56 protein-coding genes (2 of these 56 only partly in view) are annotated in these 57,671 nt (G+C 37.7%); 33 read left to right on the forward strand and 23 right to left on the reverse strand.

Translation table 11 applies throughout. The features are described 5' to 3' along the window. Positions 1-1,973, reverse strand: the 5' portion of a protein-coding gene (locus M899_RS12735) for an NADP-dependent isocitrate dehydrogenase (RefSeq protein WP_021271795.1). The gene continues 244 nt to the left of window position 1, outside the view; the window shows 1,973 of its 2,217 coding nt (coding positions 1-1,973); its start codon is at positions 1,971-1,973; its stop codon lies off the left edge, out of view. 93 nt (positions 1,974-2,066) lie between these two features. Then, positions 2,067-3,290: a diaminopimelate decarboxylase gene (gene lysA, locus M899_RS12740; protein ID WP_021271754.1), complete on the reverse strand. Its 1,224-nt coding sequence runs from the start codon at positions 3,288-3,290 to the stop codon at positions 2,067-2,069. Between the two features lie 113 nt (positions 3,291-3,403). Here lysA and murC point away from each other — a divergent pair, with 113 nt between their 5' ends. From murC to metK, 3 genes are all read left to right on the forward strand, one after another. Then, positions 3,404-4,843: a UDP-N-acetylmuramate--L-alanine ligase gene (gene murC / locus M899_RS12745; RefSeq protein WP_021271867.1), complete on the forward strand. Its 1,440-nt coding sequence runs from the start codon at positions 3,404-3,406 to the stop codon at positions 4,841-4,843. Positions 4,844-4,892: 49 nt separating this feature from the next. Next, positions 4,893-6,536 carry a hypothetical protein gene (locus tag M899_RS12750; RefSeq protein WP_021271811.1) on the forward strand — a complete coding sequence of 548 codons (1,644 nt, stop codon included), beginning with the start codon at positions 4,893-4,895 and terminating at the stop codon, positions 6,534-6,536. A gap of 133 nt (positions 6,537-6,669) precedes the next feature. Then, on the forward strand, positions 6,670-7,836 hold the full coding sequence (gene metK / locus M899_RS12755; protein WP_021271898.1) for a methionine adenosyltransferase: 1,167 nt from the start codon (positions 6,670-6,672) through the stop codon (positions 7,834-7,836). 33 nt (positions 7,837-7,869) lie between these two features. Here the strand turns inward: metK and M899_RS12760 are convergent, their stop codons facing one another. Further along, positions 7,870-8,532, reverse strand: a complete 663-nt coding sequence (locus M899_RS12760) for a hypothetical protein (RefSeq protein WP_155897212.1) — start codon at positions 8,530-8,532, stop codon at positions 7,870-7,872. Positions 8,533-8,587: 55 nt separating this feature from the next. Further along, positions 8,588-8,869 carry an RNA recognition motif domain-containing protein gene (locus M899_RS12765; protein WP_021271760.1) on the reverse strand — a complete coding sequence of 94 codons (282 nt, stop codon included), beginning with the start codon at positions 8,867-8,869 and terminating at the stop codon, positions 8,588-8,590. 636 nt (positions 8,870-9,505) lie between these two features. On the opposite strand from M899_RS12765, the gene M899_RS12770 reads away from it, so the two are divergent. From M899_RS12770 to M899_RS12845, 16 genes are all read left to right on the forward strand, one after another. Next, positions 9,506-11,053, forward strand: a complete 1,548-nt coding sequence (locus tag M899_RS12770) for a sigma-54-dependent transcriptional regulator (RefSeq protein ID WP_021271894.1) — start codon at positions 9,506-9,508, stop codon at positions 11,051-11,053. Between the two features lie 224 nt (positions 11,054-11,277). After that, the gene (locus tag M899_RS12775; protein ID WP_021271901.1) at positions 11,278-13,920 is read left to right on the forward strand and encodes a tetratricopeptide repeat protein; all 2,643 of its coding nucleotides are present in this window, start codon (positions 11,278-11,280) and stop codon (positions 13,918-13,920) included. A 42-nt stretch (positions 13,921-13,962) separates the two neighbouring features. Further along, positions 13,963-14,895, forward strand: a complete 933-nt coding sequence (locus tag M899_RS12780) for a sigma-54-dependent transcriptional regulator (protein WP_021271798.1) — start codon at positions 13,963-13,965, stop codon at positions 14,893-14,895. A gap of 22 nt (positions 14,896-14,917) precedes the next feature. After that, on the forward strand, positions 14,918-15,325 hold the full coding sequence (gene flgB, locus M899_RS12785) for a flagellar basal body rod protein FlgB (protein ID WP_021271735.1): 408 nt from the start codon (positions 14,918-14,920) through the stop codon (positions 15,323-15,325). Between the two features lie 3 nt (positions 15,326-15,328). Next, entirely contained in the window at positions 15,329-15,766 is a 438-nt protein-coding gene (gene flgC / locus M899_RS12790; protein ID WP_021271766.1) for a flagellar basal body rod protein FlgC, read from the forward strand. 17 nt (positions 15,767-15,783) lie between these two features. Continuing rightward, on the forward strand, positions 15,784-16,149 hold the full coding sequence (gene fliE / locus M899_RS12795; RefSeq protein WP_021271870.1) for a flagellar hook-basal body complex protein FliE: 366 nt from the start codon (positions 15,784-15,786) through the stop codon (positions 16,147-16,149). A 49-nt stretch (positions 16,150-16,198) separates the two neighbouring features. Next, positions 16,199-17,863 carry a flagellar basal-body MS-ring/collar protein FliF gene (fliF, locus tag M899_RS12800; RefSeq protein WP_021271913.1) on the forward strand — a complete coding sequence of 555 codons (1,665 nt, stop codon included), beginning with the start codon at positions 16,199-16,201 and terminating at the stop codon, positions 17,861-17,863. Between the two features lie 19 nt (positions 17,864-17,882). After that, positions 17,883-18,911 carry a flagellar motor switch protein FliG gene (fliG, locus tag M899_RS12805; protein ID WP_021271883.1) on the forward strand — a complete coding sequence of 343 codons (1,029 nt, stop codon included), beginning with the start codon at positions 17,883-17,885 and terminating at the stop codon, positions 18,909-18,911. Positions 18,912-18,929: 18 nt separating this feature from the next. Next, positions 18,930-19,745 (forward strand): FliH/SctL family protein, encoded by an 816-nt coding sequence (locus tag M899_RS12810; protein WP_021271781.1) that lies wholly within the window; start codon positions 18,930-18,932, stop codon positions 19,743-19,745. Further along, positions 19,726-21,102, forward strand: coding sequence for a FliI/YscN family ATPase (locus M899_RS12815; protein WP_021271909.1), 1,377 nt, complete (start codon positions 19,726-19,728; stop codon positions 21,100-21,102). Before M899_RS12810 ends, M899_RS12815 begins: the two co-directional genes overlap by 20 nt. A 3-nt stretch (positions 21,103-21,105) precedes the next feature. Then, positions 21,106-21,567 carry a flagellar FliJ protein gene (locus M899_RS12820; protein WP_021271821.1) on the forward strand — a complete coding sequence of 154 codons (462 nt, stop codon included), beginning with the start codon at positions 21,106-21,108 and terminating at the stop codon, positions 21,565-21,567. Next, on the forward strand, positions 21,564-22,106 hold the full coding sequence (locus M899_RS12825; RefSeq protein ID WP_021271740.1) for a MotE family protein: 543 nt from the start codon (positions 21,564-21,566) through the stop codon (positions 22,104-22,106). Before M899_RS12820 ends, M899_RS12825 begins: the two co-directional genes overlap by 4 nt. A 38-nt stretch (positions 22,107-22,144) precedes the next feature. After that, positions 22,145-23,542 (forward strand): hypothetical protein, encoded by a 1,398-nt coding sequence (locus tag M899_RS12830; protein WP_021271789.1) that lies wholly within the window; start codon positions 22,145-22,147, stop codon positions 23,540-23,542. Between the two features lie 4 nt (positions 23,543-23,546). Then, entirely contained in the window at positions 23,547-24,410 is an 864-nt protein-coding gene (locus M899_RS12835) for a flagellar hook assembly protein FlgD (RefSeq protein ID WP_021271876.1), read from the forward strand. 10 nt (positions 24,411-24,420) lie between these two features. Continuing rightward, positions 24,421-24,837 carry a TIGR02530 family flagellar biosynthesis protein gene (locus tag M899_RS12840; RefSeq protein ID WP_021271933.1) on the forward strand — a complete coding sequence of 139 codons (417 nt, stop codon included), beginning with the start codon at positions 24,421-24,423 and terminating at the stop codon, positions 24,835-24,837. A gap of 101 nt (positions 24,838-24,938) precedes the next feature. Continuing rightward, positions 24,939-26,219 carry a flagellar hook protein FlgE gene (locus tag M899_RS12845; protein WP_021271810.1) on the forward strand — a complete coding sequence of 427 codons (1,281 nt, stop codon included), beginning with the start codon at positions 24,939-24,941 and terminating at the stop codon, positions 26,217-26,219. A gap of 91 nt (positions 26,220-26,310) precedes the next feature. Here the strand turns inward: M899_RS12845 and M899_RS12850 are convergent, their stop codons facing one another. Both M899_RS12850 and M899_RS18760 read right to left on the reverse strand, forming a co-directional pair. Then, positions 26,311-26,544, reverse strand: a complete 234-nt coding sequence (locus tag M899_RS12850) for a ferredoxin (protein WP_021271805.1) — start codon at positions 26,542-26,544, stop codon at positions 26,311-26,313. A 31-nt stretch (positions 26,545-26,575) separates the two neighbouring features. Beyond that, complete coding sequence (locus tag M899_RS18760) at positions 26,576-28,054, reverse strand: peptidylprolyl isomerase (protein WP_021271943.1); 1,479 nt, start codon at positions 28,052-28,054, stop codon at positions 26,576-26,578. Positions 28,055-28,182: 128 nt separating this feature from the next. Here M899_RS18760 and mreC point away from each other — a divergent pair, with 128 nt between their 5' ends. From mreC to M899_RS12890, 7 genes are all read left to right on the forward strand, one after another. After that, a complete protein-coding gene (mreC, locus tag M899_RS12860; protein ID WP_021271833.1) occupies positions 28,183-29,067 on the forward strand; it encodes a rod shape-determining protein MreC in 885 nt (294 codons plus the stop codon). Then, a complete protein-coding gene (locus tag M899_RS12865) occupies positions 29,067-29,600 on the forward strand; it encodes a hypothetical protein (RefSeq protein ID WP_021271919.1) in 534 nt (177 codons plus the stop codon). The genes mreC and M899_RS12865 overlap by 1 nt, the downstream gene beginning before the upstream one ends. Continuing rightward, positions 29,600-31,567: a penicillin-binding protein 2 gene (gene mrdA / locus M899_RS12870; RefSeq protein ID WP_021271863.1), complete on the forward strand. Its 1,968-nt coding sequence runs from the start codon at positions 29,600-29,602 to the stop codon at positions 31,565-31,567. The genes M899_RS12865 and mrdA overlap by 1 nt, the downstream gene beginning before the upstream one ends. Beyond that, positions 31,560-32,675 carry a rod shape-determining protein RodA gene (gene rodA / locus M899_RS12875; RefSeq protein WP_021271888.1) on the forward strand — a complete coding sequence of 372 codons (1,116 nt, stop codon included), beginning with the start codon at positions 31,560-31,562 and terminating at the stop codon, positions 32,673-32,675. Before mrdA ends, rodA begins: the two co-directional genes overlap by 8 nt. A 140-nt stretch (positions 32,676-32,815) precedes the next feature. Then, a complete protein-coding gene (locus M899_RS12880; protein ID WP_021271850.1) occupies positions 32,816-33,655 on the forward strand; it encodes a hypothetical protein in 840 nt (279 codons plus the stop codon). Between the two features lie 72 nt (positions 33,656-33,727). Then, positions 33,728-33,964 carry a hypothetical protein gene (locus M899_RS12885; protein ID WP_021271769.1) on the forward strand — a complete coding sequence of 79 codons (237 nt, stop codon included), beginning with the start codon at positions 33,728-33,730 and terminating at the stop codon, positions 33,962-33,964. Between the two features lie 58 nt (positions 33,965-34,022). Further along, positions 34,023-34,508, forward strand: coding sequence for a MarR family winged helix-turn-helix transcriptional regulator (locus M899_RS12890; protein ID WP_021271847.1), 486 nt, complete (start codon positions 34,023-34,025; stop codon positions 34,506-34,508). On the opposite strand, the gene M899_RS17890 is transcribed toward M899_RS12890, so the two are convergent. From M899_RS17890 to M899_RS12925, 7 genes are all read right to left on the reverse strand, one after another. Beyond that, positions 34,505-35,014, reverse strand: coding sequence for a rhodanese-like domain-containing protein (locus M899_RS17890; RefSeq protein WP_021271742.1), 510 nt, complete (start codon positions 35,012-35,014; stop codon positions 34,505-34,507). The genes M899_RS12890 and M899_RS17890 overlap by 4 nt on opposite strands. 101 nt (positions 35,015-35,115) lie before the next feature. Next, complete coding sequence (locus M899_RS12900) at positions 35,116-36,021, reverse strand: DUF350 domain-containing protein (protein ID WP_021271917.1); 906 nt, start codon at positions 36,019-36,021, stop codon at positions 35,116-35,118. Continuing rightward, the gene (locus M899_RS12905; protein ID WP_021271780.1) at positions 36,014-36,754 is read right to left on the reverse strand and encodes a hypothetical protein; all 741 of its coding nucleotides are present in this window, start codon (positions 36,752-36,754) and stop codon (positions 36,014-36,016) included. Before M899_RS12905 ends, M899_RS12900 begins: the two co-directional genes overlap by 8 nt. Positions 36,755-36,842: 88 nt before the next feature. Beyond that, positions 36,843-38,156, reverse strand: a complete 1,314-nt coding sequence (locus tag M899_RS12910; protein ID WP_021271872.1) for an HD domain-containing protein — start codon at positions 38,154-38,156, stop codon at positions 36,843-36,845. A gap of 20 nt (positions 38,157-38,176) precedes the next feature. Next, a complete protein-coding gene (locus M899_RS12915) occupies positions 38,177-38,434 on the reverse strand; it encodes a glutaredoxin family protein (protein WP_021271734.1) in 258 nt (85 codons plus the stop codon). Positions 38,435-38,499: 65 nt separating this feature from the next. Then, entirely contained in the window at positions 38,500-39,426 is a 927-nt protein-coding gene (locus tag M899_RS18240) for a hypothetical protein (protein ID WP_021271779.1), read from the reverse strand. Positions 39,427-39,534: 108 nt separating this feature from the next. Beyond that, on the reverse strand, positions 39,535-42,186 hold the full coding sequence (locus tag M899_RS12925; RefSeq protein ID WP_021271905.1) for a TadE/TadG family type IV pilus assembly protein: 2,652 nt from the start codon (positions 42,184-42,186) through the stop codon (positions 39,535-39,537). 335 nt (positions 42,187-42,521) lie between these two features. On the opposite strand from M899_RS12925, the gene M899_RS12930 reads away from it, so the two are divergent. From M899_RS12930 to M899_RS17895, 4 genes are all read left to right on the forward strand, one after another. After that, positions 42,522-42,914, forward strand: coding sequence for a hypothetical protein (locus M899_RS12930; protein ID WP_021271746.1), 393 nt, complete (start codon positions 42,522-42,524; stop codon positions 42,912-42,914). 195 nt (positions 42,915-43,109) lie between these two features. Beyond that, positions 43,110-43,586, forward strand: a complete 477-nt coding sequence (locus tag M899_RS12935; protein ID WP_021271918.1) for a single-stranded DNA-binding protein — start codon at positions 43,110-43,112, stop codon at positions 43,584-43,586. 75 nt (positions 43,587-43,661) lie between these two features. Beyond that, on the forward strand, positions 43,662-44,507 hold the full coding sequence (locus M899_RS12940; RefSeq protein ID WP_021271921.1) for a hypothetical protein: 846 nt from the start codon (positions 43,662-43,664) through the stop codon (positions 44,505-44,507). A 156-nt stretch (positions 44,508-44,663) separates the two neighbouring features. Next, positions 44,664-45,827: an HD-GYP domain-containing protein gene (locus M899_RS17895; RefSeq protein ID WP_021271752.1), complete on the forward strand. Its 1,164-nt coding sequence runs from the start codon at positions 44,664-44,666 to the stop codon at positions 45,825-45,827. 27 nt (positions 45,828-45,854) lie between these two features. On the opposite strand, the gene secG is transcribed toward M899_RS17895, so the two are convergent. Then, positions 45,855-46,196 (reverse strand): preprotein translocase subunit SecG, encoded by a 342-nt coding sequence (gene secG / locus M899_RS17900; protein WP_021271853.1) that lies wholly within the window; start codon positions 46,194-46,196, stop codon positions 45,855-45,857. A gap of 206 nt (positions 46,197-46,402) precedes the next feature. Between secG and M899_RS12955 the strand changes: the two genes are divergently transcribed. Continuing rightward, positions 46,403-47,386 carry a succinylglutamate desuccinylase/aspartoacylase family protein gene (locus tag M899_RS12955; RefSeq protein WP_021271846.1) on the forward strand — a complete coding sequence of 328 codons (984 nt, stop codon included), beginning with the start codon at positions 46,403-46,405 and terminating at the stop codon, positions 47,384-47,386. Here M899_RS12955 and tpiA read toward each other — a convergent pair. Genes tpiA through gap form a run of 3 tightly spaced genes read right to left on the reverse strand, consistent with a single transcriptional unit; the run spans position 47,383 to position 50,378 of the window. Continuing rightward, a complete protein-coding gene (gene tpiA, locus M899_RS12960; protein ID WP_021271736.1) occupies positions 47,383-48,141 on the reverse strand; it encodes a triose-phosphate isomerase in 759 nt (252 codons plus the stop codon). The genes M899_RS12955 and tpiA overlap by 4 nt on opposite strands. A gap of 24 nt (positions 48,142-48,165) precedes the next feature. Next, complete coding sequence (pgk, locus tag M899_RS12965; protein ID WP_021271776.1) at positions 48,166-49,359, reverse strand: phosphoglycerate kinase; 1,194 nt, start codon at positions 49,357-49,359, stop codon at positions 48,166-48,168. Between the two features lie 2 nt (positions 49,360-49,361). After that, complete coding sequence (gap, locus tag M899_RS12970) at positions 49,362-50,378, reverse strand: type I glyceraldehyde-3-phosphate dehydrogenase (RefSeq protein ID WP_021271902.1); 1,017 nt, start codon at positions 50,376-50,378, stop codon at positions 49,362-49,364. Positions 50,379-50,527: 149 nt separating this feature from the next. On the opposite strand from gap, the gene M899_RS12975 reads away from it, so the two are divergent. After that, positions 50,528-51,499 (forward strand): hypothetical protein, encoded by a 972-nt coding sequence (locus M899_RS12975; RefSeq protein ID WP_021271857.1) that lies wholly within the window; start codon positions 50,528-50,530, stop codon positions 51,497-51,499. Positions 51,500-51,528: 29 nt separating this feature from the next. On the opposite strand, the gene M899_RS12980 is transcribed toward M899_RS12975, so the two are convergent. Both M899_RS12980 and M899_RS12985 read right to left on the reverse strand, forming a co-directional pair. Continuing rightward, complete coding sequence (locus tag M899_RS12980; RefSeq protein WP_021271747.1) at positions 51,529-51,933, reverse strand: hypothetical protein; 405 nt, start codon at positions 51,931-51,933, stop codon at positions 51,529-51,531. A 116-nt stretch (positions 51,934-52,049) separates the two neighbouring features. After that, entirely contained in the window at positions 52,050-52,418 is a 369-nt protein-coding gene (locus tag M899_RS12985) for a hypothetical protein (RefSeq protein ID WP_155897213.1), read from the reverse strand. Positions 52,419-52,746: 328 nt separating this feature from the next. On the opposite strand from M899_RS12985, the gene M899_RS17905 reads away from it, so the two are divergent. Continuing rightward, positions 52,747-53,274, forward strand: coding sequence for a hypothetical protein (locus M899_RS17905; protein WP_021271887.1), 528 nt, complete (start codon positions 52,747-52,749; stop codon positions 53,272-53,274). Positions 53,275-53,302: 28 nt separating this feature from the next. On the opposite strand, the gene M899_RS13000 is transcribed toward M899_RS17905, so the two are convergent. The 4 genes in view from M899_RS13000 to M899_RS13015 are tightly spaced (at most 48 nt apart) and all read right to left on the reverse strand, a layout consistent with a single transcriptional unit that may run on beyond the window. Beyond that, the gene (locus M899_RS13000) at positions 53,303-54,637 is read right to left on the reverse strand and encodes an MATE family efflux transporter (protein WP_021271930.1); all 1,335 of its coding nucleotides are present in this window, start codon (positions 54,635-54,637) and stop codon (positions 53,303-53,305) included. A gap of 48 nt (positions 54,638-54,685) precedes the next feature. Continuing rightward, positions 54,686-55,876, reverse strand: a complete 1,191-nt coding sequence (locus tag M899_RS13005) for an MFS transporter (protein WP_021271819.1) — start codon at positions 55,874-55,876, stop codon at positions 54,686-54,688. A 24-nt stretch (positions 55,877-55,900) separates the two neighbouring features. Then, complete coding sequence (locus M899_RS13010) at positions 55,901-56,707, reverse strand: TatD family hydrolase (RefSeq protein WP_021271892.1); 807 nt, start codon at positions 56,705-56,707, stop codon at positions 55,901-55,903. Positions 56,708-56,711: 4 nt separating this feature from the next. Then, positions 56,712-57,671, reverse strand: the 3' portion of a protein-coding gene (locus M899_RS13015) for a vitamin K epoxide reductase/DsbA family protein (protein WP_021271827.1). Its footprint extends 192 nt past the window's final position; only the last 960 of its 1,152 coding nucleotides appear in the window; its start codon lies off the right edge, out of view; it ends in the stop codon at positions 56,712-56,714.

Here is a 57,671-nt window from a genome sequence, read left to right on the forward strand (position 1 = left end):
CCTCTATTATCAAGTTCACCAACTTTTCTTGCAGGTGACTTATTGTTTAGAAGGATTTTTGAGTTTGCAGTATCAAGAGTCTTAGCAAGTGTAAGTGCTTTCTTGTTTCCTGTTTTTTGACCTAGGTCTTCAAGTGAAACTGCAAGAGCAAGGAATTCTCCTAGAGAGTCCCATCTTAGGTAGTTTTCTTCTACGAATTGTTGAACGTGCTTAGGAGCTGAACCACCGGCACCAGTTTCAAATAGTCCACCACCATCAAGTAGAGGAACGATCGAAAGCATTTTTGCAGAAGTTCCTAGTTCAAGAATTGGAAATAGATCTGTTAGATAATCTCTTAGAACGTTACCAGTTACAGAAATAGTGTCTTTACCTTCTTTAATTCTTTCTAGTGAGAACTTAGTTGCTTCAACTGGAGAAAGAATTTTAATTTCAAGACCATTTGTATCGTGCTCTTTTAGATAAGCTTCAACTTTAGCAATCAGGTTGTTGTCATGTGCTCTGTTACTGTCTAGCCAGAAAACTGCTGGAGTATTTGTTAGACGAGCTCTTGTAACACCTAGTTTTACCCAGTCTTTAACTGCGATGTCTTTAGTCTGACACATTCTCCAGATATCACCAGCTTCAACATTATGTGTGAAGACAACGTTACCATCTGTATCAGTTACAGTTACCACACCGTCCGCGTCCATTTTGAAAGTCTTATCGTGTGAACCGTATTCTTCAGCTTTTTGCGCCATTAGACCAACGTTGGCAACGCTTCCCATTGTTCTTGGGTCAAAAGCACCGTGCTTCTTACAGAAGTTGATAGTCTCTTGGTAAACACCTGCATAGCATCTGTCAGGGATGATTGCTTTTGTGTCGTGAAGTTTTCCATCAGCTCCCCACATCTTACCAGATGATCTGATCATTGCTGGCATTGAAGCATCAATGATAACGTCACTTGGAACGTGAAGGTTAGTGATTCCTTTATCTGAGTCAACCATTGCTAGAGCTGGACCATTATTCATAGCAGTCTTAAGCGCCGCTTCGATTTCTTCTTTTTGAGCGGCCGGAAGTTTAGCAATCTTTGCGTAAACATCTCCCAGACCGTTGTTTGCATCAACGCCAAGTTCAGCGAATGTCGAAGCATATTTTTCAAAGACATCTTTAAAGTAAACAGTAACAAAGTGACCGAACATAATTGGATCAGAAACTTTCATCATCGTAGCTTTTAAGTGAACAGAGAAAAGAATATTTTCTTTTTTAGCACTTTCAATTTCTTTAGCGATGAATGTTCTTAGTGAGTTTGCACTCATAACTGAAGCGTCGATAATTTCTCCCGCTTTAAGTGGAGTAGAAGCTTTAAGAACTTTTTTATCACCAGACTTAGAAGTAAATTCAATTTTTACATCCGTCGCTTTTGACATTACGGCCGATTTTTCAGAACCGTAGAAGTCATTTGCTTCCATGTGAGCAACGTGTGACTTAGAAGAGCTCTCCCATGCACCCATAGAGTGTGGGTTATTTTTTGCAAAAACTTTAACAGCATCAGCAACACGTCTGTCAGAGTTTCCTTCTCTTAGAACAGGGTTAACTGCAGAGCCTAGAACTTTTGCATATCTTGCTTTTGCATCTTTTTCAGCATCTGTTTTAGCGTCTTCTGGGAAGTTCGGGATATTGTATCCGTGGGCCTGAAGTTCCGCGATAGCAGCTTTAAGTTGTGGAACTGAAGCTGAGATATTTGGAAGCTTGATAATATTGGCCTCTGGAGTTTTAGCGATAGCACCAAGTTCAGATAGAGCATCAGAAATTTTTTGGTTATCAGAAAGATTTTCTGGGAAGTTTGCAATAATTCTTCCCGCAAGAGAGATATCTCTTAGTTCAACTTCGATACCAGCATTCTTAGCGAATGACTTAATAATTGGTAGAAGTGAGTGAGTGGCCAAAAATGGCGCTTCATCAGTTTTTGTGTAAATGATTTTTGATTTCGTCATAGTGTTTCCTATGGGGTTAAAGGATATAAATATGTCGTTCTATTCGCCCCTAGAATATACTAAATCACCCCATAGTTGAATGGTTAATTTTTGCTACAACAGGACTTCTTTGACCCTTTGGCGCTCATTGTAAGTCGATGACATGGTATGACCATAGGCCCCTGCATTATCAATGACTACAAAATCCCCATTTTTCATTGGGGGAAGCTTCATCGCACTACCAAAGCAGTCTGCGCTCTCACATATTGGCCCCACAATATCAGTGGAAATCTCTTTAGTTTTACGCATGACAGGATAAATATCATGGTGGGCCTCATAGAGGGCCGGTCTAATCAGATCGTTCATACCTGCATCAATGATGGTGAAATGATTGCCGCCAGAGACTTTTGTGCGGATAACTTTAGATATAAGAATTCCCATTTTACCAACGAGAATTCTTCCTGGCTCAAAGACAATCTTTGGTCTTTCATCAGTTTTCTTGTAATAAAAAGCGTCTAAGGCCTCATGAATGGCCTTCATATACTCGGCCGTAGATGTGAGCTCTTTTCGTTCTTCTTCAGTGTAGTCGATACCAAGGCCTCCACCTAAATCTAAAAACTCTAGAGGCCTGTTTATTTTCAAGGCAAGATCTGAGAGTTCTTTAATGGCCTCTTTTGTTGCCTTCATTTCTGTGAGCTGACTTCCGATGTGGATACTAAGGCCCACAAGTTTTGAATGTGACCAGTATTTTTTTGACTTCAATCCTGCCAAGATGTCTTCGGCAAGAATTCCAAACTTATGAGTTTTATTTCCAGTCGCAATGTAGCGGTGGGTTTTTGCGTGGACTTGTGGATTTAGTCGAAACGCCACTCTTGCAACTTTGTTTAACTTCTTCGCGATGCGATTGATATCTGCGAGTTCTTCAAGGGATTCAACATTAAATGAAAAGATTCCATTCTTATGGCATTTAAGGGCCATTTCAATTTCTTCATCAGTTTTTCCAACGCCTGAAAAAACAATCTTAGAAGGGTGAATGCCTGCCTTGAGAGCAAGTTTAAGCTCTCCGCCAGAGACGACATCTGCACCTGAACCAAGTTTCCTTAACAATTTTAAGACATCTTTGTTGTTATTAGCTTTGATAGCATAGCAAATCAAAATATCGTCTAGACCTTGTTCTTGGGCCTTTAAAGTAAAATCATTGTAATAAAACTCTATGGTCTTTTTGCTGTAGAGATAAAAAGGTGTTTGCCATTTCTGTGCAATCAAATTGAGAGATTGGCCATCAAAGTGGAGTGTGTTTTTTTTATATTCAAGTGGGGATTTCATTTTGTTTTTCATGAATTCATTATGAAGGAGATTTGGATTTCGTGAAAGAGTAACATTGAGAAAAGTTGCTAGCTCCTTTAGTAAAATGCCTATAGAATAATATGAAGTCACTTAAGGAAGTAAAAATGGATTTAACTAATAAAATTAGTGCGGCTGAATTAAAAAAGGGTAAAGACTCTTTTAAAAAAATATTTTTCTATCGCGTTTGTGGAACTGGAATGGGCGCCGCTGCCTGTTTACTCAAAGAAAAAGGCTACGATGTTGAGGGGGGAGATACAAACTTTTACCCACCGATGAGTACTTATTTGAAGTCCACAAAAATTCCTCTCTATAATCTTGACAGTTTTGATCATGAATTGCTTAAGAATTACGATTTGATTGTTGTCGGAAATGTTGTACCTGGTTCATCTGAACAGGCCCGTGCAATTGAATCTTTAGGCGTTCCATTTACCTCTTTTCCAGAGGCCCTTGGAACTCTTGTTCTTGATGATATTAATGTTATTGGAATAGCAGGAACTCACGGTAAAACGACAACGACTTATCTTGCAACTCAGGTTTTTGAAAACCTTGGTCAAAGACCGGGGTATTTTATTGGCGGAGTCATTAACGATAGACCTTCTTCAAAATTGGGAGAGGGAAAATACTTTTTCATTGAATCGGATGAATATGATAGTGCGTACTTTGAGAAAATTTCAAAATTTCGTCTCTATGCTTTAAAAAATATGATCCTCACTTCTCTAGAATTTGATCACGCCGATATTTTTAATTCTATCGAAGATATTAAAGATCAATTCAAGGCGACTCTAAGAGGACTTAAAGGTCAAATGATCTTCAATGATTCATACAAGGCCATCGATGAGCTTGTTCATGAACTAAATCTTAATGTTCAATATTATGGGCTTAATCATGGAAATGGACCTCGTATTCTAAAAGAGTCTCCTGATGGAAGTGAGTTCGAAATCACATTGAATGATAAGAACTATTCATTTAAAACAAATCTGATCGGAAAGCACAATATTCTCAATCTTTCTTCCGTAATTATTTATGCCCTTAATGAAGGCCATACTGTTGAAAAAATTCAAGATGCTATTAAAAATCTTAGCCTTGTAAAAAGAAGACAAGAAGTTCGTGGGTTTTATAAGGGTGCGCCAGTTATTGATGACTTTGCCCATCACCCTAAGGCCGTAGAGTTAACGATTGATTCAATTAAAACGAAATATCCCAACAAAGAAATTGTTGTTGTTATGGAGCCAAATTCTGCAACAGCAAGAAGTGCTATCTTTCAAAATGAATTTCGCGATTCTTTAATGGCCGCAGACACCGTGATTTTCACTCGCCCAATGAGACCGACTTCAGTTAAAGGAGTGGGGGATTTGGATTGTGCAAAAATTGTGAATGAGCTGAAAGAAAAAGGCAAAAAGGGAGCTCTTGCAAAAGATCTTTCAGAGCTAATGTCTTGCTTTGAACAATTTGTGGATGAGAATAAAGTTTTATTAATTTTAAGTAATGGTACATGTCTTGGACTGTGGGAGTCGAGTTTCGTTGAGGATATTCAAAAGTCTTAAATATTTATTGATTTCAGGCCTAATTCTCCACTGTTCTCAGGGGATGGCATTGCCATCTCCAATTTTTCCAATTGATGGAAAAGAAAAAACGATTCTTAATCGCTATCTTGCACTTCATGAGAGATTTTCAAAAATTCACTGCAAACCAGGCGTTGAGCAACACTTTAATAAACTTGACCATAACTATAAAGGTGATGGCCACTTTATCCCTCTTAACCTAGACGGGACCCTTGATAAAGAGAGTGTTTCAAAAAATATTTCTCAAATTGAAAATAAAGAGAAATATATTTTAACTCTTATTGAAAAATTGAAAAAGGTAAAAAGCTTCAAGGGTGAGTTAAATCTTATAAAGAGTTTGCAATCTGATATAACGAAGCTCTTGAACTTGAAGTACGAGTATAAAAATCTGACTTCTGTTGCGGCCAAAGAGAAGTTAATCATTAAAGCTAAAAATGATTACGATACATACAAGAAAAACTTGCGCCATCTTTTTTCTAAAACACCCCACTTACTTTCATTCAATTATCCAGTAGATCATTTTAAGCTTCGAATGGAATACGATAAATATAAAAGTGGCAAAGATGATCTTAGTCGTCAAAAGATGAATGAGATTTATCTCTATCGCAAAATCGTAGAAGACGGTGCACAAGACAAAGATCATACGAGAAATGATATTTATCTGAGGGCCTTAATTAGTACGATTACAAAACGAATTTCAGGACCCGATGTTTTTATTTCTGAAGATGTTCGATATGATATCGATTCCGTATTAGAGGGAATTGAGCATCAGTTGCGTTTAAGTAAAAAGAAAAAGCTCGAGCGATTAACCGAATGGCATGAAAGAACAAAACGATCATTAGATTTCTATAAAATGCTAGTTGATGACAAGGTTGTCCTCGACGGCAAAACAATCAACGCATCTGAGCTTATTGGTGAGAAGGCCAAGGCACGTTATCTTCTACAAGAATTTGTCCTAAAAAAAGAAGCAGAAACTTATCACTTTTGGAGTGATCAAGAAGAAATTTATCGCGCACTTTTCTCGCTTGAAACAATTCTTTTTAATGAAGTAGGAACTATCGACTCTGTAGGTGCTCCCGAACGAAAAGATGTTACTCAGGTTGTAATTAACAGACGCTTCTTACCGAAGTATTCAATTATGACTTCGGAAACAGATTTATTTAATATCTTAGAAAAAGAAAAATTAAAGACAAAATCTTATCCTTGGTTAAATACGATGTTCAAACAAGGAGAGTTCTCTTTTACATATTTTTTTATCTCAGGAAATTTAAGAATTTATTGTCCTGATTTATCGAGAAGAGGGAAGAAGCTTAGATTCGATAATCTCAATATTATTCTCGATGCCCTTCGAGCTCCGAAGTATTCTTTCCAAGCTCTTCGTTATTTCTCACGAGCTTCTATGCTTGGAAGAATTGATATGGATGATCTTTGGGAAGATTACACTCCAATTAACGAAACCCCTGGCCAGAGAATTACAAATGACAAGGCCATCAAACGTATGGTGGGCCTTGGACGCTATCAGTATTTATACGATTTTGTAGGCACAGATGGAAGGCCATATTTAGTCATACGAATCGGTCATAAAGTTTATGTAAAATCTGAGAGTGAAGACACGTTTTATTATTACAGAAATCCTCATTATTTTCGCTACTTTAAGCCCATTGCCGTAAAGTAAATTTCGTTACGAATTTCTTTTTTAGTCATGCACAATTTTTAATTGTCTGACTATAACTTAGGGTGTATAGTCCCACGACTTACTAGAGTATTATTTATTTAACAAAAAGTGTTTACTATAACTGGAGTAAAAAATGCTTAAAGATTACGTTTTTACATCTGAGTCGGTAACTGAAGGTCACCCAGATAAAATCGCAGATCAGATTTCTGATGCTGTACTAGATGCTATGCTTGCACAAGATCCTGCTTCACGCGTTGCTTGTGAAACTATGATCACTACTGGTCTAGTTGTTCTTGCAGGTGAGATTACTTCTAAAGCTAACATCGATTTCCAAGATGTAGTTAGATCAAAAATTAGAGATATTGGTTACGACCATTCAGATAAAGGTTTTGACTGTAATACTTGTGGTGTTATGGTTGCCCTTGATAAACAATCTCCTGACATCGCTCAAGGTGTTGATGAAGGTGCTGGTACATTTACTGAAATGGGAGCTGGTGACCAAGGTCTAATGTTTGGTTATGCAATTAACGAAACAGAAAGCTTCATGCCACTTACAATTGATCTTTCTCACAGACTTGCTGAGAGACTTTCTTTTGTTAGAAAAAATGGAATCATTCCTAATCTAAGAGCTGACGGTAAAACACAAGTTTCTGCTCAGTATGTTGACGGAAAAATTTCAAGACTTGATGCAATCGTACTTTCTACTCAGCACTCTGCTGATATGACTCTTGCTCAAGTTCAAGAAGCTGTAATGGAAGAAGTTATTAAGAAAACTGTTCCAGCACACCTTATTGATAACAACACAAATATCTACATCAACCCAACTGGTAAATTCGTAATTGGTGGACCAATGGGAGACTGTGGTCTTACTGGTAGAAAAATCATCGTAGATACTTACGGTGGTCACGGTGCTCACGGTGGTGGTGCATTCTCTGGTAAAGATCCTTCAAAAGTTGATAGATCTGCAGCTTACGCTACAAGACAAATTGCTAAGCACATTGTTGCTGCTGGTCTTGCTGATAGAGCTCTAGTACAAGTTGCTTACGCAATTGGTGTTGCAAAGCCAATGTCGCTTCTTGTTGATACATTTGGAACTGAAAAAGTAGATATTAAGAAAATTCAAGGTGCAGTAAACGAGATCTTCGATATGAGACCAAAAGCAATTATCGACAGACTTGATCTTCTAAGACCTATCTACTCTAAGTCAGCGGCTTACGGACACTTCGGACGTGTTGCTGAGAATGGTCTATTCCCATGGGAAGACCTAAAGTATGTTGATCAATTAAAATCACTTCTTTAATAAATAAATGGCCTTCTTCGGAAGGCCTTTTTTTTATGCTTTTCTGAAGTATATTTTCGAATCATTCTTTTTGAAATCGTGAAATACCGAGTATTTATACCTAAGCGCTTGGTTTACGCGCTCGCCTCGTGCAACGATGTAATAATCATTCTCTGGGTAGGTTTGTTCGATTCTATAGATAATGTGTCGAATATCATCAACTTCACTAAAGTCGTAGATGAAGTAGACATCGGCCTGTGGTACAGGAAAATCATTATCTAAAATATTGCAGGTAAGGATTTTTGCTTTTTTAAGATTGTATTTATCAAAGACCCTGTGTGCTTCATTGGCCCTTTCATCAAGAATCTCATATCCAATAAAATTGTATTTATTAGATAAGCAACTAAGAACAAGACCCACTCTTCCGTAAGCAGCACCGAAATCAACAATTGTTTTCACATGCTGCTTTTCTAGAATTTTAAAAATTTCGAGAATGTCAGAGTAGGGCGTCTGTAAAATTTGGGGATGAAGACCAATCCAAGTTTGTGTTCCCTTGAAGTGGTCTTTCTTATTTGAACGGTCTGCTCTTTGCTCGTATGAGCGAAAGTTTTTGAGTAGCTTTTGTTCAATCTTAGGAATTTTGTATCCTAAAATTTTATCAACATTTTTAGAATGCAACCTTGGGTGAATACCCCTTGGTGATTCGAATAAAGCCATTTCAAGTTTAGGCATTTTGTCTATTGCAGAAACTTGCTCACTAGCAGACAATTAATTACCATCTTTTAGCGAATGATTTTTGCTTTGGAGCTTTGTCTTCTGCTGCATTAACTTTTAGGTTTCTTCCGTCTGAGCTAACACCATTTAGGCCTTCGATTGCTTCTTCAGCTTCACTGCTTGTAGACATTTCTACAAAGCCAAAACCTTTGCTTCTACCAGTGTCTCTGTCCATAATGATTCTTGCTGAAAGAACTTCTCCGTATTGAGAGAATAGTTCTCCAAGTTGGTCATTTGATAGATTGTAAGACAGGTTTCCTACATAGATTTTTGTAGTCATAATTGATCCTTTGACCAATACTTATTGGTCGCTATATTAAATAAATACTGAAATTGAAGCTGAAAAAAGACTTGATTGGAAATTTAGTCAGAAACTAATAGCAGTAAGCACAACCTAACACATTACTCAATTAAAAGATAGTCGTTTGAGTAATGTTCTTCTAATTAGTCTATTTTTCTATTATTTTAAATAATTGCATTCAGTGAAAAGTGAAATTACTATTAAATAATGTTAGATATTTTGTTTTTTATTATTAAGTACATTCCTTTTTGGGCAACTCCAATCATGCTCATATCTCTATCTTTTGCATACGTTTATTGGATTAAGGATGTTAGGGATATTTCGACTTATTTTGTATTGGTCGCGATTTTTTGCTTCTTTTGTAATACCTATTGGATTTTAACAGGTGGACCGAAAGGGAGCGTAGAGTTTCTTTTTCGTTTTATCTACTAAAATTTTTTTGCCCACGATAAATTTCATATGAATTTAACCCTTTGAAACTACTGATGAAATTCTCCGGTAAGAAAGTGTAACATTCTAAGAGTGCCAGTAATTTGACACTCACATTTGAATTGGCTAGCATTTTTTAAGGCCAATAATTTTGGTCTCACACACACCTAAATGGAATGTTGCATAATGAATGACTTTGATTTCCTTTATTCGAATCTAGATCAATTTTCTGACCAGAATTCAAGTGATTTTGAAATAGAGGTTCCCGATATTGTCCTAGTAGAAGACGATGTCGTTCTAGGGAAAACAATCAAAAAGTATGTTGAAAAAACCACCAAACTCAATGTTCACTACGTAAAAGGTCCATCAGAGTGTTTAGAACTACTCGCAGATGTTGATAAGAGTTCTAATTTTTGTTTAATTTCAGATATTAGTTTTGAAGATGGTGGAGCGGATGGACTCCTTCTAATTGACCTTCTAAAAGAGCGTGGCCTTAAATTTACTTCTATTGTTATGACTGGCTTTGCATCAATTGAAACAGCGATTAATGCCACTAAAAAAGGTGTTTATCACTATCTAACTAAACCATTTGATCTCGATGTTCTTACAGAACTTATTCTTAAGGCCTATGAAGAAGTTTATAAAATTGATAAGAAATATCTGACGTCTGATAAGGCACAAGTTGAGGTGGTTAGGGAAGAAAGAAGAGAGAGGAGAAACTCTTTCAAAATTGAGGCCCCAACTAAAGATGATATGTTTTGTGGGATGATTGGTCGCTCAAAAGTTATGAGAGATGTTTTCGAGCGCATTCAAAAAGTTGCTGCATCAGATTCTACTATTTTGATTAATGGACCATCGGGAACAGGTAAAGAACTCGTGGCCAGTGCCGTTCATAAACTATCTCCACGAAACAGTGGAGGAATTGTCTCTGTGAACTGTGGAGCTATTCCTGGTGAGCTACTTGAGAGTGAGCTCTTTGGTCACGAAAGGGGCGCTTTTACGGGTGCCATTTCTGCACGTAAAGGACGCTTTGAAATTGCAGATAAAGGAACAATTTTTTTAGATGAAATTGGTGATATGCCACTGCTACTTCAAGTAAAACTTCTTCGTGTTCTTCAAAATAGAACTATTGAAAGAGTGGGAAGCACTTCTTCAATGCCCGTTGATGTTAGGATCATCACCGCTACACACAGAAATTTAGAGCAAGCAGTATCTGAAGGAAATTTCAGAGAAGACTTATATTATCGCCTTAATGTTATTCCGATTAAAGTTCCGTCCCTCTCAGAAAGAAGGGAAGACATTCCATTGCTCATTTCATATTTCCTATCGCGATTTGTGAGTGCTGATGGAAGAAACAATGTTGAGTTTGATGATGATGCTCTAGAAGTCCTTATGACTTATGATTGGCCAGGTAACGTAAGAGAGCTAGAAAATTTAATGGAGAGACTTGTTATCCTTAAAGGTGGATCTCTTGTTAAGGCCTCTGATCTTCCTGGTAAATTTCTTACTCATTGTTCAAAGCGTTTTTCATTCTCGAATGCTGAAACAATGATCTCTCTTCCTGAAGATGGAATTGATCTTAAAAAAGTATTATCTGAAATTGAGGACTCTCTTATTGAGCAGGCCCTAGAGAGAACTTCAGGTAATAAGAATCAAGCATCACGCTTACTTTCAATGAATAGAACAACCCTAATTGAGAAAATGAAGAAAAAAGGTCTCTCTTTAGAGGTCTAATATCCGAGTATACCGCTCTTTTTGAGGGCGGTAACCCTTTGTTAATTTGATAAAAAAATCAATGTCAAAGTTTTGAGCAGAAAAAAAATCCCCTGAGCAAATTTTTCCTTTAAAATTTTCTAAAACCCTGTAGAATTATTTTTGAGGACAGACTTTAGGAAGAAGTCAAAATTATCCTCATAACTTATCTTACGACTATTTTGAAACAGGAAGTTTCAGGAAGTATGAATAAAACAATTTTCAAACTTTTGACATTCACATGCCTTTTTGCACCTTGCCGAGCAGGATTTGCCCAATATATTGAGCAAACAGAGAATAATGATTTCTTCAGGCTTGCAATCCACTCTGAGGCCCCTGAACAACTTATCGTAAGAAAGAAGGGCAGCACTGTAGAGATTAAAACTCTTAATATGGAACTCTTTGATAAGATCGTTGAAGATATGAAGAAGATTTCATTAAATAAGAAGTACTTCTCTAACTTCAATGTTCTAGAGCCTAATAGCGAATCTAATGTTCCTTCAATTGTTATTAATCTATCTCAAAGTTCTGTTGAACTATTTAGTTTCTATAAAGATAGAGAGAAAAAGAAAGTTATCGATTTTTGGATTGATGCCGACGCAGTAGGAACTAAAGAAGCAGCAACAGCTCCTGCTCAAGTTGCGAAAGCTGAGCCGAAGAAAGTTGTTGTAAAGACGGCGGTAAAAAAAGAAGCTCCTGTTCAGTCACAAAAAATTGCTATTCCATCTAATAATGATGATTTCAAAGATTTCAGATATGGTGCTTCATTCATTTGGGATTATGAACCATTGTCACCGCGAATTGTTAAACCTTTAAATCTAGAAAGAAAAACTCCAGAATATTTCTATCCAATTAAAGAGAGAGATTTCAAAAAGAGTGAGAAAGAAGCACATCTACAATTGGCCATTAATCTTTACAATAAGAAGAAGTGGGGGCTTATGTATAAGTCCATTACTCTTTTTCAAAAAAAATATGGTGATGAAGAGCAGATTGATCTTATCGAATACCTGAAGGCCAATGCAATATTGCGTGAAGAGCTTGAGAAGGGAAAAACGAAGCCAGTTAAAATGGCCATTTCAATGTTCCAAAACATTGTAAGTCGTACTAAAGACTATGACATGAGAAAAGGGGTTAGTAAGTATCTACTGGCCTACTATTTTGAAAATAAAGAGTATGTACAATCTCTCGACCTTGCGAAGAAACTTTATGTTGATTCAAAAGAAAATTTTGACTATGAACAATCTGATTCAGCTGCAGAGTATATTCTATTTTCACTGGCCAACTTAAATCAGGTAGAACAAGTTAAGCAACTTGTGAGTGAAAAAACGATTCAGAAGCTTTTACCAAAACAAGTTTTAATGGCCTATGAAATGTTTTCTATGATGAAGCTTGGTGAAGTTGAAGAAACTATCAAATACTTCGAAAAAGTAGAGAAGACGCTTACGAAACCAAGACATGAAGCCATTCTTTATAATGCAGCTGAAGCCTACTTTAGAATGGGGAATTACGATAAGGCCGTTCGTCTATATGATGATTTCTTAGCTGAACATTCTTACCATATCAAATCATCAGAAGCTCGTTTAAGAATTGCACTATCGTATGATCTTCTAGAACGTGACCCTTATAAAGTAGAAGAACTCTACAAGAATGCAATTAACAGATCTCAAATTCCAGATATTAGCTATGAAGCACGTATTCGTTATGTCGGTCATAGAAGTGTTAGAAAGAAGAAAATTGATAATTCAGATAGAGAAATTCGTGTTTTCTTAGATAACGATAATATTGAAAAACTAGATAAAGACCTTAAAAAACTACTTTGGTTAACAAGGCTGAGAATCTTTATTAAAGATCAAAAATTTGAAGAGGCCCTTAGCTTCTTGAGTGCTCTTCCTCTTAAAACAATGAAGGAAGAAGAAAGAAGAGTGTATGAAGCTGACGGTGCTGAAATCGTTTACGGAATTATTGAACATAATTTTAAGGCATCAGAATATGCTAAATCTTTCAGGGCCTACGAAATTTATAAAGACACTTATGTGAATAAAGTGGCCACTGATCCTTACTTGAATTACATCGTTGCTAAAAGTCTATTGAAATTAAAACTGACTGACCAATTTGAAAAATTTATGACTCATCTAAGAACACTAAAAGATGAAGAGCAAAAAACTTTTCCAATTTGGGTAGAGAGAAATGAGTTATTTAAAATAAATGATGTTATTGGTGAACTTACTCTTCTTAAAAACTTACAAATGGGTGAGTGGGATGAGGCTGAAAAGAGTCTTGCTAAAGTAACGTTAAGTAATGAGCTTAAGAAGTTTTATTTCAGCGGTCTTATTGATTATAACTTAAAAAAATACGCTTCTGCAGAAGAGGCCTTTGAGAAGTATATGACAGCTCCAGGTGCGAGAATTGCAACTGAACCAATCGAAGTCGCAGAGCTATTGAAGGCCTATACTGACTCAATTTATGAGCAAGGAAAGTCTGAAAAATTCAAGAAAGTAGCTAGGGCATTACTTGATGATACGGAGTCGTTAAAAGGCTCAAATACCTATGTTCAAGGGGTTAGAGAGAGATTGCAATACCTCTACCTTGAAATGACTGGTGCCGAATTGAAACCGGATTTTGTAACTTTTTCAAAAGATATTACAGCGTTCAAAAAAGACTACCCTTCTTCCCAATATCAAGGGAGAATAAACTACCTTCAAGGCATGATGTTCGTGAAGGAAGGAAAGTTTAAGGAGGGAAGATTAGTATTTGAGGAGATTTTGAAGGATTCAGAATCGAGTGAATATCTAAAAGAAATGGTGAGGGCGGAATTATCCCTACTACAAATTAAAGAAAGAAAAATATAACCAAGGATAATAGGTTAAGTTTTATTCAAGACAGGAGGTCAAATGAATAATGTTAATGTCGAACTTTTTGGAAAAGACCCTAAAGTAACAAAAGCGCTTTCTATCGCCAGAAACGTATCAGTTACAAAGGCTCCAGTTCTAATCACAGGTGAAACTGGTATTGGAAAGAAAACTCTAGGTCAGTACATTCACCAAAATTCTACTCGTGCAAATGGTCCATTTATTGTTGTTGATTGTGCAGAAGATGCGCAAACAGTAGAAAACAATATTCTTGGTCACAGAGATGATGAAACAGGACGTTTCAACAAAGGTGCTCTAGAAGCTGCAAACGGTGGAACAGTTCTATTTGCAAACATCGACGGTCTTGAAGACGAATTCCAAAAGAGAGTACACAAAATCCTTACTGAACTAAGCGATTACGATATCGACGTAAGAATTCTTGCAACAACAACTAAGAACCTTTCAAAATTAGTTGGAGCTGGAAGATTTTACAGAGGTTTATATACATTTATTTCTCCAAACTCAATCAACCTAACTCCACTAAGAGAAAGAACAGCTGATCTTGAAATGATCGCTAGACACTTCATCACTGAAAATGCTGAAGCAACAGTTGAGCTAGATGATTCTGCACTTAATAAAATTCTTAATCACTACTGGACATACAATATTCAGGAACTAAAAGCAGTTATTGAAAATAGTCTTGAAAACCTTGAAGAAGATTTCGTACTTAACGAAGAAGCTCTAGAAATTGGTGAAAAGAAAGCTGTAAGTATGATCTCTGAAGAAGATTCAGAAGGTATTAGACTTATGTCTCTTAAAGAAGCTGAAAGACTACTTATCAAAAAAGCTCTTGTTCACACAAGTGAAAACAGAACACAAGCAGCTAAAATTCTAGGAGTATCAATTAGAACTCTTAGAAACAAAATCAATGAGTACAGAAATTCTGGGAACTCATATTTTGTAAATTTAAGATAGTAATTGGAGATAGGGGTATCCCATGATTTCAGACGACAAAACTCTACAAGCACTGGCAGCGTCACTGAACTTTAGACAGATGAGACAGGAGATTATTTCTTCCAACATCGCTAACGCAGAGACACCAGGGTACAAAGCTAAGAGACTCGATTTCGAAGAAGCTCTAGCTCGCGCTTTGGATGTTGATGGTAATGAATCAATGTTGACCTCCGATAAAAAACATTTCGATGTTGGGAGTGGCGGATTTAATAACCTTGAACCAGATGTTTATGAAGATCCAAACGGGGTTGTTAGTGAAGATGGGAATACTGTAGATCGTGATGCCGAAATGGCGAAAATGGCAGAAAATAAAATCATGTTTGATGCCTCTGTCCAGCTACTTAATAAAAAACTAGGACTGCTCAAATACGCAGTAAGCTCTGAGAGGTAATAGATGGATTTATTAACGAGTTTAAAGATTAGTTCATCAGGACTAAGTGCAAACAAAAAGAGAATGGCCGCTATTTCTTCAAATATTGCCAATGCGCAAACAACGAGAACTGCTGAAGGTGGTCCTTATAGAAAGAAAGAAGTGGTTTTCGGTGCTGAGCCAGCGAGAGAATCATTTTCAGAGATTTTAGAAGGTGAATTAGATGAAAAGGCTCAGGCCGTACATGCAACAGAGGTTGTTTCAACTAATAAACCACCAATTTTGAAGTATGAACCAAATCACCCAGATGCAAATGAGCAGGGATATGTGGCCTACCCAAATATCAACGTTATGGAAGAAATGGCCAATATGATTTCAGCTTCAAGAAGTTATGAAGCGAACGTAAATGCAATGACAACAACTAAGAACATGGCCATGAAGGCCTTGGAGATTGGAAGATAATATCTTCGGAGTAGAGTATGGCAATTAACAATATCAGTTCAATGAATGAAATTTTAGCGAAACACTCAACACATGAGTGGACGCGTTCATCTGATGTTGACATTACTAAGGCACTTGACTTTAGTGATGTAGAATTTGGCAATATTAAAACTGGAGACACTAAACAATCATTTAGTGACATGCTTGCGACAACAATTAAAGATGTAAATAGTCTTCAGCAAGAGGCGAACACGGCAGTGCAGAAGTTGGCATCAGGTCAGACGAAAAACTTGCATGAGACAATGTTAGCAGTAGAAAAAGCAGAGATCGCATTTAAGACGATGAACCAGATAAGAATGAAAGTCATTGACGCTTATAAAGAAGTCATGAGAATGCAGATTTAGTGAATAAAACTTGGGGCATGAAGCCCGCTTGTGAATCAGGAGGATTCCCTTGCAGGACTTTTTAGAAAAAATTGTAAGAAACTTTACCGAATTCTTCCAGAGCTTAGATGCATCTAAGAAGATAGGTCTAATATCAATATCAGTCTTTATTGCTGGTGTGCTCGCTTCAATGATTATTTGGGCGTCTAAAACTAGATATGAAGTACTCTATACTGATCTTAACAAAGAAGATTCAAAGAAAATTGCAGTGATCTTAGAGGAAAACAAGATTGCTTACCAATTAGAAAATGATGGTAAGACAATCAAAATCCCTGAGGACATGGTTAATGTTTGGAGACTTCAGCTCGCAACTAAGGGTGTAAATTTCTCTGGGACAGTTGGATACGAAGTTTTCGATAAGCAATCTTTTGGAACGACAAGCTTTGTTCAAAAAGTAAATAAGCAAAGAGCTCTAGAAGGTGAGTTGATTAAGACGATCAAATACCTTAGAGGTGTTAAGAGATCTCGTGTTCACTTAACAATTCCTGAGTCATCTCCTTTTGCATCTGAGAAAAAGCCACCTTCAGCATCAGTTGTTCTTGAACTAGAAGATGGAGTTATTTTAACTGAAAGTGAGATCCGCGGAATTGGTTCATTAGTTGCATCGTCTGTCGAAGGAATGAGACCAGAGAACGTTGTTATTCTTGATCATAGAGGGAAGAAACTATCTGAGAACGTTGGTGATGCTATGACGGCAAACACTGCAAACAGACTAGCTCTCGAATCAAAACTAAACACTCAATACGAAAAACAAATTGAAGAAATTTTAAGTAAAGTAGTGGGTGCCGGAAAAGTTATCGCTAAAGTAACGGTGAAACTTGATTATACAGAGTCTGTATCGACGAGTACTGAATACGATTCAGAAAATAAGGCCGTTCTATCTGAGGTTGAAAACTCTCAGAAAATTGCAGGAGCGAGACCGTCTCCACAAGGTATTCCAGGGGCGAGATCTAACCTTCCAGGTGAACAACCACAACCAGGAATTCCTGAGACAAGAAATAATGTTGATAAGTCATTAACGACTAGAAACTACAACGTACCAACTAAGGTAACTAAATCAAAGAAACCTTCAGCTACTGTTCGTAATATTTCTGCAGCAGTTATGATTGATGGTAAAATGGTACCAATGAAGAACGATTCTGGTGAATCTGTAATGCAGTATGAACCATGGGCTGAAGCTGATATTGCGAACTTTCAAGCAATTGTTTCTTCAACTTTAGGTATTCAAGATAAGCGTGGTGATAAGATTGTTATTAAAAATATGCAATTTCATCACGAGGATATGGAAGGAGTTGAGGCCCTTATGCGTGAGCGTGAGAACCGCGAACTTCTTAAAAATATCGTTAAGTACATTGCTGTTGGTTTAGTAATTTCACTGTTCTTCTTCCTTGTTGTAAGACCATTCATCCAGTGGATTACAGACAATACTGTTGAAACTGTTGAAGACTTCTTACCAAGAACACTAGAAGAACTAGAGAAGGTTCAGGCCAATCAGAAACTTCCTGGGCTTGAAGATGCACTTCCTCAGATAGAAGAGAAGCTGAACCCAGAAAAAATTGAAGGGAATATGCTGCGTGAAAAGATTATCTCTCTTGTAGAAGGTAACCCAGGCAAAGCAGCACAGATTTTACATGAAATGATTCATGCAAATGAATCAGATAAACAAATCGCTTAATTAGAGAAGGAGAGTCTTTGTGAGCGACAATTTAGATCCAGATGTTGAATATTCACTACTAACAGGACAAGATAAGGCCTCGTTACTTTTGAGTTCTCTTGGTGTGACTACGACACAGTTAATCTTCTCTTATATGAAAGATAACGATGTTAAGAGAATGATTAATGGAATGGCGAACATTAAACGTGCGCCAATTTGGATGATAAAAAGAGTTCTAGAAGAATTTTACTCTCAGCTAAATGAAGAGAACGATCTCCTTTTCTCTGAAAACTCTGGTAGAGACTTTATTATTAATGCTCTTGGTGAAGATAGAGCGAAGCAACTTCTTGGTCAAATTGTTGATGTTGGAGCTTCGAATACTCTTGAGTCTCTGGAGCTAGTTGATACAAGAACACTTGCAAACTTCCTGATTAACGAACACCCTCAGACAATTGCTTTAATTGTTGCGCACTTAAATGCTGAGAGAAAAGTGGATGTTCTTAGACGTCTTCCTGAAGGTCTCCAGGCAGAAGTTGTACTTAGGGTTGCAAACCTTGACCACGTTTCACCTGAACTTATTGCTCAGCTTGATGACGTACTTAAAACAGAACTTTCAACACTGGGATCAATTGATACAAATCAACTTGGTGGTGTTGAACCAATCGCTGATATGCTTAATCTTATGGATAAGAATAGCGAGAAGAATATTATGGGTCGTGTTGAAGAGAAAGACCCTGAGCTTGCAGAAGAGATTAGAAAACTTATGTTCGTCTTTGAAGATCTTATCTACGTGGATGACAGGGGTATTCAAAATCTACTTAAAGAAGTTGATGGTCAAAAACTTACAATTGCACTTAAAACTGCTCCTGAAGATGTTCGTGCGAAGCTCTTTAAGAACATGTCTAACCGTGCAGCGACACTACTCAAGGAAGATCTTGAGACTCTTGGACCAACAAAACTTTCTGATGTTGAGAAAGCGCAGTCTGAGATTGTACAAAAATGTAAAGAGCTTGAAGCTCAAGGTAAAGCATTCATCTCTCGTGGTGGTGATGCAGACGCTCTTGTATAAGAGGATTGGAGATAGGTTATGGCCCAAGATTATGAAGTACAAGAATATCAGTTTCAATCTTTTACAAAGAATGCTGATAATTCAGGTAGCGTAAGTGACTTTCAGTTTCAAAATCTTGATAGTCATTTTGCCAATTCTCGTAAACCATCACCTGAAATCATTAAGGTCGAGAGAACAAACTCTAGACTAAAGGGCTTTGAAGTTTCAGATATCGTAAGACATCACCGTGGACTTCAGGCCCAAGAAGAGAGTGAAAAAGAACAAATCATTCAAGAGGAAGTTGAAAGAAGACTTGCTTTGATTAAAGAAGATGCTTTTCGCCAAGGGTTCCAAGAGGGTTCAAACGCAGGTAAAGAAGAGGTCTTCCAAGAAACAATCAGACAAACAGAGGAAAAACTTGAAACTCTTGGTGAAATGATTCGTGGAGTTCTTGGTACAAGTGAAGATATTTTAAAAGCACAAAAGAAACAAATTTATAATCTAGTAAGAACTTTAACAAAATGGGTTATCTTGCGTGAACTAAAAGATGACGACAAGTATCTCGAAAGATTGTTAGAGAAGATCATTCTGGAAATGCAAACAAAGAAAAACCTTCTTGTTCGCGTTGATCAAAAAGACTTTGAATTTATGCCGGAAGTTCTTGAACACGTCCAAAAAAGAATCGGTGAACTACAAAACGTTAGAGTTGAAATTGATTTTGATATCGAAGGTCCAGGACTTGTTCTGGAATCTGAAAATGGCATTATCAATGGTACGTTGAATGAACAATTAAAGAGTTTAGACCGACTTTTTGAAACAGTAGGACTTGGTGCAGATGAGTCAGAATCTGAATAAAACATTAGATTTAGAGGCCATTCATAAGGCCTATGAATATGCGACTCCTTATCAAAAGATTGGGAAGGTTAGAGCTTCTCGCGGGATGCTCTATGAGATAAATCTTGCAAGGGCCGTTATCGGAAGTAATGTTGAGTTCGTTACAGAATTCGGTGACACCTGTCTAGGTGAGGTCGTTTCAATTGATGGTCCCAAATGTTTGGCCATGCCTTATTCTGAAATTTCAGGAATCAATTCTGAGACCAAAGTATATTTAAAAGACTTAACAACTACGATCAAAATCAGTGAGGCCATGATTGGTCGCGTGATTGATTTTCAAGGAAATCCCATTGATGGCAAAGGTCCAATCGAAGGATTTACAGAAAATAGATCGATTTTTGGAACTCCAATTAATCCCCTTGAGAGACCGCCAATTCGTGAACAGCTTGATACAGGTGTTAATGCCATCAACTGTTTTATGACAGCAGGTAAAGGGCAACGTATGGCCATTATGGCCGGATCAGGGGTGGGGAAGTCTGTAACGCTTGGTATGATTGCTCAAAAATCATCTGCAGATGTTAACGTTATCGCCTTAATTGGAGAGCGTGGTCGTGAGGTTCTAGAATTTATCGAACATGACCTTGGTCCTGAAGGTATTAAAAAATCTATTGTAATTGTTGCAACATCTGATACTTCAGCCCTTATCAGAATGAAGGCAGCTTATGTGGCCACAACTGTTGCGGAATATTTTAGAGATCAAAATAAAGATGTGCTTTTGATGATGGATTCAATCACACGTTTTGCTATGGCCCACAGAGAGATCAGCTTAAGTGCTGGAGATCCTCCTGGTCAAAAAGGTTATACACCAGCAGTTTTTGCACAACTTCCAAAGCTAATGGAAAGAGCTGGGACAAAGGCCAATTCTGGAACGATCACTGGAATCTATACTGTTCTCGTTGAAGGGGGCGATATGGATGAGCCTATTGCAGATGCGGTTCGAGGGATTTCTGATGGGCACATTATTTTAAGCCGTGCTCTTGCATCTAAAAACCAATTTCCGGCCATCGATATTCTACAATCTCTTTCAAGGGTAATGGGGAAAGTCGTTTCGAGTGAGCATAGAGTCGTTGCAGGTCACTTAAGAGATCTAATGGCAGCTTATCGAGACAACGAAGATTTAATTAACGTAGGTGCTTATGCAAGAGGATCAAATCCTAAAGTAGATAAGGCCCTAGTTATTTACGATGACCTTATGAATATGATGAAGCAATTTCAAGGGATGAGCTCACCACTATCAATGGATGAGCTTTTTGATAGTATGGTTGATTTAGCTAGAAAGGCCGAACATGCCATTAACCCTCCACATTACGAGGAGTAGTAGATGGCCCAGAAGTTTAAGTTTAAACTAGATGGACTCTTAAAGGTGAGGGAGTTCAACGAAAAAAGAATTAAAGTTGAGCTTGGGCAACTATTGAAAGAAATTACTGAAGTAGAAGATAAGATTAAAAAGTTACACGCAGATATTGAAGACGCCTATGAGTCACAAGAGCGATTTATTGAGACTCCTACTTTAGGTCGTATGGCACAGTTCTTTCCACAATTTATTCGTGCCAAAAAAGACGAAATTAAAATAAATGAAAATATACTCTACTCACTGCAAAGAAAATATCAAGCGAAAGTAGAAGAAATGTCGAAAGCAAAAGGTGAGGTTAAGGTTTTAGAGAACTTTAAAGAAAAGAAAAAAGTAGAACACCAAAAGCAAGTCGATAAGAAATTACAAGAAATGATTGAAGAATTAACGATGAATAAAAAGCATCATGAAAAAAAGGTGAACGAGAAATGAAAGCTTTTATAATATTATCCCTTGTGCTGTGTTTGTCTGGTGGACTTAAAACGGCCTTTGGAGAAGAAAAAAAAACTTACACTCAAGAAGAATTTGATGCTGCTGTCATGAAAGAGCTTGAGAAAAAGATGAAGCAAATTGGCAGATCAAAAATGATCGATTTCTCTAAGGGCCTACTTGAAAAAGAAGAGCAAATGAAAGTTCGTGAGCTTGAAATTTCTAAAAGAGAAGAGCAATTAAAAGTTAATGAAGGTGATTTTAAAAATCGTGTACAAGCTTTTAAAGACGAGCAAAAAAAGTTTCTAGCTTGTCTTGATGATGTTGATCAAAAAGAAAAAAGTCGTATCGATAATATGGTAGCTGTTGTGTCGGGTATGAGACCACAAAATGCAGCTGCGCTATTGTCGCAACAAGAGGCTGAAATTTCAGTGAAAATTATTTCAGAACTTGATCCTGCAAAGACTTCCAAAATTTTTAACTTAATGGATAAGGAAATTTCTGCCCGACTTCAAAAACTATACTTAAAAATGCGAAAATGATTCAGTGAGTCGGAAGTCTCATTTAATTTAGGGATAAAATGCAAGCAAACTTATTAGCACAATTAACAAAGATGATGGATGTAAAGGGGACGAAGGGTCTACCTACAAACACGTCTGCTAAAGGGCAAGCAGTAAATGCTGATGCTCTTTTTGCTAAGCTAATGAAGCTTGTAAACTCTAATGCTTCAACTGACGAGATTGTAAACTTAGTAGAAAAAGAAACTAAAAATCTCAATAACGAAGATAAAGAACTTGTATTTGATGTGATGTCAGATTTCCTAGAAGAGGGAAGCTCTGTTGAACAAAAAATGCCAGAACAACTTATCAATATCAAAAACGAAGAAAAGATTGTTTCAACAAATAAGGAAACGGCTTTAGATAGTATCTTTAAGAAAAACGATGTTAGAGATGAAAAACTTTTAAGCATTCTTGATAAAGGTACAGATCTTAATACTGTCAAAAATGCGAGAGCTGAAACTTCTATGTTGGCCGAAACGCAACCAAAAATAGAAGGGAAGCTAGCTTCTTTATTAAATAATGATGCTCCTGTTATGACAGACATGAAAAAAGTTGCGTTAAAAGAATCTCTAAATAATTCACCAAAAGAAGCTGTTAAAGTTCAAAGCAGTGATGATTTTTTAAATAATCTTGCGATGATGAAAAAACCTGGTCAGGCACAGAGTCAATTAGCTTCTGCTAACCAAAATTCTAATTTTTTCAGCGTAAGCAAATTCCAAAAAGAACAATCTGTTCTTGATAATGGAATTATTAAAACTAAAAAGTCAGACTTTTTCAAAACATCATCTAAAGAAGAAAAAGATGGTGAATTAAAAATTGATGGGAATTCTCATGCTTTTGCTAAAGAAGAGGCAACTCTTGCAATGCTAACAAAAGATGGGATTAGACCGGTAGAGAAGATGTCTGTTGAAAATTCAACGAATAATCAAGTGAAAGTTCTTGATTTGAATTCTCTTAATACAACTGATGCCAATCAAGTAATCGAGAAGATTTCAAATTATATTGTGCAATCAAAAATTAACAATACAGATACTCTAGACCTGGTTGTTAAGCATGATTCACTTGGACAATTTAATGTTCTAGTTAATAAGACTCAGGGATCTGATTTAATTGATCTACAAATCAGAACGGCAACTGCAGAGGGAAATCAATTCTTTGCTAAGCATGAAACTGAGCTCCTAAAACACCTAGGACAGAATGGTGTAAAAGTTGCTGACTTAAAAATTGCCATGAACGATGCTATAACTATGAGTAACGGTTCTGAAATGAAGAAGAATACTGATTCAGGTTCTCAATTCAGTCAAAACCAAAATCACTCATCACATGCTAATAACTCTTTCTCTGGTGACTTCGGTCGAGGTGGAGAGCAAAGAAGAAAAGATCTTTGGCAAGAGTATCGTGAAAGGCTAGGAGCTTAATTAAATGGCCCAGATCGGAAAACCCGCTTCATCAAATGATTTTGCTGGTATCCAAATGGCACAGAAAACCATTGGAAACGGTAAAAGAAAAAAGACTACGGTTGGAGAGCAACTTAACAAGCTTTCTGGTGTTGAAGAGAAAAGCCGTTTTGTTAATCGTGAAGAACATAACAAAATGGGGAAAGACGGGTTCCTTAAACTTCTTGCGCATCAAATGCAAAACCAAGATCCAATGAAGCCTATGGATCAAAAACAATTCGCAGCAGATCTTGCTCAATTCTCTCAGTTAGAGCAAATGACAAATATGAATGCAAAGTTAGATAACTTTGGTAAAAATGCCCCTCAAGAATTGAAGTTCTACGGAGCTAGCTTCCTTGGTAAAGAGGTTGTAACAAATGGAACAACTGTTAATTACGATGGAAAAAATATCAATCAAAAACTTCCATTCTATTTAGAAAAGCCTGCTAAAAACGTTATCGTTAACGTGTTTGACTCTAAAAACCAAATGGTCGCTCAGCTTGAAGGTGAGGGGCTAGGTCAAGGACAACAGTCTTTAGAGTGGAACGGTTATATGCTTGACGGAACAAAGGCCCCTAAAGAAAGTTACCGTTTCCAAGTTTTAGCTTGGGATAAAGATATGTCAGAATTTAGAGGACAAACAAAAGCTTCAGGTGTTGTTACGGGTATCAACTTTGAAGATGGTGAAACTGTTTTAACTCTTAACGATGGTAAGAAATTATTTTTAAGAGATGTTGAATCTTTTAAATTACCAAATGGTGAACAAACAAATTCTCTTAACGAGCAAAAAAATCCTGCATTGCAAAAGAATGCGATGAAAGCGTACAATGGTATTGAAGGGCAACTTTAATTAAGTTGATATGAATATGAACAACAATAAGATTAACAACATTCTGATTCCAAATGTCTCGAAGCTTCCGAGTCAGAAGAGTGTTGATCTTACAGATAAACTCGACGGCAAAATTAAAGGCGAAGAGTTTAAGAATCTACTTAAGGAACAAATTGATGGTCCAAGAGTAGAGCATGGTATCTCTCTTTCTGTTCATGCAGCAAAAAGATTGCAAGAAAGAAATTTGAGTATGGATAGTGATGAATTTTTCAAGCTTAAAGGAGCTATTGATAAGCTCAAAATGAAAGGTGGAAGAGATTCATTAGTTATCACAGATAAAGCAGCTTATATCGTTGACGTTAATAACAACAAAGTTGTTACCGCCATTGATAAAGAAAATATGTTAGAAAATGTTTTTACGAAAATTGATTCGACAGTAATAGTTTAAGCGGTTGAATGAGTTATTGGCTGGTCCTTTCCGGAAGCCATGTGACGGATCTGTAGTTATCCAACACATCTCATCAGCTTGTATGGTCTAGGAGGGACTTCATGGGAATTCTACGTTCTTTTAACATCTCAGTTTCAGGTATGAACGCAGTTGGACAAGGTATGGGTGTTATTGGTGATAACATTGCCAACGCTGGTACAACGGGTTTCAAAGCTTCTCGTGCAGAATTTCAAGACGTTCTTGCAAAATCTCTAAAAGGTATTGATGGTGGTGATCAATTTGGTGCGGGTGTTAAGCTTGCTCACATTAAGCCATTAATGTCTCAAGGTGATGTTACGAGAACAGATAGTATTACAGACCTTGCAATTAACGGTGATGGTTTCTTCAGAGTTGAAGCTCCATTTGGTCCAGGATTTACAAGAGATGGTTCAATGCACTTCAATAAAGAAGGTGAGCTAGTTAATTCTGACGAATATAAAGTTCTAGGTTTTACTGTTGATACTGAAGGTAGAGTTACAAATAAATTAAGTCCAATCAAACTTGGTAATACAACGATTCCAGCTAAAGCAACTGAGAGTGTTGGTGTTAATATGAACCTTGACTCTCGTGCAGAAGTTAAGCAATTCGACATTAATGATCCTGATAAGACTTCAAACTTCTCTCACTCAACAACTGTTTATGACAACGTTGGTACAGCAAGACTTGTTACTATTTACTATAACAAGCAAGCTGATAACAACTGGACATACCGTGCTCTTGTTGACGGTGCAGATGCTCAAGGGGGAGAACAAGGGAAATTCGTTGAGATGGCCTCTGGTACTCTTAGATTCAACCCAAAGGGTCAATTGCAAGAAGAAGTTGAAAGCAACAATTCATTCAACTTCAATAAAGGTGCAGCTCCTGATCAGAAAATTAAATTTGATTTCGGTGCATCGATTGCAGAAGGTGGGGATGGGCTTGATGCTTCAACTCAATATGGTTCTCAATCATCTGTTGCAAGACATACGCAAGATGGTTCATCAGCTGCAACTCTAGCTTCTCTTTCATTTAACGATAAAGGGATTTTAACTGCAGTTTACGATAACGGTATCGCTAGAGATATTTCTCAGATCGCAGTAGGTAAGTTCGAAAACAACGAAGCACTTTTCAAAGTTGGTAAAAACTTATTCAAAGAATCAAGACAATCAGGTCAAGCGGCCATGGGAAAACCAGGTGAAGCGGGACGTGGAGAGGTTCTTTCTAAGTCTATTGAGCTTTCTAACGTTGATATTGCTAACGAGTTCGTAAACCTAATGACTGCATCTAGAAACTTCCAAGCAAACGCGAAGACGCTAACAACAGCTGATCAAATGCTACAAGAAGTTCTAAACATTAAACGATAATCATCTCCCTAGTTGATTTGATAACCCTTCCCTAGAGGGTAAAAAAAAGGCCACTCATATGAGTGGCCTTTTTATTTAAGCGAGTAATTTTTTATTCACCATCAGTACCAATCGCTTCGACTGGGCATGCTTCTAAAGCGGCCATGGCCTCTTCTAATTCTTCTGGAGATTTGGGTTGGGCCTTTACAAAGGCATGACCTTCTATGTCGTTCATTTCGAAGAAACGTGGCGCTTCCATAACACAGGCATCACAGGCAATACACTGATCATCTACATAGAATTTACCAGGTACGTTTTCTTCCCATTTTGCTGTTTTATCGGCCACGTTTAACTCCTCTGCGAAAAATATCTAAAATCTATTGAAACGAAATGTTGCCGTTGATTTTTACACTAACTTTTTCTTTTTGTTCTTTAATTGCATTTTGCTGAAGAACGCGAGAAAGAACTCTGCTTAGTGCTTCGCCATCGGCCTTAACTTCTTTCTTATCCATTTGAGCTGTTTTTACTACAACAACTTTAGATGCGCTATCAAATGTGTAAATTTTGTTTGTCTGTACACCGTTGGCAAAAAGAGCTTCTAAATTCTCATCGCTAAGTGATTGAATAGAGTTTGCACTATCAAGTCTTGTAATAGCAACTTTCTCTTCATGGTTAACAGCGTATTCTTTTTCTAGTGCCATTAGTTGCTTTTTATTTCCTTTTTCAAGGGCCGAAGCAACTTCAGTTTTAACTTTTTCAAGAAGAGCAGAGATATCTTTTTCTTTTTGAATAAGCTCTTTGGCTAGATCTGTTTGGTGCTCAGCTAGAGTTGCTGGTTTAGCCGCTTTTTTGTCTTCAACTAAAATTAGGTGGTATCCAAACTGAGTCTTAACTGGAGCTGAAATTTGACCTGGCTTCATTTCAAAAGCAACTTTTTCAAATTCGGGAACCATTCTGCCACGTCCAAACCATCCAAGGCTTCCTTTTCTGTCTTTTGCCCCTGGCTCTTCTGAGAACTTATTAACGTTAGCTACGAAGTTCTTTACAGTAAGACCTTTAGCAATAGATTGAATCTTCTCAAAGGCCTTCTTGTCATCACCATCTTTTACTTCAATAAGGATGTGGCTAGCTTTAACTTGCTCTGGAGTATCAAGGGCAGCTTTTCTGTCTGCAAATAGATTTTCAACTCTTTTAGCGTTAGTTTCATTAGCTAGGTATTCACTAATTTCTTTCTTAGAAACATCAACAGTTTTTCTAAGAGAGTCTTTGCTGATTGTCATAATATCTGCACTAAGACCTTCTGACTTAATACGAGCTACTTCTTTAGCGTAAGTTTCAGATACTGGAACACTTGCTAGAAGGGCCTGTGCTTTTTGAACCTTGATTTGATTTTCAGTGTCTTCCTCAAACTGCTCAGGTGTAATTCTATTGTAAGCAAGGAGACCTTTGTACTTGTTAATGTCAAATTGACCATTTGTTTCAAAGAACTTCATTGATTTAATTTGGTTTTTGATCTCATCTTGGCTAGCAGTTGCACCAATTTCATCAGCGAAAGTTAGGATTAGTTTGCTGTTGATTAGGTTTTGAAGAGCGTTTTGTTGAACATTGAATTGCTTCATTTGTCCGCTTGTAAGAGGCTTTCCACCATTAATGAAGTTGCTCATGAATTGAGATTGTCTTTGGACTTCATTTTCAAATTCGAAGAGCTTAACTGGGTAAGACCCTACCTTGGCCACTGAATCAGGAGTTGTACCTTGAAAAGTTGTAAGCCCTGAAACTACGAATGCAATAACGATCAATCCGATGATCAAATTAACCAAAATACTAGAAGTTTTCTTTTGGAAGTTGTCCGACATAACCTTTGTCCTTTTTTTGTTGCTATGAAATTCGAAATATTATCCCCCAACTCCTCTAGAACGTAAAGATTGTTGGCAGTTGGTGGCAATTTCGGTAACTTTTAATAAACACAACTTTGGAGTGAGTTTTGAAATTTCTTGAAGGAGATGGCGCGAAGCTAAAAATCGCCCTCAATGTCATTATTTTGTCCGCCGCATTATGGGGAGTCTCAAGAAGAGATGTTTCCTATACTGAGACAACGGCCTTTGAAAACGCTATGATCGACTCTTTTGCCCCGATGCAAAAGAGTGTGAGCTATATTCAGGAACAGTTGAGCGATTTTGTCGAGCATTACCTAGCAAATGTGAATGCGAGCAAAGAGAACGTTGACCTGCATAAAAAAGTGAAAGAACTGGAAAGCGAATTATTTAGCTTTGAAGAAGTGGCCCTAGAGAATATTAGGCTCAAGGACCTTCTAGAGTTCGGAAAAGGTGTCAAAAGAAGAAAGGTTCTCGCTCAGGTTGTGGCCTGGAACGCAAATAGTGATTTTAGGGTTCTTCGCATTGATAAGGGAATAAAGGATGGGATTAAGGTTCAATCAACAGTTGTAACCTCAGATGGTCTTGTTGGTTATATCTATCGTATTACAGATAGCTTTGCAGATATCTTAACAATCGTTGATTCAAACAATAGAGTTGATGGGCTTATTGAGAGAACGCGTTCGCACGGTATTTTAGAAGGGGATTCAAATTCTAAAACACAAATGAAGTACGTCACAACTACTGACCCGGTTATTTTAGGTGATCTCGTTTTGACTTCGGGTTTAGGAAATATCTATCCAAAAGGCATTAGGATTGGAGTCGTAACTCGAATTGAAAAAGAAAGTCATGGGATTGAGCAGGAGATCGAAGTAACTCCTGCGGTAGACTTCTCAAGGCTAGAAGAAGTTGTAGTGCTTGTTAGTGATGAAGGCAGCGATCATAAAATGGAGTGGGAAGCCCTCGATGATCCAGAACACTCAAGGAAGAATTAATGAAGTTACAATTAAAAAATATACTTATTTCTCAGTTCATCACGATTTTAATTCTAATCGTATTAGAAATCGTATCAACAGGAATTTTACCAATACTTGGACTTCAAAAATATTCTATTCCCTTTAATATTTTAGTTGTTCTATTTCTTGGATTTAAACTTGAGACGCCATACTTATCTGTCTTGATTCTTGTTGTTCAATTTTTCCATTCTTTTTTCTCTATCGAGGGTTGGGAAATGGGAACAATTGCTGGAATTGTGATTTGTTTTATTATTTCGTTCCTAAGAGATTTAATTCATTTTCATTCATCTCTTGCAACAATGATGGTAACGCAAATCTTCCAATTCATCTGGTTTGTAATTGTGTCTTTTCTTCTCTATTTGAAGTTGGATACGTTGGATTATATTATCGATAAATTTTGGAGATTTTTACCAGAGAGTATCTTTATTACACTTATGGCACCATTTTTCTTCTCATTATTTGATAAGGTATGGGGAGTTGGAGAGAAAGGTCTGCTTGGAGATGAGTCTTAATGTTTGGTGAAGATGATATTGTCAAAGGTCACAAACAAAGAGCAGATATAATATTTAATATTATCGTTTTTTGTTTTGGACTAATTGTCATTAGACTTTGGTACTTACAAATTTATAAAGGGGATCTCTTTTATAAATATTCAGTACAAAATCGTCTAAGAAAAGAAATTGTAAATGCCCCGCGCGGGTTAATCTTTAGTCGTAATAATGAACTACTTGTTCATAATGCTCTTCGTTTCGACGCAGCAGTTGTTCCTCAGTATCTAACAAAGAAAGATGAGACTTTTAAAAAGCTGTCTTCTATTTTAGAGATGGAGCAGGATGAGATTAAAAAGATTTTAAAAAATAATAGTAATCAGGCCAGTTATCGCCCAGTAGTTATAAAGAAGAATATCTCAGGTCGTGAAGTTGCAATTATTGAGACCGAGTCTTCTTCAATGCCTGGTGTGCGTGTTGAAACTTTTATTTCTCGTGAGTATCGCGATAAAGAAATTGGGGCACACTTACTTGGTTATATTTCCGAGATTTCTCAGGCGCAGCTTCCTAAATATAAAAAACGCGATGGAATCGACTACAACCTTGGAGACTTTATCGGTCAATCAGGTGTTGAAGAAATGTTTGATCAATCCCTTCGTGGTGAAGACGGTTATCAATTCATGGAAGTAGATGCTCGTGGACGCATGAAAAGGGTTATTCAATCAAATAACCTTTTCCAAGGAATTGAAAACAAGCCGGCCCGTCCTGGTAACAATATTCGTCTGACAATTGATCGCGATATGCAAATTCAGGCCTTCAATTCTTTAGAAGATAAAGTGGGAAGTGTTGTGGCCATTGATGTTGAGTCTGGTGAGATTTTGACAATGGTTTCTCGTCCTTCATTTGAACCAGGGCGATTTAGTAGAGGGATTTCTTCAGATTACTGGGCATCCCTTGTAAATGATCCAAACAGACCCCTCATTGATAGAACTATTCAAGAACACTATATGCCTGGTTCTACGTTCAAACCTTTCGTTGCTATTGCGGCCTTAGAAGAGGGGCTAATAAAGCCAGATCAAAAAATTATGTGCCCTCCAACTTTTAAACTTGGGCGTAGAGTTTTTCACGACTGGAAAAAAAATGGCCATGGTATGACGGATGTTTACAAATCGCTTCGCGAGTCAGTGGACGTTTACTTCTATAAAATCGGAACTCAGTTAGATATTGATACTCTTGGCGAGTATGTTTCAAGCTTTGGACTTGGAAAGAAAACAGGAATTCTTTTGCCAAGGGAAACAAGTGGGCTTGTTCCAACAAAAGAATGGAAGAAGAAAAGATTCGGTGAAGAGTGGCAGCTTGGTGAAACACTTTCATGTGTAATCGGTCAGTCGTACAATCTTTCGACTCCATTGCAACTAGCGATTTCTTATGCGGCCATAGCTAATGGGGGAAAGGTCTATAAACCTTATATCATTAAAGAGGTTTTCTCTAATAATGGATCAATCATTAAAAAAGGAAGGCCTGAGATTTCAATGAATGCAAAGGTGTCGGATGAAACTTTGAAGCATATTCGTCGTGGTCTCTATGAAGTTGCTAACGTTAAAGGTGGGACAGCTTGGTGGTACCGCGGGCGTGGTATCCATATGGCCGGAAAGTCGGGAACTTCACAAGTTCGTTCAATGTCATCAAAAGAGCTTTTTTCAAAGTGTAAGGATATGCCTTATAAAGATCGCCACCACGGAATCTTTGTGGCCTTTGCTCCTTATGAGAAGCCACGTGTGGCCGTTGCCGCTGTCGTAGAGCACGGTTGTTCGGGATCGGGTGCTGCTGCACCTGTTGTTCGTGATGTTTTAACAACATATATGAAAAAGTATGAGCCAGAGCTTTTCGAAAAATTATCGCAGATGGATAAGAATGCTTATTTAGAAATGCTCCGTGCTGAGCGTGAAAAGAAAGAGAAAAAAGAAGAAGAGGTAGAAGACGATGAATAATAATTCAGGAATTGTAGAGGCCTTAAAGAGATACGACTTTACCTTCTTCGGAATATCATTTGCGATATTCCTTGTGGGTGTCGTCAATCTTTATTCGGCCACTCATTCTTCGGCAAACGATTATTTTGCTGATCTTTATACTGTTCAAATCGGTTGGTATGTATTTTCAACAATTGTTGGTGTTGTTGTAAGTTTCATTCAGCCAAAAAACTTTTTTCGCTATGCCTGGCTCTTCTACGTTTTAAATATAATTCTCTTAGTGCTTGTTCTTTTTACAGGACATGTCGGAATGGGGGCGAGAAGATGGATTGTGTTAGGTCCCATTCGTTTGCAGCCTTCCGAGCTTATGAAGATCACTTCGATATTACTTTTGGCGCGTTGGTTTACTAAGAATGATCCTGATCAAGAGATGGGGTTAAAGCAGCTTATTGTTCCTTTTATTTTGGCCATGGTTCCCACATTGTTAATTGTCGTTGAACCAGATTTAGGAACAGGGCTACTTATTCTTCTTATCTTTTTTGTTATTGCTTTTTATCGCAAGCTTAAGTGGAAATCGATCGTCATCCTTGCCATCCTTGGAGTTCTCAGCGGTGGTATGATGTACAAATTTGGATTAAAAGAATATCAAAGAAAAAGGATTTTAACTTTTATCAATCCATCGGCCGATGCCAAAGGTTCTGGGTATAACGCGATTCAATCAAAAATTGCCATTGGTTCAGGTCGTTTTCTAGGTAAGGGGTTTAAAAAGTCTTCTCAGGCCTCTTTAAATTATCTTCCTGAAAACCATACAGACTTTGTCTTCTCAATTTTTAATGAAGAACATGGTTTCTTTGGTTCTTTATTTTTAATCAGTTTATATCTGATTCTCTTTTATCGTTTTATTTGGCTTGCTCAATCGGTGACAAAAATCTATGACTCCATTGTCGCCATAGGGGTGATGTCCATTTTCTTCTGGCACACCTTCGTCAATATGGGGATGGTTATGGGGCTTATGCCAATTGTAGGTTTACCTCTGCCGCTCATGTCGTATGGAGGATCAAGTTTGCTCACTTTTGGAATTTGTTGTGGGATAGCCACATCAATTTCAAATTCTCGAAATCTATTCTGATTTAACTTATTGTAATGAGATCATTTTTTAGGGTGTTAGTTTTTTAACACCCTAATGAAAAAATATAACCACGCTAAAGAAAGAGCGCTCTTCTTGTTATTATTGCGATCGTTGATGTTAATTATGATCGGGATAATCTGATGGTTGAGCGAATTAAAAAATTCTTCTTTCTTGGGCCTTTATTGTGCCTATTGATTGCGAAATCTCACGCTGGACCTGGACCATTGGCCGGAAAATATTACGTTGAAAATTTTTTCAAAGAAACTGCCGCTCAAATGCTTATTCACTTAGATTCAGCTGGACGAAGTGATCTTCTAAAATCAGAAATTGAGGCAGTAACACAAATTTTAAAAGAGACTCTTCAGGCCCAAAAAGTCATTGCCTACAAAGATCTCTACACTTATCAAAGAACCTATAGTGCCATTGGCGATGGTTTCATTCTTCTTGATATCGATAAGTGGCAAGAGGCCATTGCAAAAGGTAGAGATATTCGCAGTGGGATTATTTCAATTCTCTTAGAGATTAACGGTATCGATAATATCGATATGGCCGCAACTCTATACAGCTTACTACCTCGCTACAACAACAAAGGCATCTTTGATGTGGCCGAAGGACACACGCCATTTTGTCTTATTAGTGATTATAAATCTAAAGTTCTCGCCCATACCAAAGAAGGTAAGGGAGATTGGTCTAAGAGTATTGGTGATGCCAAGGTCGCGGCCCTAAATGAATGTGAGCAAAAGGGGCTTGAGAACTGTTCACTTATACAACTTCGAACTCTTGGATTTGGAAAATGGCAGCGCTACAGATACGATTACTCTGGCAATTCTTTTTCATTTGCTCGTACCTCTATGTTTTATACCAAGTGCTACAACCTATCGCGCTGTGAAGATTTCTATTCTTTTGCACCTCTAGGTCAGCTCTCGGCCATGGATATTCATGGCCTAGATGAAAAAATCAAAGAATGTAGTGAGCGTTAACTTTTGGCATTAATCTTGCCCTAAATAAGCTATACAAACGAATGTTTAAACGTATTTTCAGGGGCTTATGTAATGACTTTAAAACAAAAATTGCTCTTTATTTTGACGGCCATCTCATTTTTTAGCATTTCTCACTCTTATGCAGGAGAGAGTTCTGCTAAAACAAATAAGGCCTTTGAGAAGCTAAAAGAGGATTTGTGGTCAAAGGGTCTTTACTTTGAAGAAACTCAAATGCCTGTCTATAACGGGGTTGCGCCAACTGTTTTTCCAGAAGAATTGTCTCAGGCGCTGCAAAATGTTGACGTTTAATACGAAAACTTGATATAAAAGTACCATAACCATACTAAACCAACAGGAAGTTCAAAGTATGAGTAAGGTATCTCAAATCGGAAGTCTCTTAAAAAAACTACACCGTACATATAACGGTGAGCTTTTACGTCTTCTTCAATTAAAGGGTTTCACAGACCTTCGTCCTAGCTTTTTAGAAATTCTACTTTTTATCTGCGAAAATGATGGTCCAAGCATTAAAGAAATTGGTTTGGCCTGTGGGTTAAAAAAGCAAACGATGACAAGTCACTTAAATGAACTTGAAAAACGTGGCTACATCCTAAGAAAAAATAATGCTCTTGATAAGAGAGAACAAAATATCTTTTTAACTGAGTACGGTGAAAAGTTTAAATTCAATCTTTTTGAATGTATCAGTGAAGTAGAAAGAACTTATGTTGAGCTAGTCGGTGAAGTCGAGCTTGATAGGGTAGAACATCTGCTTTCAAATTTTAACGACAAAATTAATGGCCAAAAACAAGAGACTCTACAATCGAGAGTTCAATTGAATTTGGCCCTAGATTTCTAAGCTTCCTTGATTAGAGGAAGCTCTTCTTTTTTTCCTGGCCAGTATTCATGGCCCCCTGAAATATTATTCACGTTGAAGTAACCTCTTTTGATTAGAAGTTCACATGCTTTAATTGATCTTAAGCCGCGTTCTGAAATAACCATGATTGGTGTTGTCTTATTTTGAATTTCTGCATATCGATAATCGAGTTGTTCAAGAGGAATGCGCACAGCACCCGGAAGATCATTTTCACTCTTATAGTCTGCTGCACTTACATCTAGGATGAGGAAGTCCATATCTGGATTTGAAAAAATATTGAAAGCGTCTTGTGGAGTGAGGTCGTTATATGGTCTTCCCATGAGAATCATATTGTCATCAATTGGGTCCCCATTTTTCACACGAATAAGGTGATTTCTTTGAAGAGCAATCGAAAAGTCTAGCTTTTCATCAATACGAGAAATATTCTTTTCAATATTTGTTAGTCTTGTGTTGATAAATTCAAGCATTTGAAAAATTCGAAGATCCATATATATTCCTCGCAAAGGGTCCACACATGGAAATTATAACAATTTAGTGAGATGAAATTCAGAGGGTAAAAGATACCCCGAGCGAATTGCTCGGGATTGTTTTAAAACACTGGATAGAAAGTTCCGAAATGGATATTCCCTGTGATTACAGTAGTTAAAAAGCATGAAGTAAAAAAGATCGCACCTTCATAAACTCCGTAGCCAAGCTCGGCCTGAGAATTTACAAGTTTACCTTCGCTGTTCTTTTCTAGTAAATCGTCTTGGAAATTGAAGATAAAGACCAATCCCTTTTTGAAAAATGGGATAATAATCAGTGAAAGAAGAATCTTTAAAATCACCTGAATACTGTACCACTTAATATCATTCAATTCGTGTTGCAAAGAAGAGGCGATAATTAATGACCAACCCCAGATGAAGCCCAGATAAGAGGCCCCAACGGCCAGATTTTTTTGAACCATAAGGCGGTTAAAGGAAAGCTTTGATATAAGAGAATATGACTTTGTCGCAAAACCAATAAGCACAATTGCAAAAAGCCAAAGAAAGAAGACCATAACAAGACTTGTTTGTGATACGGCAATTACAGTCTTTACGATATAGGCCATTCCTAATGAGTGAGCAAAGCACACAAGGGCGTAGGCAAAGTTCTTTCTCTTTGTGATCTCGTCATTATATTCAAAATTATAAAGAACGATACTTTCTATAATATAAATTGATCCTAGAAATAACGTTGATGCAATCAAAGCATCTACAGAAAAATCGAGCAGAGCAAGGTAGATACCATCACTCATATTGAAGTAGAACTCTGAGAAAATGATCCCAATACCTATGATTCTAGAAAATAAGTGAAGCGTATCGCATGAGTTTTTCGATGGGAAAAATCTTCTGAACAGTTGGTTTCTCGCTGTCGGGTAGAGAAAAGTGTGGGCATATTTATAGAGAAAAATAGCACCACAAAGAAAAAGCGTGAAAACAAATCTCAGGATTAGTTTATCAAAGAGTTCATTCATTTTTATTCTCCCATGGGGGAATTGAGAAAAGGCTTAATATATGCTTAATAAATTCTATTTTCTGCTCATCAGTGTTCAAAGTGTCCTTGAACTCTTCTTTAGTAATTTCACCATTTGTTCCAAACTCATTGTTTAGACCGTAAAAAGGTCTGTCTTGAGTCGTATAAACTTCAGCTGTTTTTTGAAAATCTTGAGTCGGTCTAAAACCACCCCATTTGAAAATTTTTGGAAAGTGGCGGTAGGCCCTATGAAAAGTCCAAACTTTTTCACCCGAATCTATGAGACGCCATCTTCCATAAGCGTGATCGCCAACATAGAGAATCCCTGGAGGCATTGGAACAGTACTTTCTTCGTGACCTTGCTCAAGTTCGCTAACATATTTTTGTTTTGCTTCTTTTTTTCCAGGCTCTTCAAAAAGAACTTCCTTTCTTCTAAAAAGAGAAAGTCCCTTGTTTGGAAGGTTCTTATCCCAAAACTTCTTTGATGTTCTGACAACGATTTCTTCTGGGATCTTAAAACCGTGAACAATTTTATAGCGATGAAAATAGGTCTTAATCAGAAAGCCTGTCTTAAATGAATCCACAAGAATAATAGAGAGCGGGGCCCCGAAGAAAAAATCGGAGTAAACTTGTTCATTGGCAAGATAAGGCGTCCTTTGCTCTGATGGTGAGAAACTTTTTGAGAGTCCCAGAAAGATCAGGATCAAGAGAACGTATAATGAAATTTTATTCATAAAAAATAACGCATTTCTTTGTAATTAAAGGCATTATCTCCCATTGAGTGCGAAGAAACAAGCCAAGGAAAAATCCTTGGCCCAACTTCTATAAATTGTTGATCAGATTACTTATTTCTTTCTTCTGAGCGTCAGAAAGCTCAGTGTAGTTCAGGTGAAGTCTGTTGATGGCATGAGCATTACTGAATTTTGAGAATAAATCAGTGGCCTGATTAATATCAAAATACTCTTTCTTGCGACCTTCATGGAGAGTTCTGACAACTTTCATCGTATATTTGCGCTTGTTGTTACTAGACGTATCAGCCGTATAGTACTTAGAAAGTCTTCCTGTTGATGAAGAGCGAATATACTCAACACCAATTGACTCGATATAATCTTGAATTTTTTCAAGCTTAGAAAGTTGATTACCATTGAAAGATTCGTAAATCTTTTCAGGAATTTGATTTTTAACAATAGCATTGGCGTACTTGTTTTTACTCATACGCAAAACCTTCATAAGGTAATGATCATCATGTTCAATATAATCTTCGATATTGGCAGGAATTTTATATTCATTCGAAGTTTGGAAATAATTCGAAAGAAGTTGTTCTAAGCATACCGCACGGTAGTGGAAATAAACCATAACGAACATGTGGTATCGGCTTAATAAAAAGTCATCAAAAGTAATAACGGCCCTTTCTGAAATACCTAAACAGGCTTCACCATCAATAATTGCAGGTTGAAGATTGTCGAGCATCCAATCAAGGTCGTATGAACCGTAACTTACTCCACAGAAGTAACTGTCTCTTAATAAATAGTCCATGCGATCACAGTCTAGCTCACTTGAAACAAGTTGGTGAAGCATACCGAAGTAATTAACACCCTCTACTGTGAAGTATGCTGGATCGTTGGTGAATCCAAGAACGAGGTCAGCAACATATTTACTTTCAAGACCAAATTTCTTTTCAACTAATTTAAAACTCTCTGTAAACGAACTGTCTACAATTGCTTTAATTGTATAGTCTTCGTGAGTTGCTTGGCGATTGCTCTTAATTTCTTCTGCCGTTAAAAATTGGTGAGGAATTTTAAGTTCACTAATTGAAGGCATCACCATCTCAGTAGAGTGAGACAGGGGAGCGTGACCAATATCGTGAAGTAGACAAGCAAGCTTGAAGGTTTCTTTTAAACGAATAATTTCTTTATTATGAAGTCTATCGCGAAAGAGTTTATCAAATGCAGTTGAACCAACGTGCATAACTCCAATCGAGTGGATAAAACGAGTGTGAGTTGCTCCTGGAAAAACATATTCAGAAAATCCAAGCTGTTTAATATTTCTTAGACGTTGAAAAAACTCTGCCCTGATAATTGGCACTTCTTCATCTAAGATGTGAATTGAGCCGTGTACTGGATCTCTAACTTCCATTGCTTTCCCCTAAGTCGCGCTTATTTTTTTTCTAAATTATTAACGTTTGCTTTTAACCATCGAGCAATGTCTGCAGATTCATGCATAGGTTTGTTATCAATATACAGGCAAGGAACTGTTCTTCTTCCTGTATCTGCAACAAGTCTGTTGAGATTCTCTCTATCTGCAAAAATGTCCTTGTAATCAACCTTTATCGACAGCTGGTCGATAACTTGTAGAACAATTTGGCAGTATGGGCAAGTTTCGTAATAAAAAAGCTCTAATTTTGGCGTCGCCATTTAGGAAGTCCTTATAAAAACGGCTCCAGTAGTGGAGCCGTTAGTTTGCTTTAATTTGATTTTGTTTAATAGTTGTCGTCGTCTTCTTCGTCATCTAGGCCCATGGCATAGAGTTCGTCCTCATCAAGAAGATCTTTTTCATCTTCATCATCAGGCTTGTCGAAGGCATCGTTATAACCCCAACCGTAGTTGTAGTCACCAGCACCTTGGTCTTCAAATTCATCATCAGGATTGAATTCTTCTTCAAGGCCAGTTTCAGCTTCTTCGTCTTCATCAAAATCAGCTTCAGCTTCACCAGCAACAGCAACTGTTTCTTCTTCTACAGCAACAACTTCAGTTGGCTCATCTAGCTTTTCTTCTTTTTCATATTCTTTTAAAGCTGCTTTCAAAGATGGATCAAGTTGAATTTCATTTTCTTTTTTGTATTTAGCAATTGCTTCTTCACGAGAAAGTTTAGAGTCTTTCTTTGATTTTTTAGCAGTTGTTTCTGATTTTTTAGCTGCAGTTTTTTTCGGCTCAGCTTTTTTTGCAGGGGCCTTTTTCGCTACAACTTTTTTCTCTACTGCTTTTTTAGCAGGAGTTTTCTTTGCTACAACTTTTTTTGCAGGAGCTTTCTTTTCAACTTTCTTGGCAGGTGCTTTTTTAGCGGCCACTTTTTTCGTTGCTACTTTTGTTGTCTTTTTAGCAGGAGCTTTTTTAGCGACAGCTTTTTTTGCAGTTGTTTTCTTTGCAACTTTTTTTACAGCTTTCTTCGCCGTTGTTTTTTTAGCTACGGCTTTTTTTGCAGGTGCTTTTTTAGTTGCAACTTTCTTTGCAGCGACTTTTTTCGCTGGAGCTTTTTTTACAGCTTTTTTCACAGTTGCTTTTTTAGCAGGTGCTTTTTTAACCGAAGCTTTCTTAGCAGGTGCTTTTTTTACAGCAACTTTTTTCGCTGCAGTAGGTTTTTTCGCTGCTTTTTTAGCAGGAGCTTTTTTCGTTACTTTTTTCGCCACAATATATTCCTTGTTATGAATTGAAAGTTGGTAGAATCCATCACAATTTATCGCCAGTATAGCGTTAAAAATTAACGATAATCAAGAATTTTTATGTCCTATTTTGCACTAGAATTTTAAATCGCCAAACTCTGAAAGTTGCCCTGGTGCAAGGAGGTTTACGAGGTTGGGTGAGCTGTATTCTTGGACTGAGTCAAACGATAGTCCAGTAGAGCGTGCCTCTGAATAAATGGTCTGCTGGCCTAAGGAAGTTTTTGAGCCATCAATACTTCCCATACCGATGAGCTTTGTTGAATAGAAGTTTCTTCTTGGGACTTCGCCTGAAGCTGTGTCACTCAATTGTCTTGGTCCAGGAATGTAACCTGTTGAAAATTGAGCAGGATCATAATCAGTAGGCGTCTTAAACGTCGAAAGATAGAAGTTTGGATAGTCTTGATTGGCAGAGGCCTCGTCGTTGAAAAAGCGAACAATAGCATCTGGAAGGGGCTCAATATTACACTTGGTTCCCGAGCCTTTGAAGAATTGGAAATATTTTGCTGCGATACTAAGTTTTGGCTTAGGCAATGTACAGTTGTTGATTTCGTTTTGTAGATTTCCTGTGTGGACAGTGTTGGCCGCGTCGAGGTAGCGGTCAGAGTTTCCTTGTCCTGAAGTATTGATATTTGTTTTCATGGCCGTGGCCACTTGTTCAAGAGAGCTTAAAAAATTATCCACGGCCGTTTGGCTGTAATTGATATAATCCACAATCGTCTGTGTGATGGCAGAAGGTGTATCGTACAAAGTCTCTGGTCCATATAGAGGAGCAAAGAGGTGGTAGTAGATATTTCCATAAGGAGTATCTTGGAGCTTTTCAACTGAAGGAATACTCGCCATTTTTGCACTATCGGCCTGAGCGTCAACGGCAAAGTGAGGGATCATATAATTTGCAGCTTCATAACGAGTCGGTTGGCGTACATTTTCTAGAGCTTCATTAATATTATTCGCATCTAGAACTACTGATCCGGTAGAGCTTGCAGGGAGATTTTCTAAGAAATATCTGAACTGATTGGCGTTATAGAGTCCCAGAGTTTCTGTACTATTATTGGCCTGAAGAACATTATTTGCATACAAAAGAGTCTCGATTGATTTAGGGTCCATTGGAGCTGAGTCACCAGGTCTTAGATCGTAAACGAGATTGGGAATACTAAACAGAGCGACATTTCCAGCAAGAGGGGCCCCGCCAATATCTTGAAATTGATTTTCAACCCAAAACGGGTTTGTTGTCATATTCCCTAGTGGAATCGGCATACCAGGTTTGAAAGTTAGTCCTGTTGTATTTAGGCCTGAGACATAATTATTTGAGCGCGCCTGTGGACCATCTGGCATACGAGGGCGAACGCTTTGTTTTCCTGGATCTGGAGCGAAAAGCATTGGCCCAATTTTTCCACCAAATGGTTTTGCCGCTGCATAGGCCTTAAGAGTGATCCCTTTTTCTCTGTCGCCAAATGGGTAGAACAGACCAATGTAATTGGCCTCACCTTTTACTGCATAGTAAGTGAGAACCTCTGGGTTTTTTACAAAACCAGTGAGGTAGCCAGGAACTGGAAGTGCCGTTTTTGATACACCACAAGTTGCTTGAATATCGACATTTCCAAGATCTCCAACAGTTTCACTATCACTTTCGTTGGAAACAAATGTGTGAAAGAAAGTTGCAAGATTAACAGGCATGGCCAGAAGATCGAGATAGTATTTTTCTACTTGTGCTCCACCTGGAAGAAGAACTCCACTAAGTGTTGCGGGGCTTGGAATATAAGGGGCAGGGGCAAGTTCTGTTAAAGTAAATGAACTCGCAAATTCATCACCATTATCTCCTGCACTTGAATCTTTAGTGGAGCCTCCAGATAAATTTCTAAAAGCACTCATGAAGGCCTTAATAGGTCTTTCATTTTTTGGATAACCGTTTGGATACTCAGCTTGAAGATCAGATACTGGTGTACAGGGAACTCCAGCATTATCTAGACAAATCGGTTGAGCAACAGGTGCTCTGTTGACGATATCTTCAAGGTTTCGCACGCGAAGCCCCAGTTCAATGGCCTGTGGCCATGCTCCCGGTCTTTGCGCCGCAAGCATTGGAGCATCAGAGAAAATTTCTTTTTTTGTTCCAAAGGCCCAAATCATGGCGGCCGCAAAATTCATATCAGAGCGCGCCGAACAGGCCTTTGCTTTAAGAGTTACAAATTGATTGATGGCGGATTCAAAATACTCACTTACATCGGGAAGCCCAACAGATTCAAAGCGAGGAAGACCCGGGATAGCATAAATCCCACAAATATTTCTCGAGCTACCAAAGTGCAAACAAATACTCGGGGCATTGAATGGATCGTAGTTTGTGGCCCCTGCAATTGTCGAGAGGCGAAAGTTGATACGATCACCTGTGATGGCGCTAGCATGAGTCTTAATATTTCCGCGCTGACCAATGACGTAATACTTGAACATCCATTCTTTATAAGTATTGCGAAGTTCCCAATTCAGGTAACCAATATTCGTAAGCTGGCGTGCTTGAGTGGCGGCCCCTGACCAGGCGGCGGCATCGACGGCATTTTGAAGATTGATTTTGGCCTTAACAAAAAGCCCGACATTGATGACAAAGGCGAGCATTGTCATAAGAACGATCAGAACAATTCCGAGGAAAATACTCAACTGTCCACGCTCATCTTTTGTGAAAGCGCTTTTCGTTTTTACGAGTGAATTGTGAGAATTTCTAAAAACTCTATCATCCATTGGAATCATTCCTTAGTGTCTTAATGCTACTGGAGCCACAGTGGAGCGTCAATTTTTGTCCACTAAATCTTTGGAATTATATTTCAAAGCGCGTGCGTCAAAATGGCCTGAATTTTGTAACTACGAAGGTCAGGACCATGGAGAGGTCTGCGCCCATGGACGTGGAACGTTGGCTTAGCAGGCAACCCCTTCACAAGTATCACTTTTCTTTGAACCACATCCACTCGGATGTTTCTTACTCTGAGCATCGCGGGGTGCTCAGAGCGCCTTTTTTACCCGCTATAAAGGGGTTTGAGGAATTGGTACAATGATTAGATGAGGAGGACGTATTTAGTATGAAAATCAGGCAAGTTCACAATCCGTTAGAAAATCGCGTTTTTAAATATAAGAATCCGAGTATGGAATTTTACTGCCCTCTTTGTCGCACTAAAAGAGCGTTCACTTCAACACCACGTATGTCTGTTAAAAATTATTTTCAATGTGTTTTAACGACAGCTTTTCTCATGGCCTGCTTTTGGCCGCTTATGGGATTTAAATCTTTTTTCATTTTCTTTTTTGTGTGGGCCGCTTTTGAAGCGGGAGTACGAATGAATTTTAGAAAAGAAATTCCATGCCCTCATTGTGGCTTCGATGCTTCATGGTATAAGAAGGATGTGAAGAAGGCGCATAAAATTGTGACTGACTTTTGGCAGAGCAAGGCCCCTCACGAAAATAACGCCCAAGGCTAAAAAAATATTTATCACGCATATAGTCTTTTGGATTTTAAAATCAAGTCTTTAGCACTAGGTCTTTCTATCATCTTATTGCACCTCTAAAATATGACTTCTAAATCGATGATCTTCGTACTATCTTCGATGTCACATTATTAATGTAAGTCATACTGGGATTCTAAAGTTGTTCCCATTATGTTTTGGAGGAATCGCATGAGCGTAAACAAGGTAATTTTAATTGGTCGTCTAGGACAAGATCCTGAACTTAAGTACACACCAGCTGGTGCAGCTGTTTGTTCATTCACACTTGCTACAAGTGAATCATGGACAGACAAGTCTGGTCAAAAACAAGAAAAAACTGAATGGCACAGAGTTGTTGTTTGGGGAAAACTAGGTGAACTTTGTAACCAATACCTAGCTAAAGGTAGACAAGCATTTGTTGAAGGTGCTCTTCAAACAAGAAGCTGGGAACAAGACGGTCAAAAAAGATATATGACAGAAATTAACGCAAAAAGCGTTCAATTCTTAGGTGGTCAAGCTGGTGCAGGAGCTGGTTCAAATGCTTCTTACGGTCAAAGAGACAATAGCATGAACCAAGAGCCATCATTTAGATCACAAGAAACAGCTATGAATCAAGATTATGATATCTCAACAGATTCTAGCTTCACTGCTGATGACATTCCGTTTTAGTCATTAACAGATCATCATTTAGAAGTCACAATTAAAGGGAGCATTTTTGCTCCCTTTATCATATCTGGAGTTCAGATGAAAAATATTGTGATCGTCGTATCTTTTGTTTTTGGTATTATTGCTGGTAAGTTTTATTTCACCGAAGATGCTGTGAAAGTTCCGGTAAACGAGTCCGCCCCAATTTCTAAAGTCCAAGAAAAACCGCAAATTGATTTTGAAGAATACCTCACATTAAAAAATGAAAGAGAAAAATACCTTAAGGCCGAAGAGTTGTATGGAAAAATGATGATCATGTTTCTAGCAAGTATTGGCCTAAGAGAGCAGGGGATCGTTAAGCAGATTCAGCAAGAGCGCGAAAGTTATGTGGCTGGTCTTGAGCAAAAAATTAAAGAAAGTGAATCTCTTTTGAAAGAAAAGCAAAGTGAGATTTCAAATTTTGAAAAACGTTTTGAAGACGTTCGTGCTGCCAATGATAAGAATGATAAAAAAGAAGAGAATAATAAGAAGACCAAAGAGTCTGAAGTTTTAGAGCGATTGCAAAAGAGTACTTATATGACTTCAAATGATCGTCTTCTTATGAAAAGTCTTTTTGGAGAGTTTTCTGGTCAGATCACAATGAAGGGAAAGAATTATTTTATGGTTGTGAAATCAACATTTAGAAAAAATGCTGATAAGCAAATAGATGGTGAGGCCAATATTTTATTATATGAAGGTGACAAAGAAGTTTCTAATAGTACAAGTCGTGGTGACAATAGGGCCTTTCGTTCAGTTGATAGCAGTTCAAATTCTTTTATTGTGGAAATCAGTCCAGATATTTTTGCTGAGTTGGAATATGTTAACAATGGAGACTATTTAAAAGGTCTTATTTATGACAAAGTCGGTAAGCAAATCGGAAAAACTTTAGGTCTCGAAAGACAATAGGAAATTTCAAATAGTTGTTTGCTTCTAGGCCAAAAATATGGGCAGAATGCTCTGTCCATTCTCATCTAATTTCAGTCTGTTATAACGTCATTTTATATTTAGGAAATCATTCAAAAAATCCGATAAGATGAGAGATGGTCTCCTAAGGAATAAACTATGAACGAACAAACTAAGACAGACAGAATGAGCTTTTTTTCAGTATCTTTTGATCTTGTGGTACTTGGAAAAGAGTTGCCCTATGAATTGTATGTTAATTCATCGACATTGAAAGATAGAGAGCGTTTTGTTCGCATTCATGCTCAAGGAAACCCACTTTACTTGGAAGAATTAAAAAGCTTCCAGCAAAAATATCATCAACTCTATGTTCTTGAGGAACAAAGAGATTCATACTTAAGATCACTCATTGATGTTAAAGGTCTACCTGATTTTAAAAAAGCAGAGGTCATTAAAGATTCTGCCATCGTTTATTTGAATAAACTTTTTGATACTGAAAAAGTGTTTTCAACTGAAATTCTTAATGATGTCATTAGCGGTTGTAGAGATTCTGTTGAAAGTATGGTTGATGTTATTCAGGATTACGATATTGGTGAAGTTCAAAAGATGATTGCTGATCTTAGCTTTCATGACTTCTATACATACGACCACTCAATTAACGTATCGATGTATTGTATTTCACTATTTAAGGCCCTAAATCCAAAGGCCACAAAAGAAGATCTTGTCATGGCCGGTCTTGGTGGACTTTTACATGATCTTGGTAAAATTCAAATTCCAACACAGATTCTAAATAGTGCGGATGGACTTTCTGATGAAGAGTTCAATACGATTAAAAAACACCCTGGCTTTGGTAAAGAGTTGATTGAATCAGGTCATGTGCAAATGCCTGGAATTAACTTTGATGTAATTAAACGTGTCGTATATGAGCACCATGAAAATTACAATGGTACTGGTTATCCAAACAAGGTTAAAGGTGACGATATTCACTTGATGGCGCGTATTTGTGCAATTGCAGATTTTTTTGATGCTATTACAACAAAGCGTTCTTACCATGAAGCGCTTACTGTTGAAGATGCTCTTTCAATTATGGAAAGATCTGTCGGTAGAAAGATCGATCCAAAACTTTTTGAGATATTCAAATCTAACGTGAACAACGTTGTTCTTAAAGGGAAGTCCAATAAAGAACTACCTGATAGCTTTGATCCATGTATGCCTCACAAGGTACTTCCTCTTGAGACAGTAAGAGTGAAGAAAATGGATCACGAACTCTTCAAGAAAGAAGAAAACTACGGAAAAGTAAAAACAGATAAGAAAAAAGTGGCATAAAAAAACCTCCCAATCGGGAGGTTTTTTTTATTGTGCTTCGGCCGGTGCCGTTGTCGCTGGAGTTGTTTCAACAGGAGTTGTAGCATCCGAGTTAAGGGGAGCTGCGATAGGCGTCTCACCATCAAGGATAGACTTTTGGTCTTTACCTGTTTGTAGCTTAGTAAGAAGAATACAGTTACCAATGAAGATAATAACTAGCACTGTTGTAATCTTAGTTAGGATATTTCCTTTTTGAGAGCCTGAGAATACAGCATCACTTGCTCCACCTGAAAGAAGACCTGCTTCAGCTCCTTTACCAAATTGCATAAGTACTGAAAGAATCAGTAGGGCCGAAATAAAAGCGTGAAAAATCATCAATGAAGTAACCATTTGAACTTCCTATATCGTTTCGTTGATAACTAAGGGAAAAAAATACCAGAAGTTTTAGCTAGTTGGCAAGGGGAAGAACTGAACTAAATAGATTTTAGATAAAGGCCCTTGAGTTATAATCATTATATTTTCAAAACCTTAGGGAGCTTTTGGCCTAATTGACGAAAATTTGTTTTGCCCTTCTAATGAAGATTAGGAGTGATTTTATGACAAAAATTCTACAAATTAAGTCTCGCGAGGATTTGAAGATCTCATCTTTGAAAAAAGGGGAGATTCACAAGCTCTATATTCATATCTCAAACAACCCCATGGGGGTTCCTTACAAAGTCCCATTGATTATTGCCAGAGGGGAAAAACCGGGGCCGACTCTTGGGATTACGGCGGCCATTCACGGAAATGAGCTCAATGGCCTTTCTACAATTTTTAAGCTTTTTGATAAGATTGATGTGAAAAAGCTTGCTGGTACGATCGTTGCCGTACCTGTTTCGAACGTCCCGGGTTATTTGAATAAACAGCGCTATTTCTCTGATGGTGTGGATATCAACCGTGTAATGCCTGGTAAGCCTAAAGGGAAGCCATCTGAGATTTATAGTTACTTCTTTACGAAAAAAATTGTATCGCAATTTGACTACCACTTAGACCTTCACACGGCGAGTTTTGGTAAGGTGAATAGTTTGTATATTCGCGCGGACCTCGATAACCAAGAAACTCGCAAAATGGCCTTCTGTCAAAACCCTCATATTATCGTACAAAAGTATGATGAGTCCGGAACTCTTAGAGGGTGGGCCAATTCAAAAGGGATACCTAGTATTACCATTGAAATTGGAAACCCAAATACATTCCAACACAATCTAATCGATGAGACGTTAGATGGTATTGTGAATACAATGAAGGCACTCAAAATGATTCCTGGGAAAGTGAAGAACTATCTTGAGAACTCAGTAATTTGTGATCATTCTTTTTGGTTGTATTCAACGACTGGAGGAATTATTGACGTAGTTCCGATGTTGACAGATAAAATTCATAAAGGACAAGTAATTGCCAATATCTACAATGTCTTTGGTGAACTCAAAGATCAAATTATTTCGGATCATGACGGGGTTGTGATTGGGAAGAACGTTAGCCCATGTTGTGAAGCGGGTGACCGCATTCTCCACCTAGGGCTAGAGGCCGAAGCTTCGAAGTATTAAAACTTCGAGGCCTCATTACAAAGGTCCGCAAAGTCGCGGGCCTTAAGGCTGGCACCACCAACAAGGGCACCATCAATATCTTCGTGACTTAATAGTTCAAAAACATTATCAGGCTTCACAGAACCACCATAAAGAATGACAGTTTCCTCAGAATCAAAATTTGTTTTTTCTTTTAGATAATTTCTAATGAATGTATGCACTTCGCCAGCTTGTTTAGGAGTCGCAGTAACACCTGTACCGATGGCCCAAACAGGTTCGTAGGCAAGAATGATTTTTTTCAATGAACTCTTCTCAAGGTCTTTGAGACCGTTTGCAAGCTGAGTTTCGATGACTTTGAAAGTGTTCCCACTCTTTCTTTGTTCTAGAGTTTCTCCAATACAAAAAACAACTTCTAAACCATGAGTAAGAGCAAGTTTTGTTTTTTCATTGAGAAGTTCATCGTCTTCTTTGAATATTGATCGTCTTTCAGAGTGACCAATTAGTGTAAAGTGTACTCCCATATCCGTTAGAGATAGGGGAGAAATATCACCTGTGAATGCGCCATTATTTTTATGAGAGGCGTTTTGGGCACCTACCTTAACATTAAGGGAGCCAGCAAGAGAGAGCACCTCTGGGATGTGGATAAACTGCGGAGCAATACCTGCCACACATTTCCAATCTGGCTTAAAGCTAGAGAGTTCATTGAAGAACGTTCTTACTTCAGCAAGGTTTTGATTCATTTTCCAATTTCCGTAGATCACTTTCTTTCTTGTCATCATTGACTCCCGTTAAAATCCTTTTTAATCGATACCAAATTTAAGAGCTTGAATACCTGGAAGAGTTCCTTCTTCGATGAATTCAAGAGAAGCACCACCACCAGTAGAGATATGGTCCATCTTATCAGCTAGACCAGATTTCTTAACGGCAGAAACAGAGTCTCCACCACCGATTAGAGTGTATGCTTTGCTATCTGCAAGTGCTTCAGCAATAGCGAAAGTTCCAGCAGAATAATCTTCATTTTCAAATAATCCCATTGGACCATTCCAAAGAACAGTCTTAGCTTTGAAAAGAACGTCTTTAAATAGAGTTGTTGAACGAGGACCAATATCTAGCCCCATCATATCTTCAGGGATTTTGGCATCGTTAACAACTTGAGGATCTCCGCCAAATGTTTTTGAACAAACATGGTCTTTAGGAAGAACGATTTTCTTACCATTTGGAGATTTTAATACTTTTGTAGCAAGAGCAACATCCTCGTCAGAACAAAGTGAGATACCAGTATCAACACCTGAAGCTTTTAAGAATGGGTAGGCCATGGCCCCACCAATAAGAAGATCAGAAACGTTTGAAAGTAGTCTTTCAATAATTTTGATCTTATCACTTACTTTGGCGCCACCAACGATGGCCACAAATGGTTGAGCTGGAGAGTTTACAACTTTGTTAAGAGCTTCAATCTCTCTTCTTAGCAGAAAGCCACCAACAGCTTTATTTTTAAAGAATGCAACGATACCATAAGTTGAAGCGTGCTTTCTGTGAGCTGTGCCAAAAGCATCGTTTACATAAATGTCTCCGTAAGTTGCAAGTGTCTTAGCAAACTCACGATCATTTTTTGTTTCTTCTTTGTGGTAACGAAGATTCTCAAGAAGGATAATTCTATTTTGCTTAAGTGACAGAAGAGTTTTAATCCCTGAATCTGTACAAGATTCAGAAAGGATCACTTCTTCGCCTAAAACTTCTGCAAGATATTTAGCAACTGGCTCTAGAGAAAATTCAGGTTCTTTCTTGTCACCACTTGGACGACCAAGGTGACTCATAAGAACTAGTTTTTTCGCTCCATTATCTAGAATATAACGAATAGTTTGTAGGGCTTCGTCGATACGAGTTGTATCGGTAATCTTAGTGTGATCATTCTTATCTAGAGGCACGTTAAAATCAAAACGTGCCACTACATTTTTATCAGTTAAAGAAATTTCATCAACGTACTTTAATGCCATGATTAAAGCCTTTGACCGATGAATGAACAAAGATCAATAACTCTATTCGAGAAACCAGCTTCGTTATCGTACCAAGCAACAACTTTTACATTTGTTCCGCCCATTACGTTTGTAAGCTCAGCATCGATCATTGAAGATTCTCTCATACCCATAAAATCAACACTTACTAGAGGCTCTGTAGTATATCCTAGGATACCTTTCATCGCTCCTTCTGAAGCCGCTTTAAAAGCAGCGTTTACTTCTTCTTTTGTTACACTCTTTTTCAGAGTTACATTTAGGTCTACAAGTGAAACGTTTGGAGTTGGAACGCGAATTGCGTAACCATCAAGTTTTCCTTTAAGTTCAGGAATAACAAGACCAACAGCTTTTGCAGCACCTGTCGTTGTTGGGATCATAGAAACAGCAGCAGCGCGTGCACGTCTAAGATCTTTATGTGAAGAATCTAGGATTCTTTGGTCACCTGTGTATGAGTGAACAGTCGTCATGAAACCTGACTCAATTCCAAAAGTATCGTTAAGAACTTTTGCAACTGGAGCAAGACAGTTAGTTGTACAAGATGCATTCGATACGATGTTGTGTTTTGTTGTATCGTAGTCAGCATCGTTGATACCCATAACAAAAGTACCATCAAGGTCTTTACCTGGAGCACACATGATAACTTTTTTAACAGTTCCTCTCATGTGCTTACCAAGGCCCGCCATATCTTTGAACACACCAGTTGCATCGATAACGATATCAACTTTGTTTGTTGCCCAAGGAATTTCTTCTGGGTCACGATATTTGTGGAATGTAATTTTATGTCCGTTGATATCTAGAATGTGACCATCTTCGATTGAAACGTCAGCATTAAATTTACCAAATACAGAGTCGTATCTTAGAAGGTGAACATATTCTTCTGGAAGACCTGGGCTGTTAACTGCCACTACTTCGATATCTTGAATGTTTCTGTTAAAAATTTCGCGAAGAACTGTTCTACCAATTCTTCCCATACCGTTGATACCAACTTTAATTTTGGTCATTTCCGTACTCCACAGTGATTGAAATAAAATAAGAGAATATTGGGGGAACTATGCCATAAATAACGCAAAAGGGCTATGTGTGGGACGCGATTTTGACAGATTTTGCCTGCTCTCGAAGAATAGGCGGATTGTGCGGTAAGCTATAAGATATGAAGCTCGAATCAGGCGTTAAGCACTACGCTACCAAACAAGATTACATCAATAAGAGGCCTGGAATTCAGGCCCTAAAGAGTGCCGAAGGGCTAAAAAACCTAGAAAAAGGGTCTGAAATCAAAGATGCAGTGCCAAAGACCCAGGAAAAGGTCGAGATTTCACAAGAGGCCAAAGAAGTTCAGAAGGCGCAGCAGCTAGAAAAGGCAAAAATCTCAAAAGATTCCATCAAAGAAAACCTTAAACAAAATGTCTCGGAAGTGAAGGGCGCCGGCAAAAGACTGGCCGAAGATGCGCTTGGTGCTGCTAAAAACTTAATAACAACTCCTGGAATCGGACTTATTGTTCCAGACATTTCTTTCTCAAGTTCTGGCAATGAGGCGCTTAATGAAGTCAAACCAGTAGAAATCAAAACGTTGGACGAGATCAATAGGCCAGGAATTTTCTTTATAAGTGGTCTACATTTAAACGGAATAAGTAGTGATGGGGGGTTGCCTGATCTTGTCGCAGAACTTGAAGGGGCAGAGCATTTTTCATGGAAAGATGAAGATACTGTTTTACAAGAAATTTTGCGCAGACCTTCAGATACTCCTCTCGTTCTTGTTGGGCATAGTTTAGGTGGAGATGCCGCAGTTTCTATTGCGAATAAATTGAACTCATTAAAAAATGGTTTTAGAAAAGTAGATCTTCTTGTAACGCTTGATAGTGTGGGATTTGATAATGATATTATTCCAGTAAATGTTAAAAAGAATTTGAATTTCATTGGTGATAAAGATGTTTTTTTCAATGATGGTCCAAATATCGCACGAGATATTTCTAGAACAGAAGTTGTAAATGAATTAAGGCCTGAGAGTCATACTCAATTAGATGAGGCCAAGGATATTCAAGAAAAAATTTACGACAACGTAAGAACAGTAATGAATGATTTTAAACATCTCAAAAGAATAGAAAAGCTAGGACAGATGGTATAAAAAAAGGCCCTTTTACAAGGGCCTTTTTATTATTTAAGACAAGCGATTTGTGCTTTTGCTTTTGCGATAACTTCAGAAGAATTTGTCTTAAGGCCTGCAACTCTTTTTCTTGCAGAATCAATTTCAAATGAATCTTTGTAGTCACAGTATTGTTCAATATAAAGTTCTTCAGCTGTCAAAAGAGAGTTCTTTGCTTTTTTTGATAGATAGTCAAACGACTCAACAGCAATTCTTAATTCAGATAAAATAACGGCATCATCTTTTTCACATGTAGGTGACACGATCTTGTCTGAAAGAGTTTTTACAGAATTAAGGATTCTTCCCGCTTCAAGAACGGCCATGTTTGCTTTTCTAACGTTATCTTCACAACCGCTACCTTCAGCGAATGAAGCAATAGAAATAAAGGCGAAAGTAAGTGCTAAAATTGATTTCATATATGGCCCCCAAATGAATTTGTTTTTACATTCGGGGCACTATAGGTATTTATTGAATCTTCGCCTAGAGGCGTTGAAGTATTTTTACTTCATGGTGGGGGAGCGTGTAAATTTTACTATTCACAGCTCTTGTCGGCCTCATCAACATCGTATGTTTGGTTGTCGAAGTCCAGTCTTAGACACGATGTTTTTCCTTTTTCTTTTAACTCGACGATAGAGAAGTGAATGTCCTCACACTCTTGTATATCAAGCATAAAGCTACCAAGAACAGTTGAGCTGTCTTGATAGAAGCGAACCTCATTAATAAAACTTTGGCAGTCTAAAATAACTTTTGAAAATTTACTATTTTGAATTTCGAACATGTATTCAAAGTCAGTAGGCCTATAGTCATCGACTTTTAGATTCAGCCCTGCTGCAAATGCATTGGTGCTTAGTAAGAGGGTGAATAACAAGGGCAATGTCTTAAAGTTGATTAGTTTTCTCATATAAAGCTAATCGGAGGAAAAAAGTCGGGCTTTAGAGCGTTTGAGCTTTTTGGTATACTTTTTGAGTAAAAAATATGGAAGATTAGTAATTTCAATTGGTTGGGGTTTGCTGTTCTTTCCAATGAAAAATAAAGATTCAATTGTGATTGTTCTTTTTAAATTCAAAAAATTCAAGAGAGTTAATATTTGGGTCTGCTTGGCAAAACTTGGGCACTCTCTTAATTTTTAATGGCATTCTTTAAGAATGTTGTCTTTTACAGTCCTTAGTTTAAATGATGTCCAGAGAGAGGGTCTTAAGCAGTGTTAGAATAGGGGAAAGGGGGCCTCTATGGACAATAAAACTAAGAGAAATAAATTCGTTCTTTTTGTTCAAACTCTTTTGGGTGCCGTACTCGCGATTAAAGGGTTTGATGGATTTGTAAATTTTTTGCCACAAGCTGATCAAACGACAATAGGGATGAACTTCATCTCCGCCATGAAAGAAACGGGATATCTTTTTTTCTTACTTAAGGGAACGGAGATTCTTTGTGGATCGCTACTTATTATGAATATTTTTGTGCCACTGACTCTCGTTGTTCTGGCGCCAGTAATTATGAACATTTTTTTATTTGAAGTATTTTTGAATTTTTCTTTCGCAAGCTTATTGCTGCCCTTAGTGGTCAGTGCTTGCGAGATTTATTTATTCTGGCACTACCGCAATTTATTTACTTGGCTACTGAAGTATCAGATTCATACTGACCTTAACTCTTATGAGAGTCCAGAGATTATCATTTTGAGTGAAGTACGAGAGAAGAATCCTGAGGCCTATAATAAGATTACAAGTATTGATGGAATAAAACAGATTATTACTCATTAAAAAAAAAGGAGATCATTTGATCTCCTTTTTATTCTCTATAATCTAAAATCATTTTAAGTTCGTGCAGTCGTCTCTTGAAAAGATATGTCAAAATAGTTGATGCAATTGTAAGTCCGACGGCAAGCCCAGCCCAAAGACCAGCTGCTTCCATCTCAAACTTGAAAGCAAGTAGAAGGCCAACTGGAATTGCGATGAGCCAGTAACCACAAAACGATAAAAGCATCGGTAATTTGCTAATTCCAAGACCTCTTAGAATCCCCCACATTGTCACTTGTAATCCGTCAGGAATTTGGAAGAGGGCAACGTAGAGAAAGAGGGCCGCACCATATTTAATTACCTCAGGGTCTGAAGTAAAAAGAGACATAATTTGATTTGGAAATAAAAAGTACAAAGATGCAGTAATGAGCATATAGGCTTCGGCCATAAACACACAACCAAATGCATAGTTCTTTATGAGTTCGCGGTCTCTTCTACCAAGAGCGTAACTTACTTTTACGCCAGCGGTACCATTAATAGCGAGAGGAACCATGAAAGTTAGACCCGCAATTGTCAGTACAATATTGTGAGAGGCCGAGGCCACCACTGACATCTTTCCAATTAGAACAGTCACAGTTGAGAACATCAACACTTCAATAAAAGTACCCATTCCAACAGGTAAACCTAGTTTTATAAGTTCTTTGAAAGATTCTTTTTTGAAGTGAATCTCCAAAGGCAGCTTCTTATAAGCGTAAATGATGATAATGAACGCAAGTAAGAATCTTGTAATTACAGTAGCTATGGCAGCGCCTTTAATACCCATTTCGGGAATAGGGCCGTAACCAAACATCAGAAGGTAGTTCATAGCAAGGTTTGTAATATTCATTAAAATAATTAAAACGTTGGCAAAGATCGTTTTATCGAAAGCTTGTAAGTACTCTTTCGCGACTTGAAAAATAAGTGCAGGCAAAATAGAGATATTCACCCAAAATAAATATGTCTCAACAAGGGGAACAATCTCTGGAGTAAGGCCAATATGTTTTACAAAGAAAGTAAAAACAAGCAGGGCGGTGCAAATAACTGTCGCTAGTATTAGTCCCAGTGATAGAGAACTTCCCCAGACGCCATTTTCATGAGGATCAACTTCTTCACCGCGCATTCTTGCTGTGATTGAACTCACTGAAAAAAGAGTAGAAATCCCAATCATAATAAAAGGGGCCACTATACCAGAGGCAACACCGATTGATGATACAGCTTCTGTTGAGTAGCGACCGGCAACAAAAATATCGCCGACGTTAAAAAGCATCTGTCCAACTTGGCCAATAACGAGTGGAATAGTGAATAGGATAAGCTCTTTGAGTCTTTTTGTTACTGTTGAGATAATCATATGAAAAGGTATACAGGAATTAAAAAATAAGGGCAATGCATCTTATAGTTAACTTTCTGGGATAATCTTTTTTACTCGTAAGGAAAGAGGAATCGTAAATAAAACAAACATTAGAGTGAAAAACATTGCTAGAATGTACATTGAATTAGATAGACCGATTTTATCGATAAAAAGCCCTGTCAGGGGGCCAATTAAACAAAAACCAAGTCTGAAGAAAAGGCTAACAAGTGAATTCACTGTGGCCCTGTAGCTTGCAGGTGTTCTCCAATTGAGAGCATCCTTTAATAGAACTTGAGTGATTCCACGACTAAATTGAAATAGAAATCCAATGACAATCCCCATCACTCCAGAAAAATAGCCTATTCCCATGTAACCTGCGATAGGTAAAAGAGAAAGTGCAATAATTAGTGCACTGGCACCAACCTTTCTTTCAAAGAAGTGTACCCATTTACTGACAATGCCATGAGTGAGATTGTAAGCGGCCCAAATTATCCCAAAATAGGCAATGCTTACACCGCTGTCTTGCCAATACTTTTGATAAATCCAAACGGCTACAAAAGTCGCTAGTCCCCAAATGATCTGGTTAAAAAAGACTAATGTTAATATGTGATCTTTTTTGAAAATATGGTGAAGAATGACTTTGAAATTTTCTTTGTGCTTAGTCTTCTCCATTTTTTCAATAGGGGGCTCTACTAATGTTAAAGAAACTAAGAGTGGAAAAAAACCAACAATGAAATTTGCAATGATTACGGCCTTGAAAGAAATTAATACGAGAAGTCCTCCAATGATTGAGGCAAGTGTTTCTGCAAGAGCAGAAACAAATTGTAATTGAGAGAGGGCCTTCGATGTGTTTTCTTTTCCGGCCTTAGTGAACTCAAGACTGTCATAGAGTATTGAAATATCTGTTCCCGAAATTAAACTTAAACCAAGGGCCAATAGAATTTCATAGATTATAAAGTCCACATAGGTGTCAGCAAAAAGTAAAAATGAAAATCCTAAGGCCTCGAATATTGATCCGACTATCATTGTTTTCTTTCGACCCCATAGATCGCTTAAATAGCCAGAAGGAACTTCGAAAAGAGCAACAGTTATTCCAAATGTCGCTTGGAGCATAAAAATTTGAGACATCGTTAACCCTTTAGAAAGAAAAAAGGGAATGATGACAGGAATGATCACAAGGAACATATAGAAAAAACGAAATAAGTAGCTTTTAAGGATATTTCCTTCGAGGGACTTCATCCCATAATAGTCTGGGATGAAGCTCTATATGTCGAATAAATTTTTTGAATTGAAATAAGTTTTTTCTAACACTTGTTCAATGGAGCAATCTTTAACTTCTGCGATTTTCTCTATGATAAACGGTAAATAGAAAGGAGCATTTTCTCTACCTCTAAAGGGAATTGGCGTTAGAAATGGAGCATCCGTTTCTACAAGAATTCTTTCTAGGGGAGTGATACTCAGAACGTCTCGAACATTTTGAGCACTGTTGAAGGTAATAATTCCGTTAAAACCAATTGAGAATCCCTCTTCTAAGCAAAACTCCGCAAGCCATGTACTAGATGTAAAACTATGGATAACACCTTTTCTTTTTAGTGAATTTGAAAAATTTTTCAAGATCGCCTTAGTATCTTCATCGGCCTCTCTAGTGTGGACAACAATTGGCTTGTTGTAATCACAGGCAATTTGCAATTGTCTTTCAAAGGCATCTTTTTGCTCTTTTTCTGGAGAATTGTTGTAGTGAAAATCGAGACCAATTTCTCCAACGGCCACGACATTTTCATCTTTTAGATTTTCTAGGATGAGCGCTTCAACTTCGTCAGTATAAAGTTTCCCCTCGTGAGGGTGAAGACCTTGAGTGCAATAGATATTCCCATGGGCCCTTGCAAGCTCTAAAACTGAATTTAGATTTTCTGGTTCTACAGCAATGGTGATGATTTTTTCAACCCCAACTTCGCGGGATTTTGCGAGAATATTTTCTAATGAATCTTGTTTTAGATAGTCTAGGTGACAGTGTGTTTCGATAATTGGGAGATTCCAGTTTGGAATCTCCCTTTTTTTATTTTTGCTCATAGGCCTATTTTGCGTTTTTTAAAATGTCATCCATGATGGCATAAATTTGATTTAGTGGTCTTACACCTTCAATTTTAACACCATTTATTAGGATTGTCGGCGTAGATCTCACATTGAAAGGATTCGATTGTGAAATCAAGTCCATAACAGTCTTTTTCGTCTCTTCTTTAGTAATACACTCAGTAACGCCTTCTTTTTTTGCATAATTATCTAGCCATTCACCCGTAAGATTTGCTTGGTTCGCAAAGATATCATCGTGAACTTTTGCAAATTTTTCTGGACCTACGCAAGTTGCAAGATAAGCCCCTTTACAAGCAAGGTCGTGGAAAGGTCTATCAATCGCAGGATTACAATTCATATCCAGTGGATAGAAAACATATTGGATATTGATTTTACCAGCATATTTAGAAGCAATTTGGTGGGCCTGCTCACTAATCATTTTACAAGCAGGGCATTGAAAGTCTGAAAACATAGTCACTTGAATTGGGGCATCTTCAAATTTTTCAGAAGCGCTGGCAATTCTAAACGGACTATCTTTTGCTGGCTTTCCAAGGTTTGGAAGAGCACGGAATTGACCTACAACACTTTGTTCAATTTTACTTGCTTGCTCGCGAATTGAGTTGATATTGAACCAAAAACCACCAAAAACAAGCGCTGTTACAACTGCGTATGAAGCGAGAGGAATTGGCGCAATAAGACGGTTGTTCGAATATTTAAAGAAAATATAGAACGCTAATCCTGATAGGATGTAATACACAGTACAAAATGGGCACAGTGAACCAAGAGCAATTAAAGAGTACAGAAATAGCAGAACACATCCTGCAAAATTTACTGCAAGAACTTGGAATAATGTTCCTTCCATATCATCATTTTTAAGAGCAAACCCTACAAAGATAAAAATACCAATGAGGATTCCAAAAATTGAAATTGGTACTCCTGCGATATTTGAGGCCGCAGAATTTGT

This window comes from Bacteriovorax sp. BSW11_IV (assembly GCF_000447755.1).
Lineage (GTDB): Bacteria > Bdellovibrionota > Bacteriovoracia > Bacteriovoracales > Bacteriovoracaceae > BSW11-IV.

What these genes read in the sequence shown, in the direction of transcription:
- lysA (WP_021271754.1), bottom strand. Translation starts at nt 3,290, where the DNA reads ATGAAAAACAAAATGAAATCCCCACTTGAATATAAAAAAAACACACTC.
- murC (WP_021271867.1), top strand. Translation starts at nt 3,404, where the DNA reads ATGGATTTAACTAATAAAATTAGTGCGGCTGAATTAAAAAAGGGTAAA.
- metK (WP_021271898.1), top strand. Translation starts at nt 6,670, where the DNA reads ATGCTTAAAGATTACGTTTTTACATCTGAGTCGGTAACTGAAGGTCAC.
- M899_RS12760 (WP_155897212.1), bottom strand. Translation starts at nt 8,532, where the DNA reads ATGGCTTTATTCGAATCACCAAGGGGTATTCACCCAAGGTTGCATTCT.
- M899_RS12765 (WP_021271760.1), bottom strand. Translation starts at nt 8,869, where the DNA reads ATGACTACAAAAATCTATGTAGGAAACCTGTCTTACAATCTATCAAAT.
- M899_RS12770 (WP_021271894.1), top strand. Translation starts at nt 9,506, where the DNA reads ATGAATGACTTTGATTTCCTTTATTCGAATCTAGATCAATTTTCTGAC.
- M899_RS12775 (WP_021271901.1), top strand. Translation starts at nt 11,278, where the DNA reads ATGAATAAAACAATTTTCAAACTTTTGACATTCACATGCCTTTTTGCA.
- M899_RS12780 (WP_021271798.1), top strand. Translation starts at nt 13,963, where the DNA reads ATGAATAATGTTAATGTCGAACTTTTTGGAAAAGACCCTAAAGTAACA.
- flgB (WP_021271735.1), top strand. Translation starts at nt 14,918, where the DNA reads ATGATTTCAGACGACAAAACTCTACAAGCACTGGCAGCGTCACTGAAC.
- flgC (WP_021271766.1), top strand. Translation starts at nt 15,329, where the DNA reads ATGGATTTATTAACGAGTTTAAAGATTAGTTCATCAGGACTAAGTGCA.
- fliE (WP_021271870.1), top strand. Translation starts at nt 15,784, where the DNA reads ATGGCAATTAACAATATCAGTTCAATGAATGAAATTTTAGCGAAACAC.
- M899_RS12810 (WP_021271781.1), top strand. Translation starts at nt 18,930, where the DNA reads ATGGCCCAAGATTATGAAGTACAAGAATATCAGTTTCAATCTTTTACA.
- M899_RS12815 (WP_021271909.1), top strand. Translation starts at nt 19,726, where the DNA reads ATGAGTCAGAATCTGAATAAAACATTAGATTTAGAGGCCATTCATAAG.
- M899_RS12820 (WP_021271821.1), top strand. Translation starts at nt 21,106, where the DNA reads ATGGCCCAGAAGTTTAAGTTTAAACTAGATGGACTCTTAAAGGTGAGG.
- M899_RS12825 (WP_021271740.1), top strand. Translation starts at nt 21,564, where the DNA reads ATGAAAGCTTTTATAATATTATCCCTTGTGCTGTGTTTGTCTGGTGGA.
- M899_RS12830 (WP_021271789.1), top strand. Translation starts at nt 22,145, where the DNA reads ATGCAAGCAAACTTATTAGCACAATTAACAAAGATGATGGATGTAAAG.
- M899_RS12835 (WP_021271876.1), top strand. Translation starts at nt 23,547, where the DNA reads ATGGCCCAGATCGGAAAACCCGCTTCATCAAATGATTTTGCTGGTATC.
- M899_RS12840 (WP_021271933.1), top strand. Translation starts at nt 24,421, where the DNA reads ATGAATATGAACAACAATAAGATTAACAACATTCTGATTCCAAATGTC.
- M899_RS12845 (WP_021271810.1), top strand. Translation starts at nt 24,939, where the DNA reads ATGGGAATTCTACGTTCTTTTAACATCTCAGTTTCAGGTATGAACGCA.
- M899_RS18760 (WP_021271943.1), bottom strand. Translation starts at nt 28,054, where the DNA reads ATGTCGGACAACTTCCAAAAGAAAACTTCTAGTATTTTGGTTAATTTG.
- M899_RS12865 (WP_021271919.1), top strand. Translation starts at nt 29,067, where the DNA reads ATGAAGTTACAATTAAAAAATATACTTATTTCTCAGTTCATCACGATT.
- mrdA (WP_021271863.1), top strand. Translation starts at nt 29,600, where the DNA reads ATGTTTGGTGAAGATGATATTGTCAAAGGTCACAAACAAAGAGCAGAT.
- rodA (WP_021271888.1), top strand. Translation starts at nt 31,560, where the DNA reads ATGAATAATAATTCAGGAATTGTAGAGGCCTTAAAGAGATACGACTTT.
- M899_RS12880 (WP_021271850.1), top strand. Translation starts at nt 32,816, where the DNA reads ATGGTTGAGCGAATTAAAAAATTCTTCTTTCTTGGGCCTTTATTGTGC.
- M899_RS12885 (WP_021271769.1), top strand. Translation starts at nt 33,728, where the DNA reads ATGACTTTAAAACAAAAATTGCTCTTTATTTTGACGGCCATCTCATTT.
- M899_RS12890 (WP_021271847.1), top strand. Translation starts at nt 34,023, where the DNA reads ATGAGTAAGGTATCTCAAATCGGAAGTCTCTTAAAAAAACTACACCGT.
- M899_RS17890 (WP_021271742.1), bottom strand. Translation starts at nt 35,014, where the DNA reads ATGGATCTTCGAATTTTTCAAATGCTTGAATTTATCAACACAAGACTA.
- M899_RS12900 (WP_021271917.1), bottom strand. Translation starts at nt 36,021, where the DNA reads ATGAATGAACTCTTTGATAAACTAATCCTGAGATTTGTTTTCACGCTT.
- M899_RS12905 (WP_021271780.1), bottom strand. Translation starts at nt 36,754, where the DNA reads ATGAATAAAATTTCATTATACGTTCTCTTGATCCTGATCTTTCTGGGA.
- M899_RS12910 (WP_021271872.1), bottom strand. Translation starts at nt 38,156, where the DNA reads ATGGAAGTTAGAGATCCAGTACACGGCTCAATTCACATCTTAGATGAA.
- M899_RS12915 (WP_021271734.1), bottom strand. Translation starts at nt 38,434, where the DNA reads ATGGCGACGCCAAAATTAGAGCTTTTTTATTACGAAACTTGCCCATAC.
- M899_RS12925 (WP_021271905.1), bottom strand. Translation starts at nt 42,186, where the DNA reads ATGGATGATAGAGTTTTTAGAAATTCTCACAATTCACTCGTAAAAACG.
- M899_RS12930 (WP_021271746.1), top strand. Translation starts at nt 42,522, where the DNA reads ATGAAAATCAGGCAAGTTCACAATCCGTTAGAAAATCGCGTTTTTAAA.
- M899_RS12935 (WP_021271918.1), top strand. Translation starts at nt 43,110, where the DNA reads ATGAGCGTAAACAAGGTAATTTTAATTGGTCGTCTAGGACAAGATCCT.
- M899_RS12940 (WP_021271921.1), top strand. Translation starts at nt 43,662, where the DNA reads ATGAAAAATATTGTGATCGTCGTATCTTTTGTTTTTGGTATTATTGCT.
- M899_RS17895 (WP_021271752.1), top strand. Translation starts at nt 44,664, where the DNA reads ATGAACGAACAAACTAAGACAGACAGAATGAGCTTTTTTTCAGTATCT.
- secG (WP_021271853.1), bottom strand. Translation starts at nt 46,196, where the DNA reads ATGGTTACTTCATTGATGATTTTTCACGCTTTTATTTCGGCCCTACTG.
- M899_RS12955 (WP_021271846.1), top strand. Translation starts at nt 46,403, where the DNA reads ATGACAAAAATTCTACAAATTAAGTCTCGCGAGGATTTGAAGATCTCA.
- tpiA (WP_021271736.1), bottom strand. Translation starts at nt 48,141, where the DNA reads ATGACAAGAAAGAAAGTGATCTACGGAAATTGGAAAATGAATCAAAAC.
- pgk (WP_021271776.1), bottom strand. Translation starts at nt 49,359, where the DNA reads ATGGCATTAAAGTACGTTGATGAAATTTCTTTAACTGATAAAAATGTA.
- gap (WP_021271902.1), bottom strand. Translation starts at nt 50,378, where the DNA reads ATGACCAAAATTAAAGTTGGTATCAACGGTATGGGAAGAATTGGTAGA.
- M899_RS12975 (WP_021271857.1), top strand. Translation starts at nt 50,528, where the DNA reads ATGAAGCTCGAATCAGGCGTTAAGCACTACGCTACCAAACAAGATTAC.
- M899_RS12980 (WP_021271747.1), bottom strand. Translation starts at nt 51,933, where the DNA reads ATGAAATCAATTTTAGCACTTACTTTCGCCTTTATTTCTATTGCTTCA.
- M899_RS12985 (WP_155897213.1), bottom strand. Translation starts at nt 52,418, where the DNA reads ATGAGAAAACTAATCAACTTTAAGACATTGCCCTTGTTATTCACCCTC.
- M899_RS17905 (WP_021271887.1), top strand. Translation starts at nt 52,747, where the DNA reads ATGGACAATAAAACTAAGAGAAATAAATTCGTTCTTTTTGTTCAAACT.
- M899_RS13000 (WP_021271930.1), bottom strand. Translation starts at nt 54,637, where the DNA reads ATGATTATCTCAACAGTAACAAAAAGACTCAAAGAGCTTATCCTATTC.
- M899_RS13005 (WP_021271819.1), bottom strand. Translation starts at nt 55,876, where the DNA reads ATGAAGTCCCTCGAAGGAAATATCCTTAAAAGCTACTTATTTCGTTTT.
- M899_RS13010 (WP_021271892.1), bottom strand. Translation starts at nt 56,707, where the DNA reads ATGAGCAAAAATAAAAAAAGGGAGATTCCAAACTGGAATCTCCCAATT.